The 42,987-nt window shown below is 35.3% G+C and carries 37 protein-coding genes; 7 read left to right on the plus strand and 30 right to left on the minus strand.

Features of this window, described 5'->3' with window-relative positions; all coding sequences use genetic code 11:
* Positions 1-281 precede the first annotated feature (281 nt).
* A complete protein-coding gene (gene lepB / locus ENO17_07805) occupies positions 282-845 on the plus strand; it encodes a signal peptidase I (GenBank protein ID HER24935.1) in 564 nt (187 codons plus the stop codon).
* 134 nt (positions 846-979) lie between these two features.
* Here lepB and ENO17_07810 read toward each other — a convergent pair whose 3' ends face one another.
* The gene (locus ENO17_07810) at positions 980-1,171 is read right to left on the minus strand and encodes a hypothetical protein (GenBank protein ID HER24936.1); all 192 of its coding nucleotides are present in this window, start codon (positions 1,169-1,171) and stop codon (positions 980-982) included.
* A 255-nt stretch (positions 1,172-1,426) separates the two neighbouring features.
* On the opposite strand from ENO17_07810, the gene ENO17_07815 reads away from it, so the two are divergent.
* On the plus strand, positions 1,427-2,020 hold the full coding sequence (locus tag ENO17_07815) for a hypothetical protein (protein HER24937.1): 594 nt from the start codon (positions 1,427-1,429) through the stop codon (positions 2,018-2,020).
* 159 nt (positions 2,021-2,179) lie between these two features.
* Here the strand turns inward: ENO17_07815 and ENO17_07820 are convergent, their stop codons facing one another.
* The 9 genes from ENO17_07820 to ENO17_07860 all read right to left on the minus strand — a co-directional run bounded on the left by ENO17_07820 (position 2,180) and on the right by ENO17_07860 (position 10,204).
* The gene (locus tag ENO17_07820) at positions 2,180-2,641 is read right to left on the minus strand and encodes a DNA-binding protein (protein ID HER24938.1); all 462 of its coding nucleotides are present in this window, start codon (positions 2,639-2,641) and stop codon (positions 2,180-2,182) included.
* 169 nt (positions 2,642-2,810) lie between these two features.
* Entirely contained in the window at positions 2,811-3,152 is a 342-nt protein-coding gene (locus ENO17_07825) for a cupin domain-containing protein (protein HER24939.1), read from the minus strand.
* Between the two features lie 27 nt (positions 3,153-3,179).
* Positions 3,180-4,004 (minus strand): HAD family hydrolase, encoded by an 825-nt coding sequence (locus ENO17_07830; protein ID HER24940.1) that lies wholly within the window; start codon positions 4,002-4,004, stop codon positions 3,180-3,182.
* 27 nt (positions 4,005-4,031) lie between these two features.
* Positions 4,032-4,370: a cupin domain-containing protein gene (locus ENO17_07835; GenBank protein ID HER24941.1), complete on the minus strand. Its 339-nt coding sequence runs from the start codon at positions 4,368-4,370 to the stop codon at positions 4,032-4,034.
* A 67-nt stretch (positions 4,371-4,437) separates the two neighbouring features.
* Positions 4,438-4,938: an NUDIX domain-containing protein gene (locus tag ENO17_07840; GenBank protein ID HER24942.1), complete on the minus strand. Its 501-nt coding sequence runs from the start codon at positions 4,936-4,938 to the stop codon at positions 4,438-4,440.
* Between the two features lie 57 nt (positions 4,939-4,995).
* The gene (locus tag ENO17_07845) at positions 4,996-5,718 is read right to left on the minus strand and encodes a JAB domain-containing protein (protein HER24943.1); all 723 of its coding nucleotides are present in this window, start codon (positions 5,716-5,718) and stop codon (positions 4,996-4,998) included.
* Positions 5,719-5,773: 55 nt separating this feature from the next.
* The gene (locus ENO17_07850; GenBank protein HER24944.1) at positions 5,774-7,024 is read right to left on the minus strand and encodes a hypothetical protein; all 1,251 of its coding nucleotides are present in this window, start codon (positions 7,022-7,024) and stop codon (positions 5,774-5,776) included.
* A 2-nt stretch (positions 7,025-7,026) separates the two neighbouring features.
* Complete coding sequence (locus tag ENO17_07855; protein ID HER24945.1) at positions 7,027-9,309, minus strand: DEAD/DEAH box helicase; 2,283 nt, start codon at positions 9,307-9,309, stop codon at positions 7,027-7,029.
* A gap of 10 nt (positions 9,310-9,319) precedes the next feature.
* Positions 9,320-10,204 (minus strand): deoxyribonuclease IV, encoded by an 885-nt coding sequence (locus ENO17_07860; protein HER24946.1) that lies wholly within the window; start codon positions 10,202-10,204, stop codon positions 9,320-9,322.
* A gap of 184 nt (positions 10,205-10,388) precedes the next feature.
* Here ENO17_07860 and ENO17_07865 point away from each other — a divergent pair, with 184 nt between their 5' ends.
* Positions 10,389-11,003, plus strand: coding sequence for a hypothetical protein (locus tag ENO17_07865; GenBank protein ID HER24947.1), 615 nt, complete (start codon positions 10,389-10,391; stop codon positions 11,001-11,003).
* A gap of 109 nt (positions 11,004-11,112) precedes the next feature.
* Here the strand turns inward: ENO17_07865 and ENO17_07870 are convergent, their stop codons facing one another.
* The gene (locus tag ENO17_07870; protein ID HER24948.1) at positions 11,113-11,685 is read right to left on the minus strand and encodes a hypothetical protein; all 573 of its coding nucleotides are present in this window, start codon (positions 11,683-11,685) and stop codon (positions 11,113-11,115) included.
* A gap of 423 nt (positions 11,686-12,108) precedes the next feature.
* Between ENO17_07870 and ENO17_07875 the strand changes: the two genes are divergently transcribed.
* From ENO17_07875 to ENO17_07885, 3 genes are all read left to right on the plus strand, one after another.
* Positions 12,109-12,903 carry an outer membrane lipoprotein-sorting protein gene (locus tag ENO17_07875; GenBank protein HER24949.1) on the plus strand — a complete coding sequence of 265 codons (795 nt, stop codon included), beginning with the start codon at positions 12,109-12,111 and terminating at the stop codon, positions 12,901-12,903.
* 3 nt (positions 12,904-12,906) lie between these two features.
* Positions 12,907-15,627: a multidrug RND transporter gene (locus ENO17_07880; GenBank protein ID HER24950.1), complete on the plus strand. Its 2,721-nt coding sequence runs from the start codon at positions 12,907-12,909 to the stop codon at positions 15,625-15,627.
* A gap of 138 nt (positions 15,628-15,765) precedes the next feature.
* On the plus strand, positions 15,766-17,499 hold the full coding sequence (locus ENO17_07885; GenBank protein HER24951.1) for a CoA-disulfide reductase: 1,734 nt from the start codon (positions 15,766-15,768) through the stop codon (positions 17,497-17,499).
* Between the two features lie 108 nt (positions 17,500-17,607).
* Here ENO17_07885 and ENO17_07890 read toward each other — a convergent pair whose 3' ends face one another.
* The 8 genes from ENO17_07890 to ENO17_07925 form a co-directional block, all read right to left on the minus strand.
* On the minus strand, positions 17,608-18,507 hold the full coding sequence (locus ENO17_07890) for a phosphate butyryltransferase (protein HER24952.1): 900 nt from the start codon (positions 18,505-18,507) through the stop codon (positions 17,608-17,610).
* 205 nt (positions 18,508-18,712) lie between these two features.
* Positions 18,713-19,780, minus strand: coding sequence for a butyrate kinase (gene buk, locus ENO17_07895; GenBank protein ID HER24953.1), 1,068 nt, complete (start codon positions 19,778-19,780; stop codon positions 18,713-18,715).
* Between the two features lie 132 nt (positions 19,781-19,912).
* Positions 19,913-20,548: an indolepyruvate oxidoreductase subunit beta gene (locus ENO17_07900; protein HER24954.1), complete on the minus strand. Its 636-nt coding sequence runs from the start codon at positions 20,546-20,548 to the stop codon at positions 19,913-19,915.
* Positions 20,515-22,386, minus strand: a complete 1,872-nt coding sequence (gene iorA, locus ENO17_07905) for an indolepyruvate ferredoxin oxidoreductase subunit alpha (GenBank protein ID HER24955.1) — start codon at positions 22,384-22,386, stop codon at positions 20,515-20,517. Before iorA ends, ENO17_07900 begins: the two co-directional genes overlap by 34 nt.
* 48 nt (positions 22,387-22,434) lie before the next feature.
* Positions 22,435-23,319: a ribokinase gene (locus ENO17_07910; GenBank protein HER24956.1), complete on the minus strand. Its 885-nt coding sequence runs from the start codon at positions 23,317-23,319 to the stop codon at positions 22,435-22,437.
* Between the two features lie 60 nt (positions 23,320-23,379).
* Positions 23,380-25,467, minus strand: a complete 2,088-nt coding sequence (locus ENO17_07915) for an amylo-alpha-1,6-glucosidase (GenBank protein ID HER24957.1) — start codon at positions 25,465-25,467, stop codon at positions 23,380-23,382.
* A 180-nt stretch (positions 25,468-25,647) separates the two neighbouring features.
* Positions 25,648-26,658: a sugar phosphate isomerase/epimerase gene (locus ENO17_07920; protein ID HER24958.1), complete on the minus strand. Its 1,011-nt coding sequence runs from the start codon at positions 26,656-26,658 to the stop codon at positions 25,648-25,650.
* Between the two features lie 111 nt (positions 26,659-26,769).
* Complete coding sequence (locus ENO17_07925; GenBank protein ID HER24959.1) at positions 26,770-27,423, minus strand: hypothetical protein; 654 nt, start codon at positions 27,421-27,423, stop codon at positions 26,770-26,772.
* Positions 27,424-27,846: 423 nt separating this feature from the next.
* Between ENO17_07925 and ENO17_07930 the strand changes: the two genes are divergently transcribed.
* Positions 27,847-28,740 (plus strand): hypothetical protein, encoded by an 894-nt coding sequence (locus ENO17_07930; GenBank protein ID HER24960.1) that lies wholly within the window; start codon positions 27,847-27,849, stop codon positions 28,738-28,740.
* A gap of 75 nt (positions 28,741-28,815) precedes the next feature.
* On the opposite strand, the gene ENO17_07935 is transcribed toward ENO17_07930, so the two are convergent.
* The 11 genes from ENO17_07935 to ENO17_07985 all read right to left on the minus strand — a co-directional run bounded on the left by ENO17_07935 (position 28,816) and on the right by ENO17_07985 (position 42,873).
* Positions 28,816-29,913 (minus strand): ABC transporter ATP-binding protein, encoded by a 1,098-nt coding sequence (locus tag ENO17_07935; protein HER24961.1) that lies wholly within the window; start codon positions 29,911-29,913, stop codon positions 28,816-28,818.
* Between the two features lie 28 nt (positions 29,914-29,941).
* Positions 29,942-31,651 carry an iron ABC transporter permease gene (locus tag ENO17_07940; protein ID HER24962.1) on the minus strand — a complete coding sequence of 570 codons (1,710 nt, stop codon included), beginning with the start codon at positions 31,649-31,651 and terminating at the stop codon, positions 29,942-29,944.
* 113 nt (positions 31,652-31,764) lie between these two features.
* On the minus strand, positions 31,765-32,742 hold the full coding sequence (locus ENO17_07945) for an ABC transporter substrate-binding protein (protein HER24963.1): 978 nt from the start codon (positions 32,740-32,742) through the stop codon (positions 31,765-31,767).
* A 183-nt stretch (positions 32,743-32,925) separates the two neighbouring features.
* Positions 32,926-33,969, minus strand: a complete 1,044-nt coding sequence (locus tag ENO17_07950) for an HAD family hydrolase (protein HER24964.1) — start codon at positions 33,967-33,969, stop codon at positions 32,926-32,928.
* A gap of 123 nt (positions 33,970-34,092) precedes the next feature.
* Positions 34,093-35,409: a diphosphate--fructose-6-phosphate 1-phosphotransferase gene (locus ENO17_07955; protein ID HER24965.1), complete on the minus strand. Its 1,317-nt coding sequence runs from the start codon at positions 35,407-35,409 to the stop codon at positions 34,093-34,095.
* Positions 35,410-35,493: 84 nt separating this feature from the next.
* The gene (locus ENO17_07960) at positions 35,494-36,771 is read right to left on the minus strand and encodes a DUF2088 domain-containing protein (protein ID HER24966.1); all 1,278 of its coding nucleotides are present in this window, start codon (positions 36,769-36,771) and stop codon (positions 35,494-35,496) included.
* Positions 36,772-36,786: 15 nt separating this feature from the next.
* Positions 36,787-37,083, minus strand: a complete 297-nt coding sequence (locus ENO17_07965) for a four helix bundle protein (protein ID HER24967.1) — start codon at positions 37,081-37,083, stop codon at positions 36,787-36,789.
* Positions 37,084-37,158: 75 nt separating this feature from the next.
* Complete coding sequence (gndA, locus tag ENO17_07970) at positions 37,159-38,649, minus strand: NADP-dependent phosphogluconate dehydrogenase (protein HER24968.1); 1,491 nt, start codon at positions 38,647-38,649, stop codon at positions 37,159-37,161.
* 265 nt (positions 38,650-38,914) lie between these two features.
* On the minus strand, positions 38,915-39,739 hold the full coding sequence (locus tag ENO17_07975) for an SDR family oxidoreductase (protein HER24969.1): 825 nt from the start codon (positions 39,737-39,739) through the stop codon (positions 38,915-38,917).
* A 184-nt stretch (positions 39,740-39,923) separates the two neighbouring features.
* On the minus strand, positions 39,924-41,423 hold the full coding sequence (locus tag ENO17_07980; protein HER24970.1) for a hypothetical protein: 1,500 nt from the start codon (positions 41,421-41,423) through the stop codon (positions 39,924-39,926).
* Entirely contained in the window at positions 41,416-42,873 is a 1,458-nt protein-coding gene (locus ENO17_07985) for a hypothetical protein (protein HER24971.1), read from the minus strand. Before ENO17_07985 ends, ENO17_07980 begins: the two co-directional genes overlap by 8 nt.
* Positions 42,874-42,987 lie beyond the last annotated feature (114 nt).

A 42,987-nucleotide genomic window follows, 5' to 3' on the forward strand; every position in this document is an offset into this window, starting at 1 on the left:
ATTAATATAGTAAGCAATGAGTGATGGGTTATATGTAAAAACAATATATAGTGAAGAAAAAATAAAAAGAAAGAAGAAAAAGAGTTGGCATCGAATATTGATTAAGCAGGTAGAAAAGTATCATAGAAAAAATGATCATAAAAATTTTTTATAAAGTTATGAAAAATGTGTTATAATAAAGCTTGCAAATTATTATAAATTGGTGATTAATTAATTTTTAAATAGAATTTCCGCCATTGAATATTTTGAAATTAATATTAAAAATCAGAAAGAGGGCAAAGATGAGAAAAGATAAAAAAGAAACGGAAAATTTAAAGAAAAAAGGGATGAAAAAAAAGAAAAAATCCATGATTAGAGAACTGTTGGAAACGGTAATCAGTGCGGGAATTATTGCTTTTATAATCATTACCTTTATCGGGCAAGTCACGGTAGTAAGAGGTGCTTCTATGGAACCCACTCTTCACGATAATGAGAGACTTATTGCCGACAAGATCAGCTACCGTTTCGAAAAGCCTGAAAGAGGTGAAATTATCATCTTTAAGCCACCTTTAGCAGAAGTAAAGCGAAAATACATTAAACGAATTATTGGGATACCGGGAGATGAAATTGAAATAGCCAATGGAGAAATTTATACTAATGGCAAAAAATTAGAAGAACCTTACGTAAAAAATAAATCGTACGGAAATATGCCTCCTACAATAATACCTGATGATTCATTTTTTGTCCTGGGAGATAATAGACCTAACAGTAGTGATAGCAGATATTGGGGGTTTGTCCCTCGCAAGAACGTGGTCGGTAAAGCTTGGGTAGTTTTTTGGCCTTTGAATAGGATGAGACTACCGTGAAAAAAATTACCGATTGACCAATTCATCAATTGACCGATTGACCGATTAAACTAGTCAATAGTAAATGGTCGTTAGTTGAATGAGCACGCTTCATTTATTATGGCTTATTACTCACCACAAATTACTTTTTACTGTTATTTATGCGTTTCGATAAATTTTTCAATCGAACGATCATAAGTTCTCTCTACTTCGGGCGGAAATAAACATCCCGGAATTTCACCCATATTTTTATGATAAGTGATACACTCACAACATTTACCCTTTCTAGGGCAAGGTTCATAAGTACAAATACATTTCTTTTTATTCTTTTCAATATTACATTCCATATCTCTTCCTCCATTCTCCCCATGATTGCTAAATTATATCTAAAAACTTAAAAATATAAAATCATTTGAGCCTTTATTGTTAAAAATAATTATAATTTAAAAAATATTTTGTTTCAATTATTTTATTAAAACTAACTTAAGCTCATGTTAGTGTAAGCTCATCAATTTTTTGAATTGCCTCAGGAGTTGCTGTATAATAAAATTATCTAATATAAAAATAGTTTTCCAAATTTAAAATAAAAAGGAGCCACAAAAATGAATTTAAGTAAAAAATTTATATTTTTAGGGATGATTTTAATTTTGGTTATTGCCAGTTTGACTATGTTTTCTTTTGCCAGCGAGGAAAAAGATTATATTAATCAGGCCTTAAAATTAATAGACGAAGAAAATTATAATGAAGCGGTGGGAGAATTAGAAGAAGCTCTAGCTATGTTGAAAAGTAAGGCTGATTTAGGCTTTATTAATGTATTGTTTACAAAAGAGGAAGCTCCGGGATTTGGAATGTATAATGCACGCGAAAACATAACTTTTTCCCAAGGCGAAACTTTCTACATCTATGGAGAGGCAAAAAATTATACCATCAAAAAAATCGATAAAAAACTTTTTGAAATTTATTTAAAGGAAGATATTTATATTTTAGATGAAGAGAACAGCATACTGTTTGGACAGACAGATTTCCTCGACTATCACATTACATCACATTCTAAAAATTCCGATCTTTTCATTAACAATACTATTACCCAAACTTCTCCTTTCCCTGCCGGTAATTATAAATTTCGTTTAGTCTTAAAAGATGTTTTCTCTCAAAAAACAACGGAAGTAACTATTGATTTTACGGTTGTAGAGTAATTCGATAGATAAGCAGGTGGATAAACCAAAAAAAAATAAGGCAAAAAATTTACTGGAGCAAAAACTGTAAACTTATCAGCAAAAATATTATCTTTTATATTCGGTTTATGGGAAAAACTTATCTAATGTCCTTAATTTAGTATAGTCTGAAGTGGTGAATCAATCTATCAATAACTCGTTCAATCCGGTTATCGCACTTTTCATCCGATAAGAATTTGTCTTTTTTATCTCCACCAGGATTAATTCTAATGTAGACAAAACTTTAGCCTGCATTATATGCCCGCCACAGACGCTTCCGTTTTCTGTTCCAAGCATTGCATGTAAGTGGACAACTAATTCATTATTCATGGGAAAAACGTTCCCCTCAAACGACAAAATCTCATAGGGACCCATCATTCTAAGTTCATTGGTCTTGGAAGGTCCCAGGGGAATTTTCACTCCAGCCAGCAGATCTCTAAATACAACCTCCTTAGCACTTCCAATCGCTGAAATGATCACCGCATGGGTTATTCTATTATCTTTGCAAAAACTGACAATCTTTTGGGGAATATCATCATCGGGGACCATTCTAATTACATAAGAATCGCCGAACTCAACTTTTTCGAAAAATGGCTTGTGCATAGATCTACTCCTTTCGCCAATTAGATCTATTATAAAAAATTGCCTGACAAAGAATATTTCATTCTAACTGAGAACTAAACCAAATTAACAAAATACCAGACACTCCAAAAACAATATCCTTTATTTTTTATGGAAATGAATCATATCCTGATTCTATATTTAATCAATTTTATTTCTGTAGGGGAATTAAACAGAGAAACTTTAGAGTTTTGGAGCCAGTATTTTTAAACTGGTGTTCCTCTTTGGGGGCAACATAGACCACTGTTCCACTTTTAATACGGGTCTCCTTTTCGCCACCAATAACTACTCCTTCTCCTTCTAAAATAAATACTTCATGCTCCCAATTATGGCTATGCAAAGGACTATACCCACCTGGACCAACCTCAAACAGCCTCATAGCAAAGTTTGGAGCATTATCCTTATCTGAAATAAGCCACCTTACTTTTACATCTTTGGCATCTTCAAAATCTACAGCATCAGCTTGAACTTCTTTATAATCTACTATCTTCATTTTTTCTCCTTTTCTATTTTGTATTTTTCAAACAAACATAGTACTCTCTGATTTTAAGGAATTTTTTATTATCGGATAAAAATCATCTTCTTTTTCAATGATAGAGATGTTTTGTTTACGCGCTTCTTCTTTTTGAACTTCAGTTGCATAACTCCAACCAGCTAAAAGGACTTTTACCCCTAAAGGCTTGGCTTGAATTAAATGGCTTAGCTGATCATCTACAAAATATATTTTTTCAAACTTGACATTATATAATTTTACAATCTGCTTCATCTGTTCGGATTTATTTTCACCGTATCTCCTATCTAATATATCTTCAGGTTCAATAGTAAAACCAAAATATTCGGGAGTAAAGGTTCGGGCAATTGCTTTTCTGCTATTAGCGGTTGCAATCACGATTTTAGTTTCTTCTTCTAATAATTTCTTAATCCCCTCTATTACTTTGGGATAGGGCGGCTCCAAATTAAACCAGGCTCTATAGTCCATATTTTGAAGTCTTGCCCTTTCTTTATAAAATTCTTTTTCATAAGCTTCAAAATCAAATTTTACTGTCTTTCTGTAATTGTCAAATTCCTCCTGATTTTTGATAGACTTATTTTCTTCTATTAATTTCTGGATCAAACCGTAATCCGTTGCCCCTCGAATATATGGTCTTAGTGTACGGTAATATTTTATCTCTTCCTGGTGCTTTTTTTTAGTGTCTTCCCAATGTTCGAAAGTAAAAAGCTTTCCTCCAAAATATTTCCTTTTCCCCGACCCATGTAGTCTTAGGTAAGAATTATGACCCACAAAAAGTGAATCTAAAACACTATCAACAATTACTCCATCAAAATCTAAAGCTAATATCTTCAATCTTATACTCCTTTTACCTGTTTCTTTTTATTCAAGATAGTCTTCTCTTATCGGATAAAAAAAGTCTATCATCTTAGTTCCTGGCTCTAATGGAGTAGCTTCATGTTCTAGGTTAGAGGGAATTACTACTCCTTCCCCTACTTTTAAAATTTTAGTCTCTCCCCCTATGTTCATTTTTACAGAGCCTGCTATTACAACTCCGGTTTGTTCGTGAGGGTGTTTATGTTCTGGCATAATAGTAGTATTTGGACCAAATTCAAAAAAACTTACCATAGTATTTGTATTTGCCACAACCCTTAAATTGGAATCTTCTAAAACCTTCTTTGCTTTTAATTCTTTAACTTTAAAAAAATTTGCTTTTTTCATTACTGTCTCCTTTTAATCTTATTAATTTTTATCTAAATAATTTCTTGCATATTTTAAATTTAAATCCTTATTTTAGAACTGCATTTAAAGCTTCCCAGTGAGATTGAAAAGCCAAAGGAGGTATTTGATTTATCGGAAAAAATTCTGCCTTTTCCGCATCATCGCCGGCGCACAGTTTTCCCCCCAAAATTTCCACTTCATAAATTATGGTAATTAAATGTCCGTGTATTGTACTGTTATTAGGATAGACTCCTATCAACTTCTTTGGTTTTCCCTTTATTCCGGTTTCTTCAGCTAATTCTCTCAACGCTGCCTCGATAGGACTTTCCTCTAACTCCATAAACCCGCTGGGGAGTGCCCATTTACCCTTACAAGGTTCTTCTTTTCTTTTAATTAACAATATGTTACCTTCTTCATCTCGAGCAATCATGGCTACTACCGGGGTAGGATTTTCGTAATATATCTTCCCACAGCTAGAACAATATAACCTTTTTCTTCCCTCCAACATTTTTCTAACTAATTCATAACCACAATATGGACAAAATTTTATATAGAGATTACTTTTCATTTATTTACCTAACCATTTCATTTTCTAAAAGCAAGGACAAGACCTAATCTTGCTTTGTTACCTTTTACTTGCCCTCGCTCCTTGTTCACTATGCAACATGCCCTCTTGGGCAAAACTGAAATAATTATCATCTCCCAATATGATATGATCCAGTACTTTGACGCCAACTAACTCACAAGCATCCGCTAGACGCTCAGTAATATCCAAGTCATTTTTGCTGGGATTTGATTCTCCGCTGGGATGATTATGCAAAAAAATAACCGAAGCAGCTGATTCTTTGATCGTCTCCTTTAATACCTCGCGGGGATGGACTATGCTTTCAGTCAGGCTCCCCACTGAAATATCAATATCCTTAATAATTTTATTTTTTACGTCCAACATAATTACCTTAAATTTTTCCTTCTTTAAATCTCTCATACAAGGTCCATAATAATTTACTAAATCTAAGGCATTATGAATTTTCTTTTTCGGTGAATTGGTTTCTCTTAGAAGCCTCTTTCCTATCTCAAGAGCTGCTTTTATTTGGGCAAATTTTGCCAGACCTATCCCCTTAATGGAGATCATTTCCGGATAACTTAAAGCATCTAATTTTCTTAATCCCTTTGTTTCTGATAATAGATCTTTAGCTATTTCTACCGAAGTCTTTCCTTGATAACCTTTAACTAATATTATTCCTAATAATTCTGCATCTGTCAAGCAATCTACGCCATGCTTAACCAACCTCTCCCTTGGCCTTTCCTCATCAGGCCAATCTTTTACTGTATAACTTTTCTTCTCCACCTCTTACTCCTTTTCCCTTAAAGGTAAACTTTTGTGCCAGGCACCAATGTTTACCTTATGACAACTTTGGTGCCTGGCACAAAAGTTTACCTTTAATTCGATTTAGACGGTATTGTAATTTTTCTCTTATGAAAATATTTTCCACTATATTTAGAGCTTCTTCTAATATTATCTTTGCTTTTTGATAATCCTTCAAATGATGCTCGTAATATTTGGCTAACTCTTCATAAGGGTAATAGATAAATTCCCTATTTCTTTCTATGATCTCTTTCCATATTTTTTCTGCATCTTCCCATTCACCTTGTCTCTTATAGGCAAAGGAAGCTAATTTTAATATCTCCGAGGTCTCTTCTTCTGCTAAGTTGTGCTTTAAAGCTTCAGTATAATAGTGAGTGCACTGTTCATATCTCTTCTCTTCATCAAACATCCTGCCTATACTAAAAATATCCATACCGTATTTGGTATAATTCAAAGGATCTTCTATCAGAAAACACATCCTGCTGACCAGGGCTACCAAAGAAAGAATGTCCTGTAAATTATGTTCAAAAACTGGTTTTAATGCTCGGGCATCTTTGGTTTTAAGATATCTAAAATAAATCTCGGGTACTAGATAGCCCGGAACATCATTTTCTCTGATTACTCCCAGTATATCTCTTTCTACCGTAGATAATGAACAATTTTCTAATCTTCTTTTCCATAAGCGGCGGGCAGGATAAAGCAAATCAAAATGACCAGGGTTTTTTATATTTAATTTCATCCCGGACATAATAAAGCGACTCTCAATTAAGGGAATATCAAAAGCCTTACCATTATATGTAACTATTGTATTGAAATCAGAAAGCAATTCATTTACCGCTGATAGTAAAGCTCGCTCTTCATTAAAATCACGCATAAAATATTGTCGCACACAAAATTGGTCTTTTGCAAAATATCCTACTCCCACCAAAAAAATATAAGTACCTGCTCCACCCGCCAATCCGGTAGTTTCGGTATCCAAGAAAACGGTCTTATGAATATCTATTTCCCTTAACCTGTTGTCCCTGGCTAAACTGGAAATAGTTTTAGCGGAAGATTGAAAAATTTGAAAAAGTTCAACTTCTCCGCATCTATAATCCTGAGGGAAATAATTTTCCCGGAGAAAGCTGTCACCAAAAGGAGTGGAGATAAAATTTCCGGATACTACCTCTTCTATCTTTATCTCTTGATTGACAATACTTATACTTTTTTCTTTTTGTGCTTGATTAATTTTACTTATATTCTTTTTTAATTGGGCGATCTTTTCCAGCCTTTTTTTTATATCATCCATAATCAAACCAAGGCCTCCTTTAGAATCATAAGAGCGCTCTCTTTACCTTTTATACCCACTTCGTCAATAGGTCCCACACAGGAAGGACAGCCTTTTTCGCATCCACAGCCAAGAATCAACTCCTGAGCTGCCTGCAATAAAGATTGACGCAATTCAAATATCTTTTCGCTAAATCCCACTCCTCCGGGGTAGTTATCATAGATATAAATAGTCGGCTCTCCGGTAAAAGGAGAGCGTACTTCCGAAACTGCCCTGATATCTTGAGGATCACACATAACGTATAAAGGAACAACATTTATAAGTACATTTGATAAAGCCAAAAGACCACTGCTTAGATTAAAAGAACCGCCTTCATTTTCCAGATGCTTCAATAGCTTGCTACTATCATCAGCCAAGGCAAGCCAATAAGCGGTGGTGCGCATTTCTTCCGGAGGCAAAGATATTTCTCCAAAACCGATATTCTCATGAGTATAAAATTTTATCTTTTTATAACAAGTTGAAAGGGTAGTAATAGCCACTTCCCCGTAAGCATGTTCCATATTTGATTCTTTCGCCTTCTCAAACATATCTAAAACCTTAATGTTGGTTTCGATCTGGGCTTTTGTGTAATAATTAACTATTACTTTTTCGGCATAAGCTTTCTGATTCTGATAATCCAACCTTTTAATTGCGTATTGTTCACCTTCATGAAGATAAATAGCCCCTTCATAGATAAGTGTGGGTACACTGGCTTTATCCACTTCTCCGATAACCTGTTCCTGCTGGTTAGCCGTATCAATAATTACAAAATTATCTACCGAAGCGCTACGTAAACTTATCTCTTCTGTGGGGTAGACTTCACTCATCCAATACCATTTATTTTCTACACGATGAAGTACACCTTCTTTCTCTAAATATTCCAAAATATCCTTTAGTTTTTTTATCCCGAAATCTTCCCCTTCTTCAAAAGGTAGTTCAAAAGAAGCACACCTAATATGGCTGACTAAAATGCTCAAGTTATCCGGATCAATAACCGCACTCTCCGGGGACTCTTCAAAAAAATAATCAGAATGATTTATTACAAACTGGTCTAAAGGATTACTGGAGGCAACTAATAGTGCTATCGAACTATTGGATCGACGCCCAGCTCTTCCAGCCTGCTGCCAAGTGCTAGATATAGTTCCGGGATATCCGGCCATAAAACAAACATCAAGCTGTCCAATATCTATACCCAACTCCAGTGCATTAGTACTTACCACTCCTTTTATTTCACCATTTTTCAAACCCTTTTCTATTTCACGCCTTAAATTAGGTAAATAACCTCCACGGTAACCCCTAACCATATCCTTTGATCTTCCCGTTTTTGCTAAAAAATCTTTTAAATAACTGGTTAGAACTTCGGTAGTCAAACGACTCCGGGCAAAGATTATGCTCTGAATATCATAGCTTAAAAAATAAGCGACAAAACGGGCAACTTCTTTAGTTAAGCTTTTTCTGATTCCCAACTCTTTATTAATTACCGGAGGATTATAAAATAAAAAATGCTTCTCTCCTTGCGGAGCACCATTATTATCAACTAAAACAAAATCTTCTCCTACGATCTTCTCGGAAAGTTCCCGAGGATTAGCGATAGTTGCTGAACAACAAATAAACTGTGGACTCGAGCCATAAAATCGGCAGATTCTCTTCAATCTCCTGATTACATTAGCCAAATGGCTTCCAAATACTCCTCGATAAATATGCACTTCATCAATTATCACATATTTCAAATGCACAAAAAAATCCATCCATTTAGTATGATGTGGCAATATTCCTAAATGCAGCATATCCGGATTGGTTACTACGATATGTCCTTTCTTGCGAATAGCTTGCCGAGCAGAAGAAGGAGTATCTCCATCATAAGTATAAGTTCTAATTCCCTCATCCAAGGCTGATACTAATTGGTACAGATCAGTCAATTGGTCCTGAGATAAAGCTTTGGTAGGAAACAGGTAAAGTGCCCGGCTATTTTCATCTCTTAAAATAGAATCCAATACCGGCAGATTATAGCAAAGAGTCTTGCCTGAAGCGGTAGGGGTAACTACTACTACATTTTTCTTGTTCTTGATAAATTCAAGGGCGGAAGCTTGGTGAGAGTAGATTTTGTTGATACCTTTTTCTTTTAAAATCCTTACCAGTTTAATATTCATCCACTCTGGAAATTCTTCATAAATTCCGGATTTAGCTGGAATATGTCGCCAGTCAGTAAAGCGGGAGCTAACTTTATTATACTTTTGTAATTCGTTTAAGATCTTCTCTACCGGCATCCATTAACCCTCAACTTTGATACAGAGAACCGTCCCCTGTATCAATATTAATTAAGCTCTTTACCAAAGCAATGTTTTTTAGATCATCTTTTTCGTCGTGTTTAGGGGTTTCAAGAACAAAAGGTAAATGTTTTAAGTCTTTATGGTTCACCATTATCCTGAAACCTTCCAGCCCTATATATCCTTTGCCAATATGCATGTGTCTGTCTTTCCGAGAACCCAAAGGAAATTTCGAATCATTAAGGTGTATTACTTTTAATTGTTCTAAACCTAAATATTTATCAATTTCCTCTAAGGTCTGGATAATCCCTTCTTGGTGTGAAAGATCGTATCCTGCAGCGAAGGCATGACAGGTATCAAAACACATTCCTACTCTCTTTCTATCTTTTACCCCTTCCATCATCCTTTTTAACTGGCTAAAAGTATAACCCAGATGGCTCCCCGAACCAGCAGTATCCTCTAATAATATCATTGTCTTTAAACCTAAATCTGTGCTTTCCTCTAAAATAATATTAAGGGCTCTGACTATCCTCTGGATCCCGTATTCTTCTCCTGCCCCGGCATGAGCCCCCGGATGTGTAATTAGGTAGGGCTTGGTCAGCAAAAGGTCGGCTCTCTTCATCTCTTCCAAAAAAGCATTAATTGATTTAAAAAAAAGCTCCTCCGAAGGAGATGCTAAATTAATAAGATACGCAGTGTGAATAAAAACGGGGTTAATATTAGAATTTTTTAAATTCTCTTTAAATCTTTCTAGTTCATCTTTCTTTAAAACCTTTTCTCGCCAGGTGGATGCGTTTTTAGAAAAAATCTGCATAGTATTACAGTCCAATTCTACAGCCCGAATTATAGAATTATCTATTCCTCCGGCAATAGAAATATGGCATCCAATTTTCACTCTCTATTTCCTCTTTCCTTCTTTAATGATTTAATTTTACCAATAGAAATTAGAAATTATTGATAGATTTTGTTGACTTCTCTATTTTTATCAGTATAACATATTACTATAGCCTTATTAAATAATTATTGCCCTATATCCTCTTTGCAAAAAAAATTTTGGCTGAAAAGAAATAGGTGAAGAAATGTATAAAGAAATATTGGAAGAATTAAAAGAACATATGCCTTTTACTGCTTGCGGAGCTGCTATCGGAATAATTATGATAATATTTTTGCCAGAATTACCTACCAAATTTTCCTATAATGTTTTTTATACTCTTCATCCTATCCATGTTTTTTTAAGTGCGCTGGTTACTGCCTCAATGTATAGCTTTTATAAATGTGCGCCAGAAAAGAAGAAACCCAATCTGGTAATTCTAATTTTTATCGGTTATGTGGGCTCTATCGGAATAGCTACACTAAGTGATTCGGTAATTCCCTATTTGGGTGAAATTTTACTTAATCTCCCCCATAGAGAAATTCATTTAGGGTTTATGGAAGAATGGTGGCTGGTCAATCCTTTAGCCTTATTCGGAATTGGAGTAGCTTATCTAAAACCCTCTACAAAGTTCCCCCATTTTGGTCATGTTCTCCTCAGCACCTGGGCTTCGCTCTTCCATATTATCATGGCTATAGGACAGACCTTGAATTGGTTTACTTACCTGGGGATTTTTATTTTTTTGTTTCTTTCTGTTTGGATACCCTGCTGTTTGAGTGATATTGTATTTCCTCTTTTATTTATAAAAACACCAAAAAAATAAAATTTGTTCTAACCGACTTTTATCTGTAACAAAACCTTACTTTTTCTTTTTTCTTTCCCGTTTCTTTCTCGGAAAAACCAAACTACTATGCTGGTTAATTACAAACAAATTATTTTTTATCAAGTAAAACTATTTTATAATGCCCTGCAAACTGCAACATTAACCAAATTTCATCAAAAATGCTATTAATAAATTTTTTACCTTGATTAATATAATAATCTACTGCTTCCTTTTCAGTTAAACCTACCCCTTCTTCCACAATTAAAAATAATTTACCTTTATGCTTATAGTTTTTTTCGTTTTTATTCTTTATCCGCTCATTTAAAGAATCACAAAACATTTGAGTTGCTTCCGTCAAGCAATCTTTGTTATCTTTATTTTTACGGTTATTACTTTTATTTTTTGCTCTCTCTTTCATTAGTTTAACTAATCCCCAGGTAGCCTTCGCTTCATCTTTATTATAATAAACCGGGGCAATTTCAATATTTAAATTATCGGTACAAATACAAGTTGGCTCTTCTTTAATGGGATTACCGAGACCGACAAAGCGGTAATCTTCTTTGTTCTTTTTATTATATTCTTTTAGAAAAACCTTGCAGGTATCTTTTTCTGAAAGCTTGTAATCAATTTCTCTAATGCTTCTGTCGCTTCTATCTTCTTTAATCGATTTCTTGGGGAGCATCCTTATTATCTTAAACCTCCATAAAAAAATAATTTCATTTTTATACTCCTTTGTTATATCTTATTTAATAGTTATTCTTTTCTGACATTATTTAATATTTTGATATTTTTCTACTTAACTCCCCCTCTTTTTCTCACATTATTTTTGTAATTATAACACATCAAGTCAACTTTAATAAATATAACTTATAATAATCTTTGCCCGAGTAAAATCTTCTGGTATAGAAAGTATTTTGTACTATTTCACTAATCCCGTGTAATCAATATTTTTGTTAATTTATTTTAGCCTGGTTGTGTAATTTGTCAAATGAAGGAATCCTCTCTTGTATTTAATTTCTTTTTTAACGTGATATAATAACCCCAGATACTATAAGAAAGTATAAATTAAACTTTCTAGTAACCGCTCGATAAAAGGAGAAAAATTATGGAATCAAAGAATAGATTCATAACGGTAATTATTATTTTTACTTCATTATTTTTAATAGTTTTTTATGCATCTCTTTTTATCTTCGGACAAGAGCTTACCGCTGAAGAAATAATAAGTAAAATGAATAAATTAATGAACCAGGATACTGTTGAAGCCAAAGTAAAAATGACCATTATTACAACTTCCGGCGAAGAAAGAGTTTTTATCTACGATTCATACAGTAAAAACAGGGGTGAAAAAAATCTATTGCGTTATATAGAGCCCAAACGAGCTCAAGGCCAGGCTATACTGATGCTTAATTATGCAGATGATATCTGGATGTATTTCCCCCGTACCAAGCGAATACGCAAACTTGCTACTAATTCCAAAAACGAAAAGATGGAAGGTAGCGACTTCTCCTATGAAGACACTGGGGCAAGTGATGCTTTTATTGAAAATTTCAGCAGCAAAAAACTTGGCTCCGAAATCAAAGAGGGACGTGATTGTTACAAGATTGAAATGCTGAAAAAAGAAGGTATCGAATCCGGTTATTCCCATTTGATTATGTGGATAATCAAAGACAATTTTTACCCGGTAGCCATAAATTATTATGACGCAGAAAGTCCTGAACTCTTATTAAAAACTTTAATCCAATATGATATTAAAAATATAGATGATATCCCCACTGCCACAAAAATGGTCATGTATAACCAACTTGAAAATTCTAAGACAAGTATAGAAATGCTGGAAGTAAAATATAATGTAGAATTGGATGACAGTTTATTCACCGAAAGAAATTTACAAAGGAAATAAATAATGAGAGATAATATTTTGAAAGCTCTGGCTAAAATGCATGCTCTGCATCCCTGGAAGATGGTAATTGCAGTACTAATTATCACTATAATCATGGGAGCTTTTGCCACACAGTTAGAGCAGAGTATGCGCTGGACTGATTTGCTCCCGACCAAGAGCGAAAAAACAATCCAATACAACAAAGTCATCAACGAATTTGTAAGTGCAACCAATATTATCATCGTAGTCGAAGGTGAAGAAGAGGCAATTAAAGCCTATACTGAAGCGATTGTCCCTCAAATCAAGCTGGCAACTGACCCAAAGGATGGAAAACTTTATGTTAAACGGATTGATTATAAACAAGATATAGATTTTATCCGTAAACATGGCTTGATGCTTATTAAGGCTGATGATTTACAAAACATGAAAGAATTATATCAAAATCCCAATTTAGTTCCCCTGCTTACCAATTTAAACAACAGTTTCGAAAAGGAATATGTTGGCCGGGAAGAATCGATTTCTACCCGAGAAAAAGAGGATAGTATCCTTATTATATTAGATGGTGTTGCCCATTTAATTTCCACCATGCAAGATTATTCTTCCGGCAAAACCCATTCTCCGGAAGAAGCTCAAAAAGCAGTAGATAAATTAATACTGGGAGAACCATATCTTTTATCTTATGATAAACAAGCAGTTATTATTAATGTTATTCCTAACTTTAGCATGACCGATATGAGCAAAATGGTTTCGGGAACTGATGCCGTTCAAGAAATAGTTGATAGGATGAAAAAAGATTTTCCGGAAGTAAAAGCTGGACTTACCGGGATGATTCCTCTGGGTCGTGATGAGATGGTATATGGGGAGCAGAGTATGGGCTATACCAGCATCATTGCTTTTATAGCCATTTTAATTTTACTCATTCTTTCATTTCGAATGTGGGTTGCTCCCCTCTATGCTATTCTTAATTTGGTAGTTGGACTCATCTGGGCAATCGGATTAACTGCAATTTTAGTTAAGAGTTTGAATATTATGACTTCAATGGTTACGGTCATTCTCATCGGATTGGGGATTGATTTTTCTATCCACATCATCTCCCTCTTTACTGAAAGCCGTTCTATGGGAAAACCGATTGACCAATCTATAGAAGATACTTTTTTAAAAAGCGGTAAAGGCATATTAACCGGAGGCTTAACTACCTGTGCAGCTTTTTTTGCCTTAATCATCAGCTCTTCACGCGGAATGAAAGAGGTGGGTATCGTCAGCAGTGTCGGTTTACTTGCCATACTAATCGTTACCTTTCTTTTCCTGCCCTCACTTTTAGTATTACGGGAACGCCGCCTGGAAAAGAAACTAAAAGAGAAAAGGATAAAATCAAAACCGGTTTATCAGGATATTTCCCTTAAAAGATTTGGAAGAGGATGTAGCTGGTTATCCGTTCGTTATCGGGCTACTATTATTTGCGCGGTACTTTTCACTCTTTTTCTACTGATTTCTGCTTCTCGGATCTCTTTTGACCATAACTATATGAATATGGAACCAAAAGGATTGACCTCCGTCACCCTTCAGGATACCATACTGGATAAATTCGACTTGAGTATGGATTACGCCTTAATTGTAACCGACAACGTTGAAAAATCCAGAGAAATGGCTAAAAAATTAAAAAATGTAAAATCGGCTGCGATGATTGACGAAATCTCTATGTATTTACCATCTTGGGAGGAACAACAAAAAAGAACTCCTCACATTCAGGAAATCAATCGATATCTATCTAACACAGTAATAGAAAGTAATATTTTGGATAGTGAATTGAACCAGGTCATTTCAGAACTGGATAGATTGGAAATGAATATTATGGAGATCCAGGATATGGCTTATATGGGAGGACAGGACAAGGTAGACAGAAAATGCAGCGAAATTGTGGGGTATCCCGATAACCCCCAGTCATTAAATATTATTTCACAATTTATCGTTTTCCTGGAAAACAACCGGCAGAGTGGATTAAAAGGATTAAAAGAATTTCAAAAATATGCAGCACCCTATTTTAAAGAATCTGTACTTAAAATGGCATCAACAGAAAACATTGTACTGGAAGACCTTCCTGATTCTATCCTGGATAGATATGCCAATCGGGACCGAACGCAATTCTTACTCACCGTTTTTCCTGCAGAAAATATGTGGACAAATTTAAACTTCCTACAGCGGTTTACCAGCGATTTGGATAGAATCAGTAACAAAGCAACCGGGATGCCCCCGGTAATGCAAGAACTTTTCCGGGTGGTAGGCAACGACGGGAAAAATGCAGCGTTTCTAACTATTTTCGTGGTATTTTTATTGCTATGGCTCGATTTCCGCAGTTTTAAATACGCTATTATCGCCATGTTGCCCCTGCTAGCCGGCGTTATTTGGATGGTTGGATTAATGTATTTAGTCGGCATGCAGCTTACTGTAGTTAATGTTATGGCATTACCAATGATTCTCGGTATTGGCATCGATGATGGGGTGCATATTGTGCATCGCTGGCGCATTGAAGGCAGCAAAAAAATAAGGCAAATATTTGCTAGCACTGGAAAAGCCATCTTTCTTACCAGTATTACTACTATGTTGGCCTTTGGCTCTTTGGTATTTTCTATCTGGCGCGGATTCAGCAGCCTGGGAGGAGCTATGTTCATCGGGGTAGGTGCCTGCTTCCTCTCCACAGTAATCATTTTATCAGGAATTATCGGATTTTTAGAAAGAAAAAAATAAATAGAATAAAAAACAAGATTAATTCGTTGCCGCACTCTTCACAGAGAGATATAAACCTTTTAATTTCTTGACATTAATATCGTTATATCATAATATGTGGACATTGCAATATTTTTCACATAAAAGGAGTAAACTACCATGAAAGTAATCATTGTAGGAGGCGTTGCCGGAGGAGCAAGTGCAGCTGCCCGTCTGAGACGCCTCGATGAAAACGCAGAAATAATTCTTTTGGAAAGAGGAGAGTATATTTCTTTTGCCAACTGTGGCCTCCCCTATTATATTGGTGAGGTAATAAAAAATAAAGAGAAACTGGTTGTTCAGACTCCCGAGAAAATGGAAAAGAGATTTAACATCGATGTAAGAACCCTTCACGAAGCAGTCGATATCGATAGCAATCAAAAACAGATTACGATACATGATATAAAAAACGATAAAAACTATAAGGAAAGTTATGACAAATTAATTCTTGCCCCCGGAGCTGCTCCCATCAAACCTTCCATTAAAGGCTTTGTTGCCCCTAATGTATTTACTTTAAGAGACATACCAGATACCCTGGCCATTAAAAATTTTGTTGATACGCATAATCCTAAAAGCGCTGTGATAGTCGGGGCAGGCTTTATCGGGATGGAGTTAGTAGAAAATCTTCATAGAAGGGGAATGGCCATTACCATCGTTGAATTAGCAGAACAAGTATTAGCTCCTCTGGATAGTGAAATGGCCTCTCTGATCCATCAACACTTGAAAGAGAAAAAGGTAGAATTTTATCTAAACGATGAGGTAAAAGAAGTAAAACATCGGGATGAATTTTCCCTGGTTAAACTAAATAGCGGACGAGAAATAAAGACCGATATGATCTTAATCGGTATAGGAGTATGCCCCGAAATAACTCTGGCTAAAATAGCAGGTTTAGAAATCGGTGGAAGGGGTGGTATAAAGGTAGACCGTTTCTTAAAAACTTCTAACCCTGATATTTATGCAGTTGGTGATGCTATCGAAGTGATAGATTATATTAACGGAAATCCAACCCTTATCCCTCTTGCCGGACCGGCCAATAAACAGGGCAGAATTGCAGCTAACAATATCTACGGAATACCCGAGAAGTATGAGGGAAGCCAAGGCACATCCGTGCTAAAAGTATTTGATATGACAGTAGCAACAACCGGAAATAGCGAAAAATTATTGAAAAGATTTGATATTCCTTATGAAAAATCATTTACTCATTCGTCAGCACATTCCGAGTATTACCCTGATGCTAATGTAATATCTATGAAATTACTTTTTTCGCCAGACAATGGTAGGGTTTTAGGAGCTCAAATTGTAGGATACGAAGGCGTTGACAAAAGAATAGATGTCCTTGCAACAGCAATACGTGCGGGAATGACGGTATACGAATTGGAAAAATTGGATCTTGCGTATGCGCCTCCCTATTCCTCGGCTAAAGACCCGATAAATATGGCCGGGTATGTCGCATCGAATATACTAAAGGGTGACCATGCCATCATTCACTGGGATAAAATAGAAAAGATAGATAAGAAAAAGACAATTCTTCTAGATGTAAGACACCCTTCTGAATTTAAACGAGGCACTATTAAAGGATCAATTAATATCCCGCTAGACGAATTAAGAAACAGGATAAATGAAATTCCTAAAAACAAAAATGTTATTATCTTTTGTAAACAGGGATTAAGGGGTTATATTGCTTATAAAATAATGAAACAAAAAGGTTTTAAAAATATTAAAAATTTAAGTGGTGGATATAGAACATATTTCCCGGCAGTTCAAAAACAGGATAATCCGGACATTTTCCAATACGAAAAAATAGAAAAGTCAGACCTGATCAAAGCAAGCGAATCTTTCTTTCGTAAAAAATAAAAAAGTGTAGAAAATGGAACATAAAAGTAATGGAAGAAAACAGAATTATTCCAAAAAAGCGAGCTGCCAAATGTACTTGACCATTCTGCAGATTTAAATATTCCGATTTTATTTACTACATAAGATAGAGACGGCAATACAATTTAATTTCACATCACTTTTATCTGCTCGGGAGGGTATGATTACCGGCACCTTAGTACCCACCAGTGTATGCCCTACCTGGTAATTGGCATAATAGGTTAGTGCTTTACCAAAGATATTTCCCGCTGCAATATCAGGGACAATCAGGATATCAGCTTTACCGGCTACCGGTGAAACAATTCCTTTTTTTTGGGCAGCAAATTCTGAAATAGCGTTATCTAAAGCCAGTGGTCCATCGATTATACAGCCGATAATCTGTTTTCTTTCATTCATTTTGGAAATCATTCCTGCTTTTACAGTCTCTTCCATATCGGGGTTTATAGTTTCTACTGCAGCTAAAAGAGCGACTTTGGGAATTTCTATTCCTAGTTTATGAGCAACTTCAACAGCATTATTTATAATGGCAACTAAAGTCTTCACATCTGGCTTGAGGTTTACTCCGCCATCACTCATTAATACCAGTTTGCTTTTCTTTCCCCTTGTATCTTCAAAGATAAAAACATCACTGACGATTTTTTCAGTCCTTAAACCCCATTCTTTATTTAATACTGCCTTTAAAAGAGTTGCTGTCTTTATCTTCCCCTTAAGGAGCGTCCCACCTTTTTTTGCCCTTTCTACTGCCCTCCGAGCTTTCTCTTCGTCATCTTTTGCACCGATAATCTCTTTTACAAAATTACTTTCACCTAAAAAAGAAATGGACCCTTCGATTTCTGTTTTATCCCCCACTAAAATTCCCTCTCCGAAACCGCGATCATAACAATCTTTTAGGGCTTTCAAGGTTTCGATATCTTCTCCACCTGCAACAATAATTTTTTCCCTTCCTTTAGTTTTTAAATTATCGAATAACTCTTTAAAATTTTTTATCATCTTCGAACCTCCTATAACTATTGCTACTACAGATTACATAGATTAAAATTTAGTTTACTCAGATTAAATTACTGCTACCTAGGTGACAACTTTTATAGATCTCCGCCCTGCTTTCGGGTGAATGACATAAAGTACAAGATCAATAGAAGTAAATAACCTTGTCGGATAAATACGACCCCTACCTCAATAGGTGAAAGATCTGTTCTCAAGAATACGTCTTTACTTTTTCTATTCCATCTATCACTCTTATCACTGCTTGAGCTAATGCTTTCATTTCTTCTTCTCCCGGATAAACTACCACCGGAGCTATCCAATCCGTGCGATCTTTTATTTTGTTTACCAATATTTCATTATGAGCTATACCCCCGGTAAGAATAATGGCCTCAACTTTTCCTTTAAGCACTGTGGCCATTGCTCCGATTTCTTTAGCAATCTGATAACACATCCCTTCAAAAATTAATTCTGCATATTTATCTCCTTGATCTATTTTCTTCATTACTTCTCTGATGTCATTAGTCTCCAGATAAGAGACAACTCCACCTTGATGAGTAATGACCTTGTATAATTCTTTTTCTGAATATTTACCAGAGTAACACAGCTGAATTAGAGCCTTATTGGGAAGAGAGCCGGTCCGTTCAGGCGAAAAAGGTCCTCCGTCGTTAGCATTATTTACATCAATGATTTTTCCCTTTTCTATGGGAGCAATCGATATTCCCCCACCAAGATGGGCAACAATAAGATTTAACTCCTCATATTTTTTCCCCTGTTCTTTGGCATAACGGAAGGCATTAGCCCTTATATTTAAAGTATGAAGCAAGGATTTTCTTTCTATTCCTTTGAGCCCGGATATACGTGCGATATCGGGAAATTCATCAACTGATACCGGATCAGCAATATAAGCAGGGATATTGATTTCTTCGGCTATTTCATGGGCGATAATCCCTCCTAAATTAGAGGCGTGTTCTATGGGAGAATTTCTTAGGTCATCGATAAGTTTTGCATTAACCTGATAAGTTCCAGCCTTTAGAGGTTTTAAAATACCACCCCTTCCTATAATCGCTCTTAGAGAATTAGAATTTATATTTTTATTTTTCAAGATATTCAGGATTATTTTTTTCCTGAATGGACCTTGTTCTAATAGAGACACAAATTGAATTAGTTCTTCGACAGAATGGGAGATATTCTCCTTAAAAATTTCCCTTCCCTTCTGGCTAAATATTGCTATTTTGGTAGAAGTTGAACCGGGGTTGATAACTAAAATATTTTCTTTCATACATTCCTCCTTGCAAATTAGTATCGGGAATAGTATGTAGTATTTAGCATATAATAAAGAAATACGGTGATTAGTAATTTGTAATGAGTTGTAGGGTATGATTTATTTGTTCTATTTCTTTCTTTATCTGGTTTATCCCTTCTTTTTTGCTTCTTTAAATCCCTTTTCAAAGGCTTTCAAATTTATCTCAATGCTTTTGGGAGGTAAGTTTGCTTTCATAGACTGAATAACCAAATCCTTATCTATAGGAAATTTTGGAGTAGCCACTGCTGCTCCCAGCAAAACCATATTTTCCGAGATGATACTTCCCACTTCTCGAGCTATCTTTTGAGCATCAATTATTAATAAATTATTTATTTTTGCTTTTAACTCACCAAAAACAGAAGACAGTTCGGGATATTCCGAAATGCCCAGAGAAACAGTAAAAGGAATAATGGGAGAGCTATTGACAATAACAAAAGAATGGCAGTTTATCTTAGGTAATGATCTTAGAGCTTCTGTCGGTTCAAAGGCAATCAATAAATCCCCTGCGCCCTCTTCAATTAAAGGACTGTATGCTTCACCGATTTTAAGTTCAGTTACTACTGTCCCTCCTCTTTGAGCCATTCCATGAACTTCACTCATTACCACATTTAAACCTTTTTTCATTGCGGCTTCTCCCATAATAGTAGAGGCTTTAATCGTTCCCTGGCCCCCTACTCCAATAAGCTGAATCTTATATATATTTTCCCTGCTCATTTTTTCACCTCTATTGCTTTCTTTGGACATACCTGAACACAAACTCCACAACCATCGCATAATAATGGATTAATATTAACAGAGCCATCTTTTTCTATATAAATAGCCGGGCAAGTAAAATTTTTTATACAGATTAAGCATTGAGTGCACTCTTCCTGGTTAATAGAATATTTAACGCTTATACCTTCTTTTCTATTCTCTGTATCAGTAATCATGGCACAAGGATGCTTGGTAATAACTACTGCCATTCCTTCAAATTGTAGTGCTTCCTTAAATACTTCTTCTGTCTCCTTTAAATTAACCGGGTCAATGGTCTTTACTAAACCCGCGCCTACTCCTTGAGCAATTTTCTCTATGGAAACTTCAGGAGCGGGATTACCCATTCCATCTAGGGGTACACCGGGATTGGTTTGACCTCCGGTCATTCCAGTTATCCTATTGTCCATAACTACTAATAAAATCTTATCCCTATTATGGACAGCGTTGACTAAAGGGGGTATGCCAGCGTGAAAAAAGGTTGAGTCTCCGATAAAAGATATTACTTTCTGGTTGGTTGCCTTAGAAAACCCGCAGCCAATACCTAAACTTGAACCCATAGAAATACAGTAATCTCCCATTTTATAGGGGGGTTCTAACCCCAATGCATAACAACCTATATCAGTAGAGAAAATTACCTCTTCTTCCTTTAATTTCAATTTTTTTATAGCTTTTTTTAAAGCAAAATAAGTGGCACGGTGAGGGCATCCCGGGCAGAGTATCGATGACCGCAAAGGTAAAGAGAGTTTAGTACTAAACTTTTTTCTTTTAATTAATTCTTTTTCTACTATTTTCGCCACCCCAAAAGAGATGATATCCGGATTGTATTCATAAATTCGGGGAAGGGTCCCGTCTAATTTGCCGTATACTTTTTTCTTTATATTATATTTTCCTATTATGGCTAAAACTTCCTTCTCCATTACCGGTTCCACCTCTTCTGCTACCAAAATATTATCAACCCTATTTATGAAATCTAATACCAATTTCTCGGGAAAAGGATAAGAGAAGGTGAGTTTTAAAATCTTAACTTTTAAATTATTCTCACTAACCACATCCATCACATAATTAAAGGCACTACCACTGGTGATAATTCCTATCTCTTTACCGCCTTGGTCAATTATTTTATTCAGAGGAGATCTTTCGCTTTGTTCTTCAATCTGTTTTAATTTTTTAATTAATTCTTTGCGCATTTTTACCACATATTCCGGAGCTACGATGAATTGAGAAGGATCCTTTTTAAAATATCCTTTCTCTTTTCCCTGAATGACTGTTCCTAAATTTACCACTCCTCTCATATGCGATATCCTGGTAGTAGTTCGCATAAGTACGGGAATCTTAAATTGTTCTGATAGATCAAAACCAAATTTCATCAAGTCTTTTACTTCTTGCGGATTGGAGGGCTCAAGCAGGGGAATCCCTGCCAAGCGAGCCATAATCCGATTATCTTGTTCATTCTGTGAAGAATACATTGAAGGGTCATCGGCTGATAAGACAATCATTCCGCCCCGCACTCCGGTATAAACTGTGCTCATAAAAGAGTCAGCTGCTACATTCAAACCTACATGTTTCATAAAGACAAAGGAACGCAACCCAGCGGCTGCAGCTGCAGCAGAAACTTCTAAGGCTACCTTTTCGTTTGAGGAAAATTCAAAATATACTCTTGCTTCCCGGGCAATTTTGTAAAATACATTTCCTATCTCTGAAGAAGGGGTACCAGGATAGGTGGAGACTACCGAGACGCTACCTTCCAAAGCGCCCCGAACAGCGGCTTCATTGCCCAGCAAAAACAATTTTTGCCCCTTTTTTTCTGTTAAAATTTCTTTTACTTTCAATTTTTTCTCCTATCTTCTTTTTATTTTGTCGTGTGTATTCGGGTACTACTAATAATATTTTTTTATATAATTCTTAACCTCATCCCTGGTTCCCTTAAAAGGGCCCGGTTCTTCCATCTTTAAGGAAACCAAAGCGGCAGCAAAGAGAAGTGCTTCTTCTATCCCTTTATTTAACCTTTCAGTGATATACGTACTGAAACAGGTATCGCCCCTGCCGGTCCTTCCGGAAAGATTTCTCGGCTTTAAAGGACAAGTATAATGTTTTTTACCATCATAAATTAAAACTTCTTTATGGTGAGTGATCATAATTTCCTTGCTCCCCCACTCGAAAAGTATTTTCGCTGCTTTTTCCCTATCTTTTGTTCCGGTCATAATTTCAGCCTCGGCTGCATCAGTTTTTAAATAATCAATATAAGGGAGACATTCCTTTTTTTCCCCCCAATCTATAAAGACCATTTCCTTATTTTTCGATACATTCCTCAAAAACCCTTGAACGTCCAGGGCAACTTTCCCTTTATGATGCAGGAATCTTATCATTTCACTATTAAATTCTCCCAAGATGAGTCCGGCAAAATGATATATCCGGGAATCAATATTTTCTGGAATATCGCCAAGAGTGAAGGGATCGGCAATCGATAGAGCAGTACAGGTTCTCCTTTCTCTATCTATGCTATGATAAATATTTCTTATGGAAGTAGTGTTTTTAGAATCTAAAGCAGTAATATCTTCTTTAAAAACAGTAAATTCCTCCAAATATTTTCTATCTGATGGAGATAACTTAGTCAATATACCTATTTTATGGCCGATAGCATGAGAAGCACAGGATGAGTATAAAACTGCTCCGCCAATTTCCTTTACCATTTCTCCTTGGTATATGTTTTCATCAATAGAGATATGTCCCATTACGAAACTATCATATTTTTTTAATTCCACTATTTACTCCTTTTCCTAAAAAATAATCAGACTTTTAATGGACTCTTTTTTAAAATTCATTTATAGAATTAATCCTAAATTCCCTTCTATTTTGACATTACTGAGTTTAATGTGGTCTCCTTCCTTAGTGAGTGTAAAGTCAGCTCTATTAGCACCTATTTTTAAATTTTTTATCTCTACTTTATTTATCCCGTCAGGTAAAATTGGTTTTAAATAGATCTTATTGTTAACCACATCTCGACTTATTCCTAAAAGACTTTGGATTATCAGATAAATACTGCCAGACGCCCAGGCTTGAGGGCTACAGGCAACAGGGTACTCAATTGGTCCTTTCATCTCTTTGCGGCTAAAGCCACAAAAAAGTTCGGGTAAACGATTATTCTTAAAATATTGAGATGCTTCTATTAAGCCATTAATGATCTTGGCAGCCTCTCTATGATAATTATATCGGATTAAACCCCTAATAATAATTGAATTATCATGGGGCCAAACACTGCCATTATGGTAGCTCGCCGGATCATAGCCGATTTCCTTTCTCCCCATAGTTCTTATCCCCCAACCATTAAACATTTCCTCACTTAGTAATTTTTTTACTACTGCTTCAGATTTATCTCGGCTAATGATTCCACTATATAGACAATGCCCTGGATTACTGGTAATGGAAGCAATTTGTTTTTTTTGATAATCAAGCCCGTAAGCAAAATATTTTCTGTCTTCCATCCAAAAATCTTTATTAAATCTATCTTTTAACTCCAGCGCATCTTTTTCCAATTTCTTTGCTTTTTCTGTCTCCCCTAAATAGAACAAAATTTCAGCCATCCCTTTCCTCGCCTGATAAATATAACCCTGAACTTCAACCAAGGCAATGGGAGGAATAGCTAAATTTCCATCTTGATGAACACTGGAATCTATTGAATCTTTCCATCCTTGGTTAATTGCCCATTGACTATTTTTTTCACCATATTCAACATATCCGTCTTGGTCAATATCTCCATATTTGTCTATCCATTCTAAAGCAGCAAACAGATGAGGTAAAATCTTTCTTATCAATACTAAATCTCCGGTCCAATGAAAATATTCTACTGCAAGGATTAGAAATAAAGGTGTAGAATCGATGGTTCCATAGTAAGGCGTATGAGGTATTAAATTAAGGTGAGCTAATTCACCAAATCTGATTTCGTGCATTATTTTTCCTGGCTCTTCTTCTCTAAATCCATTAACTTCCTTCCCCTGAAGATGAGCTAAAGTTTTTAATGTACCTTGTGCAATTTTTGTATTTAGCATCAATGTCTGCAATGAAGTAATAATACTATCTCTGCCGAAAGGGACCGCATACCATGGAATTCCTGCGACTGGTATAAAACCTTCCCCTAAATCACCTAACAATAATTTTAAATCCGATAGACTTCTATCGATCAGCTGGTTAAGGTCTTTATGATCAGTTTTAACCATTAGGCAATCCTCTTCCCATTTTTTACGTTTCAATCTCAATTTTTTCTGTGCTTTCTCAAAGTCAATAATGTTTTGGGTAATTAGTTCCTGGCCTTCAATCCTGGGGGTTATACCGACAGTAACTTCTTTTTCCTGTTTATATTTTAGTTTAAAAGATAATTCTATTCTATCTTTAAAAATTTCTCCCTCTTCATTCAGTATTTTTACTATTGTCTCCCGCTTTATACCATCTTTGCCAAGATAACCTAAGAAAATGCCATTTTTAACTTTGGAAGGACTTAAAATAGTCCCTAATCTTTTTTCTTTTACATAATTTCTGACCTGAAAAATATCCAGATAATCAGCATCCACTTTTAGAGTTAATTTTAAGACAAGTGGCTGTGAAAAATAATTAATTACCAATATCTTATCATACACCATGCCGTTGAAAATGATCTGTTCTCTTTTAATTAATACTTTTCTACTGTCAGTTTTATTAAAAATCTCATGCGTCAAGTAAACCTTATTTGTTCTATCTTCTGTTTTCCCGGATGACAAAACGAATGGTTTGATATCATCTATCAGCAATTCATATTGACTTAAAAATCTGCTGTCTTTAGTGTATAGGCCATATTGCCCATCTTCGTTTGGTGTAATATTGCCCGCTTGATCAGTTAATAGAAAAAGGTCTCTGTCTTTGATTAGATGAACATCCATATTTGCTTCTCCTTTTTTCCTTTTCAACTTTTTGCTCAAAATATTATCTTTGAACTAATAAAAATGTAATTTCGATAGAAAGTAATATGGGGATGAAATATTATCATATAATGATAAAAGCTAAAATAATAGGTCTTTGTAAAAATTATTTTATATCTAAAGTGTAGATTTTATCTGTCTTTAATTATCGTACTTGGTAAAGGGAGAGATCTTCTTTAATTTTTGGTTATTGTTAGTGCTTTCTATTAGTTCTTTGATTCTTTCTAAACTATACTTATAAAATTTTTTGTATCGGGGTTTTAATTCCAAACATAATACTCCATTGTAGTTCTTTAAAAGAGGGAATATCTTATCATAGGGAATCTCTCCCCAACTGACAGGCATGTGCATATCGCCTATGCCAAATTGAATTAGATTGATATCTTGGTTTTCAGGAGAGGTTTTGGGTTTGCCAAAACAATCGTGAATATGCAGGTGTTTTATATGCGGCAGGGCTAATTTTATGGAATCTAAAAATTTAAAGCGATAATATTTGGAGGCCAGATAAGCATGGCCGAAATCTAGGGTTATTCCCACATTTTCTTGGTCAATCTCTTTGACTTGTTTGACTAAATCTTCAATATTTGTACCATAATTATATTTGCTAATCTCTAGAAAATCTTTTTCCAATTCCGGGCATCCATTTTCCATAGTAATGCTCACGCCTAAATCTTTGGCAAAGGGAGCTAATTCTTGTAAGGCTTTTATTTCCATCTTCTTTAATGAGTCAATTTTTCTGGTAGAAGATATTTTTGAAAAATTATTTTGACCTAATTCTTTACCTTTATCTTCCTCTTGTAAAGAAATTTTTCCACTATGGTATACAAAAATTTCTGCACCTATAGCATTGGTAAATGCAATTCCGGATTTAAAGATTTCTTTTTGTAATTTAAAATTACGAGAGTCCATCAAATTGAGCAGATCGGGACCGTGAACAGTATATTTTAATTTAAATTCTTTTAGAATGTCTTTAATTACCCTGGTTTGAAGCCAATTCAGTTTCCCCTTAAAGATCGCATCAACTCCGTGAACGGGTATCTCGGCATAATTAAAACCATTATCCTGAATACTTCCTAAAGTTTTTTCTAATAAATCTAAATCTCCATCTATAGCAGAAGAGTCTATATTTATTCCAATCCCTTTTATATGCATATTTTTCGCTTCAAACCAACAATATTTTTATTTACTATTTCAGATTATAACATAATCAAATTTATATATAACTATAATCAAAAAATTGTTTAAAATAGTTTTTTTAAATATTTAATTTTCTTCGATATTTTTTAAAATTACATTTCTGCCATAATTAATCTTTTTTATTAATATGTGTCCGATCTTAGGAGTATTTATTTCAGCATCCGTTGTATCAAAAATATAAGTTTCCAAATCACAATCCTTTCTCAATCTTTCAATAAATTTGATCTGCTTTCCTTTGTTATTATATATTTTATTTCCTCGAATGGTATTTTTTAAAAGAATTTCAACACCTAAAGGATCATGGATTTTTCTACAAATCTCTTTATCTAAGTTGCTTTGATCCACCTCGATATTGTAAATGCCAACTCTCCCGCATATTGGGCAAAACTCAACAAATGGATGATTCTTATTTTCTGTTGTTACCTCATAATGGGCACTCAGAGCCAATCGATAAAATATTATATTCTCATTATTTATATTCAATTTTACCCTTTCGGATTGATTATTCATCAAATTTTTATAATAGTATCTAATATGCAATTGATGATCGTGGCTATTTGCAGGATGGTCAATATCTGTATAAGGTTGCAGGCCTTTATATCTTCCTTCCGTATCGCTTCCTTCATTGCTATTAAACAAAATATGGCGTAAACGATAATTTTCGCTAAAATTATTCTTTATATTACAATATTTCATTAAATTAAATATGACTAAATACACCGCTTCAAAATATCCTTCTACAATATTACTATTTACATAAAACCAGATATTAGGATATCTCGGAATTTCTTTGGAGATAATGTCTTTTTTGGGTAATTTACAATACAATTTCTATCCTTCGTTTATAAATATAATTTGTAAAAATAGTTACTTGTCTTTTTATATATAAAAAAGATTGTTTAACGGTTTATTTTACTTTATTCCATGATTTAACTATACGATAGAACTCTTTAAAATCCTTCTTTTTTTTATAAAATATTTTGAAATTTCTCCGAGTAAAGAAATTCATCATTATTATTTGACGAAAAAGAAAAATAAATGATATATTTTGGGAGATTGCTTTCTCGCTTTATTTTCTGCTATAATGGCGGGGCAAACAAATTAAAAGTATTGAATTTATTATTTTAAACTGGAGATAACGAAATGAAAAATACCGATAAGTTTTATGATATTGCTTTTATAGGACATTATACCAAAGATACCATCGTTTCTTCTACCGGAACCAGAGTGGTTGACGGAGGGGCTTTTAATTACGGTGCACATGTGGCAGTAAGGATGGGCCTAAAAGTAGCAGCAATTACCCGTTTGGCAGAAGAAGATTTTTATGTAGTAGAAAAACTAAAACACCTGGGTGTGGATGTATTCGCCCATATTTCGCCTCATTCCACTTGTCTTCGTCTGGAATATCCCACTTCCAATCTTGATGAGCGAGTCATTTATGTAACCAGTTCAGCAGGTCCTTTTACTTCTGACCAAGTAAAAAAAGTCCAAGCTAAGGCAATCGTTGTTGGTGCTTCTATGCGCGGGGAGGTTAGCTTACAAGTGATAAAAGAACTATCGAAAAAGAAAACTTTCCTTTCCGCTGACGTGCAGAGCTTTATTCGGGTAAATGATAATGGTAAATTAGTCCCCAGGGAATGGCCGGAAAGAAACGACTTATTTGCTTGTTTGGATATTTTAAAAACTGATGCAGTAGAGGCAGGGCTTTTATTCGGTAAATGCGATCTCTATACTGCTGCTCAAAAAATGCACGATCTGGGACCAAAAGAAGTAATTATTACTCACCGAAATGGTGTATTAGTCTTTGCCGATGGCAAATTTTACGAAGAAAAATTTTTACCCAAAGAAATTATAGGAAGAAGCGGTCGGGGAGATACCTGTATTGCCGCTTACACTGCTAAAAGATTAAGTGCTTCTCCTCAAGAGGCAACTGTCTGGACGGCTGCAGTAACTAGTTTAAAAATGGAAGCAGAAGGACCTTTCCAACGTACTTTGCAAGAGGTTAATAATCTTATTGATAATAAATATAAGAAGTAAAATTCAATTGTTAAATCTTATTTTTTAGCAGTTTTTAGGTCTTCGATCAAACTATATTAAAGAAAAAAGCCTTTCTCATTTTTTAATCTCTTCATAAGGGATAACATGCAAACTTTTTTCCTTTAATTTTACAGATACTTCCTCTCCTATAGAAAATATTTTATGCTCCTGAGGATTAGCAATCTCTACGGTGAGGAGATTTTTTTCAGTTTTAATTTCGTATACCATCCTAGAACCAAGATAAATCACCTGACTGATTATACCATTAATAGCCTCTGGTTTCTTAGGTTCGAGTTCAGTAGATTCAGGCCTGATAACCAGAAAAATTCTATCTCCTTCAGTGAAGATCTTCTTAGGTGTAGACACTTTATACTTTAACCCTTCTATATCAACCTCAATTTCTTTCTGAGATAAAATAGTGGCTACTTTTCCTTCTAAAAAGTTTGCTTTGCCAATAAAATCAGCTACAAAATAATTGACCGGGTGAGCATAGATTTCTTGAGGAGTACCTATCTGCTGAATCTTACCTGCATTCATAATAACTACTCGGTCAGAAAGAGTCACCGCCTCTTCCTGATCATGAGTAACATACACCGAAGTTATGCCAACTCTCTGCTGTATTTTTCTAATCTCTAATCGGGTAGATACTCGCATCTTGGCATCAAGATTGGAAAGAGGCTCATCAAGTAATAATACTTTAGGTTCCATAATTAAAGAGCGGGCTAAACTAACCCGTTGCTGCTGACCTCCAGAAAGCTGCGAAGGCGACCTGTCACCTAATTCTTTCAAACCTACCAGATTCATGATCTTCTCTGTTCTTTCTCGAATAGCCTTTTCTTTCTCTTGATGAATCTTTAATCCGTAGGCAATATTTTGATATACGGTCATGTGCGGAAATAGAGCATAATTTTGAAACACCATCGTAGTGGGTCGTCGATTTGGAGGAGTGGTAGTAACATCTTCTCCGTCAATAAATATTTTCCCGGAAGTGGGAAGTTCAAAGCCAGATATCATACGAAGAGCAGTAGTCTTCCCGCACCCAGAAGGTCCTAAAAGAGTAACTAACTCTCCTTTTTTTACTTCTAAATTGACTTTATCTACCGCTGTAACACTTTTTTTCCCACTTCCAAAAATTTTCTCTAAATTTTCAAGAACAAGATAATCCTGTTTCATAAAAAAATCCTTTCCTTTTTCTTAATAATTAGCCAACAATGTCAATAGTTCTTACGCCTTTTCCAATACGATTGACAATTAACTGGATAATCCCTAAGGCAATTAAAACAATAACAATCAACAAATTGCACATCGCTGCTGCTTGTGCATACCTGCTATTATCTACAAAACCCAGTATAGCTATGGTAATTAAATTCCATTTACCCGATACGACAAAAATTACCGCACTGATAGCCGTCATAGCTTTTACAAAATTATAGGCAAGACCGGAGAAAAAAGCGGGGGCAATCATCGGTAAAGTAATCCTGCGAAAAGTAGTATTACTATCTGCACCCAGATCAGTTGAGGCTTCCTCGATAGAAGGGTCAATTTGCTGCAGAGCAGCAATTCCAGAGCGTATCCCTACCGGCATATTTCTAAATACCAAAAGAATGATGATAATCCAAGCTGTTCCGGTCATGATAAAAGGAAACAGTACAGTTCTTTGGTTAAATGCCAAGATATACCCTATGCCAACTACCGTCCCGGGAACCGCAAAAGTAAGCATGGAGATAAATTCCATTACCCCCCGGCCAATAAATTTTTTCCTTATCACCAGAAAAGAGATAAAAATGCCTATAATACCCGCTATTGGTGTAGCCACAGATGAAAGAACTAAGGAATCAATTAAATAATCTTTGCCCACTTGAAACATTTCTACATAATGTTTTAGAGTTAAGGTGGAGTTAACTCCCCAGAGAGTCTGAAAAGAACCATGAACGATGGTTCCGTAAAAAAGAAACACCAGTCCGGTAAAAATAATACAACAGGTATAGACCGGTAGTTTTATATACCATTCCAACTGTTTAATGGTGGCACCGGTAGGTTTTCCGGTAACTGTAATATAAGATTTTCGAGAAACCCAGTATTTTTGCAGAAAAAAAGCAACTATGGTAGGGATGAATAAAAGTATGGCCAGAGTAGAACCCCGAGACAAATCGTACATTCCGGTAATTTGCAAAAAAGCTTGAACTGAAAGAACTCGATAATTTCCGGAGATAACCATAGGATTTCCGAAATCAGCTAAAGATTGGATAAATACCAAAAGCCAGGCACTAGCAATGCCTGGTGTAGCTAAAGGTAAAGTAATAGTAGAGAACACTTTTGCCCTTGAAGCTCCCAAATCCATAGAAGCCTCTTCTAATGATGGGTCAATAGCTTGAAGAATACCGTAAAGAACCAAAAAAGCTGTCGGGGCATAAGCGATAGTTTCAACCAGTATCAATCCTCCCAACCCATATATGGTATAGTTTCCAATAATTTTAGTTAAAAGGGGATTTAGATTCCCCGCTCTCCCAAAGAGCAGAATGGCTGATAGTGCCACTACAAAGGGAGGAGAAATAATGGGAAAGGTTGCAGTCATCCGAAAAAAATTTTTAAAGGGCATCGGAGTCCTGGTAAGGGCATAAGAAAAGATAAATCCAATTACAGTACCTATGGTTGCAGTGTACACTCCTAAAAGCATACTATTTAAAAAGGGTTGATAATAATATCTTTTGGAAAAAATTGCGAAATAGTTGGAAAGATTCCATTGTTTATCAATAAATAAGCTCGTTTTAAAGACTTGAAATATCGGAAATACTACAAAGACTATCAGGCAATAAAAAATCGCCAGAATAGATACAAATAGCAACGGTTCTTTCCATATTAAGCGTAGATTTCCGGTGACTTCCTGTATTTTTCTCTTTGAGCTACTCATATTTTCCGCCCTATAATAATATTTATGGCAATAATATAATAATCCCTGCTACTACAATAATTAGCCAGTAACAGGGATTATTTTTCCTCTATTACTTCATTGCTCTACTTTGATTATTTTCCTATTCTATCTCTCCAAGCAGTAACCAATTCATCTTTGTGCTCGCCTGCCCAGATTGCGTCATAGTCGATTAATTTTACTTTATCTAAAGTTACTGAACCTTCGGCAACTGTTGCTTTCGGATTTACCGGTAAACGGTTATATTTCTGGAATAAATCCTGGGCTTTTTTGGTAAAACACCAGTCAATAAATTGCTTTGCTAATTCCGGTTCCGGTCCGCCTTTAATTAAAGATAATCCTCCTACTTCATAACCAGTTCCTTCTAAGGGGAAGGTCATAACCACTGGATATCCTTCATTTACACCTTTGGCGAGGATATCGTGGGAGAAAGCAATACCAACTGCTATTTCACCTAATCCTACCATCGGTATACATCCGGTTCCGGATTTTGTATACTGAAAAATACTTTGCTTATCAAATTCTTCCCACCAATTCAGGGCTTTTTCCAGACCAACCATTTGGACCAGAGTTGCATAAGTAGTGTAGGAAGTACCAGAAGTATAGGGATAAGCTATCGCAACGTTTTGTTTGAAAGCTGGGTTTAAAAGATGAGACCAGGAAGTCGGTGCTTCTACATTATGTTCCTTTAAAAAATTCACATTAGATACAAAGCCGATTGCCCCGGTGTAAAATCCGGTCCAAGCCCAATCCTTTGCATGTAAAATATCTTTTAATTCAAAATCGGTATTAGGTTTATACGGTTCAAGTAATCCTTTAGATGCTGCATTTATATGAGAGGTATTGGAACCTGCATGCCACATGCTTGCTTGAGGATTAGCCGCTTCTGCTTCTATTCGGGCTAATACTTCACCGGAAGACATTCTCACCCATTCTACATCAATTCCCGTTTCTTTCTCAAAAGCCTCAATGTAATACTGAGCTTCTTCGGTATCAAATGCTGTATACATATGAAGCACCTTGCCTGCTGCCAGACCTGTTACTAAAATACTGCACAACATAACAATAACCATTAATAATGTAAAAGTTAATTTTTTCATGAAAACCTCCTAATTTAATTTCTTTTGTAATGTTTACCATACAGGAATATATCATCTTTATATTCCTGTATATAATATACTGTACTTTTTGTTAACCTCCCTTCTTTTTTTATAAATAATTTTAAAAAATAGTATTTTTTAAAATTATTTTATCTTTTATAATATTAGCAGTCTGCCTTGGGGATTAAATTTTCTATATAAGGTTTTTCTTATCTCTTGTCTTTCTCTGTAAGACCTTTGGTGATCATAACCATTTTTCTGCCATGGCGGAGAAGTAAAGAGTCCTTGATTAAATACCTGTAAAAGCCAATCTTCATATTCACCTTTATATTTTCTTTTAATAAATCTTTGAAATGCTCCGGGGAAATCATGCCATGCTTTCTGTTCTTGACCTGGAGGCGTAGGATAAAAAAGCCCGTTATTTGCTTTAACTGCTTTTAAATCGCCTCCACCATCACCAATCATCATCACCTGATCATCTTCATACTTGCCTGCTTTTTTGGCAATCTCAATATGATGCTGTTTTGACCCCATTTCCTGACCAGCAATAATCTGAGCGTATTGAGCAATCCCTTGAGCTTCCCAATAGTTTGCTAAATCTGAGTATGGTGTTTTAGAAACAATTAATATATCAGCAGATTGAGTAATTAATTCTAAACATTCTTTTACTTGATTAAAAGGCGGCATCTTTGCAGAAATATAGGGAAATGTTCTGTTAACTGCTTCACTCCATCCTAAAAGTTTATATAAAGCAAAATTTTTGGGATTTTTATGGATAAATCCTTCCAAACTTGGATTCCCCAAACCTAATTTATTTTCCTTGGTATAAGCGATATATTCATTCAGGGATTTTATATCGGGTAGCTTGACATGCCTTTCCTGTACCACTCGCTGAACATCTGCTCTATTTTGAAGAGCGGTAAGGATAAGTTGAATGGCAATAAATCTATTACACCCTCTATCTATAGAAAAAAGATTATAATATTCGGCAATTTCCCGGAAGTAAGATTCAATCTCCCATAATTGGTAAAATTCCATAAATTGAGGGTGAAAAATTAACATCTGTTTTCCATTCATATTGTCGGTAACACAACCGTCGGTATCGATAGCAACCAAAAAATCTTTTGTTCTTTTAAATTTTCTTAATTGTTGTTCCGCGTCTTCCTTTATCTGTTCTTCGGTAAGCCTGGGTAAAGCCATTATTTCCTTTCCTTTCTAATACAAGTAATAAGTAATATGTAATTAGTAATAAAACTATAGTTCTGGATTTATAGAAACAGGTTACTTGTTACTGGTTACTAGTTACTGATTACTTATTACTTATTACTTCTTTCTATCCTCTACTGGTACATATTCTTCGCATTTCTTCGTAATATATATCTCTTTAAATTTTGCAAATCGAGGTAAGGGTTCACCGATTAAAGGTAAAGCCCAATTTATAAATTCATCGGTTACGTCTACCCTATTGGAGCAAATCCATTTTTTGGGAAATTCCCTTTCTGAATTTGCCACGATATCTAATGGTATTTTACCATAATTTACCTTATAAGGTAAATTAGGATTTCTTATAATTGTGGACATAAAAGCATTTTCTCCTGATAAGGCAATTTTAACGGCATATGCCCCCACCTGATAAGCCTCATTTCTATCAACGTTGGATACATAGGCAATCTCTCTCCTTTGGCGGGTACCTGGCCTTTCTGAGCGAGCTATTCCTCTAATTATCAACCGACTTTGTGCTCTTCCCTGAGCATCTTTCCTATCGATTCCATTAAGGTAATTAGTAACTACCTGTTCTACTGTCCTTTCAGAAGCACTAAATTGAGCATGGCCAAAGTTATCCCGGAGTATTCCCAAATCACCTACTTCTACTCCCTCCCCAATCACTACTATACACCTTCTATATTTACTTAATTTTTCATTTACCCTTTCAGTTAACAACTCTAAATTACCCTGATAATCATCTTTAGATAGAGATTCTGGAAGAATGATTAGTAAAGGCATATCTCTTTTGGGATCAGCGAGTCTTGCCGCCGCCGGGATAAAACCTATCTTTCTTCCCATGACTCCGATTATCAAAACCGGATCGCTGGTATAGCTAGCCTTGTTCTCCTCATTTGCTTCCAATATATTAATAGCTAAATTACGGGCAACGCTTCCATATCCGGGATCGTGATCACATATTGCAAATGTTCCATCATCTTGCAATGGACCTCCTACGTCGTTATCAATAGTTTTAGGTACGCCGGTACAAATCAACGCTAAATTTTCTTTTTGGGCTAATTTGCTTACTTTGTTAGCTGTATCCATGGAGTCTCCGCCTCCACAGTAGAAGAAATATCCAACATCGTGCCTCTTAAAAACCTCAATAATACGTTCCAGATCCTCATCATTTTTTATTTTGTACCTACAACTGCCTATTGTTCCTGCAGATGCAGTTTCTGCTAATAGAGCTATTTGATGTGGTTCCTGAGCAGAAATATCTATTAATTCTTCTTTTAGAACCCCAAGAATACCCATCTTTGAACCATATATTTTATCAACTTTTTTAGAAGAAATTAATTGGTCAATCACTCCCCTAATACTATTATTAATCACCGAGGTTGGACCGCCTGATTGGGCAATAATTACGTTCTTCATCTATCTATTTCTCTCCTTTTATCTTAATCGATAGCTCAAAACTCAAAACTTTTTTTGTATAAAGAAATTCCTCTACCATTATAACTATTTTATTTTGTAAAGATACTTCCCGCCATTTTCAATCCATAGTTTCCCTGGTCCGATGAAATCTTTCTGATGAATTGAATCCGGATTCCGATAACCCAACCCTACTGATTCACAAATTTCTTTCGAAATTCCAGTAGCTAAAGTAACTTTAAAGTCAAAATCTTCTTTTCCGGAATTAATATCATATTTTCCTGTCCCCCTTACATTAATCACGTGAGCAGCTATATTTTTACTAAATTTAGGATTTATTTCTGTATATTTCTTTACATAATCTTTGCAATGATAACCTATTTGCCTTAAGGCAAGATCCATCTTTGATCGGGAATGAAAGCACTTGATATGAGGAGCATAAATAATAATTTCTCCACCTGGAGCCATAACTCCGGGACTCTGCAATTTATAAGAACCTTTCCCGGCAGTCCAAATTTCATCATAACTCTGGTCAATAACCTGAACTGCACAATCAAGGGGCTCATCTATATAAATCACATGAATTTTCGAACTTAATTTTGCCGCTTGTTTATAAGTTTCGATAAAGCCATTAAATCCTACATCTACATATAAACCTTTGGGTATTACTTGGTGCCCTTTTTCTTGAAAGACCATATTAAAAGAAATAACGGGAGCCTTTATCCGGTCAAAAATATAAGAAGCTCCCTGTTTTATCACTTCTCGAGCAGGATTATCTACTGTGCCGATAATTCGAGGAATACCGATAAGAACCGCTGCCCAGTGCAGTAAATCTATCACCTCCGGACCAGAACTACCCGGGAAAAACACCTTTAATCCTCCCGCATAACCGGCGGATTCATGAGGTAATGTTCCACTTAAGGCAATAATCAGATCATAATCTTCGGTAATTAACTTATTTACCACTATCGTTATAGACTGAGAAAGATCTCCTTGAGTTTTCTCAGCGACAAAAGAAGCAGGGATTTCCCCCATGTTTATTAGTTTTTGAGGGTTATTATATTCATGATTATAAAAATGGTTAAAATTAATTTCAGAAGAGAGCCCCAACTTTTCCCGAATTTCTATTTCAGTCATCGCTCTATGAGTTCCACCGGCGTTTAAAGAATCAATTTTACTCATTCCTTTATTTTTTAACTCTTCATAGATAAAAGGAACTAATTTATCGGTAAAGTCTGTTCTGGTATAATCAGGATGGATTAATAGAACTTTTTTTACCGAATAAAAATCTTTCAGACCTTCCTTTACAATTTCTTCTAATTGTTCATCCGTCAATTCTCCATTGAGATCCTCAATTGAAAGCACATTAATCCTCCCTCTTTAGATATAGTGATAAGTGATAAGTGACGAGTAATAAGAAAAAAAGAAAAAACTGTATTTAAAATTATTTAAATATTCTAACCCGTTTGCAATAATAATTTGCGTTTCAAGTTCAGATAATGATCCTAGGGCTATGTATAAAAATTGAATAAATTCTTTTTTAGAACTTCTTGCCGCACCTTCAGCAATATTTGAAGGAACAGAAACCGCTGCTCTTCTTATTTGGTTTGTTAAACCATACAGTTCTTTGTTGGGAAAAGACTCAGTAATTCTGTAAATATTACTGACCAAATCCATACTTTTTTTCCAAACTTCCAAATCTTTGTGATTTCTTACTTCTTTACTTATTATTCCTCACTCATTACTCATTACTCATTTTGTCCATTCCTTCTCCGGGCGTTCGCGTTCCATCCATTCTGTATGAAATTCTCTCATTTTTCCTTCCTGCGTAGTCATGACTTCCGGATCATCTAATCCTTTAATTTTAAAATAACCATGAGCTCCAAAATAATCTCTTTGTAAGGCTGATACTTGAGCAGATACCATAATTGGGCTGGTTAGCTGAAGAACATAATCAAAAGCATTATTCATCGCCGGAGCAGGTACTTTTACCCAATGAGCAATTTCTATAAAATTAGCTAATTTATTAAGACTTTGCTTAACTACCAAGGCGAATCGAGGAGCAGTTAAAAGGCTAGGTATTTCCGGATTCTCTTGATAAGCTTTGGTAACTTCATCTAAAAACTGAGCTCGAATTATACAACCGCTTCGCCACCCTTTAACAATTTCTCCTAGATTAAGCTCCCATTCATATTTTTTAGAAGCAGCCTGTAATAAAGCCATACCTTGAGCATAAGAAGAAATTTTAGCCAGATATAGGGCATCATGAGCGATTTTAATAAATTGCTCTTTTTCTCCTACATATTTTTCTTTAGAAATAGATATCTCTTTGGAAACTTGTATCCTTAAATCTTTGTCTTGAGACATCTCTCGAGAGAAAACCGCCGCAGTAATAGTGGGAATGGGGACTAATAATTCCAAAGCGCTTTGTACTGTCCAGGTACCTGTTCCTTTCATCCTGGTAATATCAGCTGTTCGATCAACTAGATATTCACTGCTCTTTTTATCTTTCTCTTTCATGCTTTCTCCGGTAATTTCTATCAAATACGATCGTAAAACATCCTCTTCTTTGTTCCACTCAGCTATAATATGAGCGATTTCTAATGAACTCATATTTAAAGCATTTTTAAACACCCAGACACATTCACCGATTAATTGCATATCTCCATATTCAATACCATTATGGACCATTTTCACAAAATGACCTGCTCCATCAGGTCCTATATAGGATACACAGGGAACACCATCATAAGCCTTAGCAGCAATTTTCTTGAATAGGTCTTTAACCAAGGAGTAGGCTTCTTTCTGTCCGCCAGGCATGATAGCCGGTCCTTTTAATGCTCCTTCTTCTCCCCCGGAAATACCTGTACCGATAAATAATAATCCTAGATCATTTAATTCTTTATTGCGCCTTATTGTATCTTTAAAATAAGAATTTCCGGCATCAATGATTAGGTCTCCTTTATCCAGTAAAGGAACGAGTTTTAATATAAAATCATCAACCGGTTTTCCCTGCTTTACCAGCAAGATTATCTTACGAGGGGATTCTAAGGAATCTACAAATTCCTCTAAAGAATAAGCTGGAAATATATTTTTCCCCCGGGCTGCTCCTCTAGCAAAATCTTCTGCTTTGGCACTGGTTCTATTATATACAGCTACAGAATAACCCTTATCCTCCATATTTAAAATTAAATTTTGTCCCATTACTCCTAAGCCGATCAATCCGATATCTTTCTTTTTCATCTATATTTTCTCCTTTTTAATCATATTAATTATTTGGCCAGTTGTCCAGTTACTCGGTTTGTTAGTTATTAAATTACATAGAGTTGTTTATTCGAAACCTGTAACCTGCAACCCATAAACAAAAACTCATCACTCATTGCTCATTACCGTATTGCAATCTATTCAACGCTCTACACTCTTGTTTTGTCTCCTGACTTCTGTATTCTATATTCCTAATTCTTTCTTTCTCTTCCTCTTCACTATATACTATATACCATATACTAATTTATACTCCCGAGAAAGCACTAAACCCTCCATCGACAGGAACAACGATTCCGGTGACAAATTTTGCGGCATCAGAAGCCAGCCAAATGCAGGCACCGATTAAATCTTCAGGATCTCCAAAATTACCCATCGGAGTGTGGGCAATAACCAATTGTCCTCTTGGTGTTAAGTCACCTTTTTCAGTGGTAAGTAGATATCGGTTTTGGGTAGTTAAGAAGAACCCCGGAGCCAGTGCGTTCACTCGTAATTTTTTATTATATTCTTGAGCAAAATGTACGGCCAACCACTGGGTAAAATTGCTTACCGCTGCCTTGGCGGCAGAATAACCAGATACCTTGGTAAGAGGACGATAAGCACTCATAGAAGAAATGTTTATGATAGAACCACCTTCTGTGTTTTTTATCATATCCTTTCCAAAAATTTGAGAAGGAAGCATAGCACCTCCAAAAAGATTAAGTCCCACTACTTTTTCTAAAGCGGAAAGTGGTAAATCAAAAAATTTTAGATCCTCCGAGGTGGTAGCTTCTTTCATATTCCCCCCTGCCGCATTAATCAAGATATCTATTTTACTAAAATTTTCAATTAATTCATCCCGACAGATTTTAATCTTTTTAATATCCATCACATCTAGATAATAACCTTTAGCTTCTATCCCTTCTGATTTTAATTCTTGGGCAACTTTATCAGCATTTACAATATCACATATGGCTATCCTGGCGCCTGCTTTGCCTAACCCTCGGGCAATAGCAGAACCTAAAATTCCTCCGCCTCCGGTAATCGCTACATTCTTCCCTTCTAAACTAAACATTTGTAAATTTTCCTTCATTATTCCCTCCTCCTTGTGTTCAATAGTTTATTAAAAAATTTCTCTCTTTCTGTCATTGCGAGCTTGCCCGAGACAAGCGTGGCAATCTCAACTATTGGTATATAACGTATTTTTTTATGTAGGGGGCGGATTCATCTGCCCCGGTATTTACTCATTAATTATTACACATTACTTGTTACTGTATTTATATACTAACTAAAAGTACCAAATGTCTCCTGATATGATTAGAAAGTTCCCTATAATGCTCTTCTTCGTAATCAAATAATACTTTATAGATTCTATCTTTATAAATATATTTTCCTCTATCGTCCTTATCCTTGAGAATAGATCCATAAGTTATGTGAATAAGTTGTCGAGAGTCATTCTGTTTAAAAAGACTTGCCAATTCATTATCAGAAACTTCATCTAAATTGGGTATACGGGATAGGTCAGTGGTTAAATTGTATGATGCTCTATCTTTTTCAAAATTCTCCAAAGCAAATCGATGAATTTCCCGATAAAGAGCCGGGTTTTTCATAGCAATAACTTTTACTTCCTCTAACCAGCTAGTCCCGGCAGTTTTAATATGACAAAAGCTATCGGTCTCCCGAGAAAAAATAGGATAAACAGAAAACTTATCACTCCCGGTGTGAAGGGAAAGTTTATAGCCACCAATACTTTTACTTAAAGCTGCGTGCAGAGAAAATTCCCTGGCAAATTCCTCTACATTTCCTATATACTCTATCCCTTTTTGCCAATCTCCTAAGAAATGAAGGGCTAAATTCTGAAAATCTACTCCTCTTCTATGAAGTTCTAAGACAATAAATAGATGAGCCAGAGGAGAAGTAACTGTAGGGGTTTCATCTACAGATATTTCTAAATCAAATTTTTCCTTTTTGTAACCTGTTAAGAATTCATAACATCTCAACACGTGATTTAGCGCTTCAGAATAAGTAATTATAATTTCTTTTAATGATTGGTCGTCAAAAATTAATTCTTTCCCATTAACCTTATATGATTTACCTAAATACAATTTTTTTATTTCCTTACAATTAGGAATTTGATTATAAAGTTGGTCTAATTCTTGCTTACCTAACTTTTCAATATCATTTCTGATAAAATCGGAAGGGTCTACGGTGAACATTGTAAAGCCACAATCTACCGCTTCTTTCAGCTCTTTAATATTTTTTACATGATCGGCATCCGCCCCAAAAGGACCTTCATATCCCGCTTCAAAACAACCCCAAATCGCATCATCTAAAACTTTCTGCCAATTTCTCTCGGTTCGAGCCATCTCTCTAACCGATTGCTGGGCTAAAATCGGAAAAATATCTTTACCCAGAAAAGCCTGAAGATGGGCTGGAGTAGCTATACCCAATCGATCTCCAGTGCCAAAAGAAGCCCTTATACCACAAAAAGAAGGATTTAGGTGCGGGAATATTTCTCGTAATAGAGAAAGATTAAGATGGTTTAAATAACATTTCTTTATAGCCAATTTATTTTCATCCGCTATCTTCTCTTCTAAATTCTCCCCTTCAAATTTATTAGTAAGATCAGGAGCTGCAAAAATTATCAAATTTTTTTCTTTATCACCTTTCGCCATAAAAAAATAATTATCTTTTTCTGACATTATAGAAGATGAATATGCCTTATATCTATCACTATGATACTTATCAAAATACTGTAAAATATCCTGTTTATTCATTAAACTCTCCCTTTAAATTAAATAACCTCATTTGATTTTCATACATCAAAGCTTTCAACGCTTTCACTCCCCCATTATAGGTTATTTGCCCACTCGAAACAAGGGAACCTATGACTTTACTTATTATTCTGTCAAATACTTCAAATCTACTCCCCTCTGACAAAATTTTTCTGCCATCACAAACTGGGCCCCCGCTTGAGGTAAGAAGAGACGATCCAGCAGTATGTAGCAGATATTGTTCCATCACATAAGGACTATCATTATGCCACCAGGGAAATCCAGAGTGAACCTTAGGAAAAGCCCTTTCTAACATCAAATTAGTATGAGCAAAAATTTGATTCATGGGATATAAAATTAAATGACCTTGATTCTCGCTTTCTCCGCTAAAAAATCTTGATAATAGAGGTTGTAAATTCTCTATGATATTTACGTTGTCAGCTGAAACATCACCTCCTACATCAGTTCCCCATTTTTCAAATAAATACTCGTTAGCATTTCTGACCGCACCATAATGTATCTGCGTAACCATTCCTTTTTCTTGATTCAAAGCACAGAATTGGTGCATCATAAAGGAAATAAATTCTTTTGTTTCAAGAGATCTCAGACCAAACTTCTTTCCCTTATTATAAGCTTGCTGAAAAATTTCTTCCGCTCTTTTCAAACTGATTTTTAAACCATAGGGCTCCAACAAGCCATGATCACTTGCCCTTGCCCCTCTCTCTGCAAAATAAGCATACCTCATACTTAAAGCCTCCATAAGACCTTTAAGTGTTGTTTCACGTTTAGTTAATTGGCAGATTTTTTCCACATTTGCTTTCCACTGATCATCAAAGATATTACAATAAGCATCAGGCCTAAAGGTAGGTAAAAAAGTAATACCTTCTATGTTTCTGGACACCTTATGATATTCCAGATCATCTATCGGATCATCGATTGTAAAAATAATTTTTGCTCCGATTTTCTTCAGGATAGATTGTGGTAACATATCTTTTTTCTGTAAGCGATCATTCGCTTTTTCCCATACTCTATCTGCGGTCTCAACGGATAATATTTCTTCTATGCCGAACATTCTTTTCAAATCTAAATGCATCCACTGATGGACATGGTTTCCCTCAAGATAAGGAAAAACTCCGCACAAGGCCTTCCATTTATCATAATCTGAAATTTGAGGATCTCTAGCCAAAGCCTGGGAAAAACCAGGGAATTTTGCAGCCAATTGAATAATATAATGATCACAGTTTTTATATTCTCCCCTTGTCTCAAGAACTTCAGCTCTCCAAATATTGGGAAAAGGTTTATTTTCCACAATTTGCCTTAGATTATGATGAGTATGAGTATCAAAAATCCCCACCTCTTTTCTTAAGGGAACTGCAACTTCATGGTATAATTTTACACCTTCAGTTGTATCCAATAACCAATCTTTACCTAAAAATTTATCTTTTGTCTTCATAATTAACCTCCTTTAGCTATTACTATCCATTTAAAAATAATATTTTACAAATATTTGTAAAATATTATTTTTAAATGGATAGTAATAGCTAAAGGAGGTTAATTATGAAGACAA

It is taken from the genome of Candidatus Atribacteria bacterium (assembly GCA_011056645.1).
GTDB lineage: Bacteria > Atribacterota > Phoenicimicrobiia > Phoenicimicrobiales > Phoenicimicrobiaceae > Sediminicultor > Sediminicultor quartus.

What these genes read in the sequence shown, in the direction of transcription:
- ENO17_07950 (HER24964.1), bottom strand. Translation starts at nt 33,969, where the DNA reads ATGGCTTTACCCAGGCTTACCGAAGAACAGATAAAGGAAGACGCGGAA.
- lepB (HER24935.1), top strand. Translation starts at nt 282, where the DNA reads ATGAGAAAAGATAAAAAAGAAACGGAAAATTTAAAGAAAAAAGGGATG.
- ENO17_07885 (HER24951.1), top strand. Translation starts at nt 15,766, where the DNA reads ATGAAAGTAATCATTGTAGGAGGCGTTGCCGGAGGAGCAAGTGCAGCT.
- ENO17_07915 (HER24957.1), bottom strand. Translation starts at nt 25,467, where the DNA reads ATGGATGTTCATCTAATCAAAGACAGAGACCTTTTTCTATTAACTGAT.
- ENO17_07920 (HER24958.1), bottom strand. Translation starts at nt 26,658, where the DNA reads ATGCATATAAAAGGGATTGGAATAAATATAGACTCTTCTGCTATAGAT.
- ENO17_07875 (HER24949.1), top strand. Translation starts at nt 12,109, where the DNA reads ATGGAATCAAAGAATAGATTCATAACGGTAATTATTATTTTTACTTCA.
- ENO17_07975 (HER24969.1), bottom strand. Translation starts at nt 39,739, where the DNA reads ATGAAGGAAAATTTACAAATGTTTAGTTTAGAAGGGAAGAATGTAGCG.
- ENO17_07940 (HER24962.1), bottom strand. Translation starts at nt 31,651, where the DNA reads ATGAGTAGCTCAAAGAGAAAAATACAGGAAGTCACCGGAAATCTACGC.
- ENO17_07820 (HER24938.1), bottom strand. Translation starts at nt 2,641, where the DNA reads ATGCACAAGCCATTTTTCGAAAAAGTTGAGTTCGGCGATTCTTATGTA.
- ENO17_07985 (HER24971.1), bottom strand. Translation starts at nt 42,873, where the DNA reads ATGAAGACAAAAGATAAATTTTTAGGTAAAGATTGGTTATTGGATACA.
- gndA (HER24968.1), bottom strand. Translation starts at nt 38,649, where the DNA reads ATGAAAAAGAAAGATATCGGATTGATCGGCTTAGGAGTAATGGGACAA.
- ENO17_07840 (HER24942.1), bottom strand. Translation starts at nt 4,938, where the DNA reads ATGAAAAGTAATCTCTATATAAAATTTTGTCCATATTGTGGTTATGAA.
- ENO17_07955 (HER24965.1), bottom strand. Translation starts at nt 35,409, where the DNA reads ATGAAGAACGTAATTATTGCCCAATCAGGCGGTCCAACCTCGGTGATT.
- ENO17_07835 (HER24941.1), bottom strand. Translation starts at nt 4,370, where the DNA reads ATGAAAAAAGCAAATTTTTTTAAAGTTAAAGAATTAAAAGCAAAGAAG.
- buk (HER24953.1), bottom strand. Translation starts at nt 19,780, where the DNA reads ATGAAAGAAAATATTTTAGTTATCAACCCCGGTTCAACTTCTACCAAA.
- ENO17_07815 (HER24937.1), top strand. Translation starts at nt 1,427, where the DNA reads ATGAATTTAAGTAAAAAATTTATATTTTTAGGGATGATTTTAATTTTG.
- ENO17_07855 (HER24945.1), bottom strand. Translation starts at nt 9,309, where the DNA reads ATGCCGGTAGAGAAGATCTTAAACGAATTACAAAAGTATAATAAAGTT.
- ENO17_07980 (HER24970.1), bottom strand. Translation starts at nt 41,423, where the DNA reads ATGAATAAACAGGATATTTTACAGTATTTTGATAAGTATCATAGTGAT.
- ENO17_07825 (HER24939.1), bottom strand. Translation starts at nt 3,152, where the DNA reads ATGAAGATAGTAGATTATAAAGAAGTTCAAGCTGATGCTGTAGATTTT.
- ENO17_07930 (HER24960.1), top strand. Translation starts at nt 27,847, where the DNA reads ATGAAAAATACCGATAAGTTTTATGATATTGCTTTTATAGGACATTAT.
- ENO17_07865 (HER24947.1), top strand. Translation starts at nt 10,389, where the DNA reads ATGTATAAAGAAATATTGGAAGAATTAAAAGAACATATGCCTTTTACT.
- ENO17_07810 (HER24936.1), bottom strand. Translation starts at nt 1,171, where the DNA reads ATGGAATGTAATATTGAAAAGAATAAAAAGAAATGTATTTGTACTTAT.
- ENO17_07965 (HER24967.1), bottom strand. Translation starts at nt 37,083, where the DNA reads ATGGATTTGGTCAGTAATATTTACAGAATTACTGAGTCTTTTCCCAAC.
- ENO17_07880 (HER24950.1), top strand. Translation starts at nt 12,907, where the DNA reads ATGAGAGATAATATTTTGAAAGCTCTGGCTAAAATGCATGCTCTGCAT.
- ENO17_07945 (HER24963.1), bottom strand. Translation starts at nt 32,742, where the DNA reads ATGGTTATTGTTATGTTGTGCAGTATTTTAGTAACAGGTCTGGCAGCA.
- ENO17_07890 (HER24952.1), bottom strand. Translation starts at nt 18,507, where the DNA reads ATGATAAAAAATTTTAAAGAGTTATTCGATAATTTAAAAACTAAAGGA.
- ENO17_07900 (HER24954.1), bottom strand. Translation starts at nt 20,548, where the DNA reads ATGTCCAAAGAAAGCAATAGAGGTGAAAAAATGAGCAGGGAAAATATA.
- ENO17_07935 (HER24961.1), bottom strand. Translation starts at nt 29,913, where the DNA reads ATGAAACAGGATTATCTTGTTCTTGAAAATTTAGAGAAAATTTTTGGA.
- ENO17_07850 (HER24944.1), bottom strand. Translation starts at nt 7,024, where the DNA reads ATGGATGATATAAAAAAAAGGCTGGAAAAGATCGCCCAATTAAAAAAG.
- ENO17_07870 (HER24948.1), bottom strand. Translation starts at nt 11,685, where the DNA reads ATGCTCCCCAAGAAATCGATTAAAGAAGATAGAAGCGACAGAAGCATT.